Origin of the sequence: Nocardia sp. NPDC127526 (assembly GCF_042672265.1) — a bacterium.
Lineage (GTDB): Bacteria > Actinomycetota > Actinomycetes > Mycobacteriales > Mycobacteriaceae > Nocardia.
Genome location: NZ_JBHXVO010000019.1, coordinates 1 through 57,090, shown reverse-complemented (window position 1 = coordinate 57,090; position 57,090 = coordinate 1). Strand labels below are relative to the sequence as shown.

The window sequence follows — 57,090 nt, the reverse complement described above, 5'->3', positions numbered from 1 at the left end:
ACCATCCAACTCTTCGACGCGGGAGCGGGTGCGAAATCGACAACCGGGCAGCGCGACTTCTTTCGTCCCGAAAGTGGGATTTCAGTCGTCGGCGTGCGTGGCCAGGCGGGTGAGGGCGGCGCCGGAGAGGCGGTAACCGGTCCACTCGTCCTGCGCGACGGCGCCGAGGGCCTCGTAGAAGTCGATGGACGGCTTGTTCCAGTCCAGCACCGACCAGTCGACCCGGGCGTAGCCGTTCGCCACCGCCTCGCGCGCCAGCGCGGCCAGCAGATCGCGGCCCAGGTGCAGGCCGCGAGCCTCCGGCTTGACGAACAGATCCTCCAGGTAGATGCCGTGCGTCCCGGTCCAGGTGCTGTAGTTCAGGAACCAGATGGCGCAGCCGACCACGCCCGCGGCGCCCGGACCCTCGGCGACATGCGCGAACACCTTGGGGGAGGGCCCGAACAGCGACTCCTCGAGCTGGGCTTCGGTGAGCTTGCACTCGTCCGGCGCCTTCTCGTACTCGGCCAGGTCGTAGACGAGTTTCACCAGCTCCGGAATATCGGCGGGTGTGGCGCGGCGGATCATCGGGCAGCTCCCTCCATCGGGTCCAACTGTGGAACCAGGTTGTGCGCGAGCACGGTTCGAGCGCCGTGATCATGCCCCAGTACCGTAACCGCGGCCGTGGACATGAAGAATCGCCGCCCCTCGATCACGTCGAACTCCGCCCAGCGGGCGATCAGGGCGCGCGAGAAATGCCCGTGGCCGACCAGCACCACATCGCGGGTGGCCACTTCCAGCGTGGCGGTGGACAGGACGCGGTCGGCGCGGGCCCGCACCTGCCCGGCGGTCTCGCCTTCGGGCACCGTGCCGGTCCAGATGGTCCAGCCCGGCGCCATCTGCCGGATCTCGGTCGTGGTGAGGCCCTCGTACTCGCCGTAATCCCATTCGGCCAGATCGTCGTCGATCATCGGGGCCGGCAGTCCGGCCAGTTCGGCCGTCCGCAGGGCGCGCTGCCGGGGACTGCTCAGCACGAGCGGATTCCGCAGTCCCAGTCCGGCGAGCAGTTTCCCGGCCGCCACCGCCTGCGCCTCACCGGCCGCGGTCAGCGGCATATCCGTCCGCCCCGTATGCCGCCGCGTCGCCGACCACTCCGTCTCGCCGTGCCGCAGCAGAATCAGCCGGAACTCACCGTCGTCCATGCACTCGATCATGCCGGACCGCAGGGTCGACGCCGGACATTGAGTCCCCCGTCCTCCTGGGGACCAGCCCTGTCATCCCGGCGTGCTTTCGGCCGGGATCTCCGACGATGTGGTGGATTCCGGCCAAATACGCGCCGGAATGACGAGGGGGAACTTTCGACCGAGCGCCCTAGTTTGCGCCGAGGGCGTAAACCGTCGTGCCGCGGCGTTCCAGGACGGTGGGGCCGACGGTGGCCAGGGAGATGGGTTCGTCGTGGTAGTCGCTGCGCTGCACGGTGATTCGGGAGCGCTGGGCGCCGCTGGCGGGGTCCAGGGCGGCGAGGCCGCCGGGGACGGGGACCAGGACCTGGCCGGAGAGCAGGGCGGGGGTGCCGAGCACGTTCTGGACGCCCCAGAGCGGGTCGAAGGTGCTGGCATTGAGGGCGATCAGGGTGTCGCCGGTGAACAGGAAGTAGGCGGAGCTCAGGTGGGCGACGGCGGCGTCGCCCGCGAGCGGGGCCGAAAGCTGGTGGGTGGCAACCGGATTGCCGGAGATGTCATAGACCGCGATTTGCGGTGCGGTGGACGGGGTTCCGGGTAGGTAGAGCGCGATCCGGCTGTCGGACACCGCCAGTACGCGCGCACCTCCCACCGCGCCGCCGGGTTCGGTGAGCACGTGCGAGCTGTATTCCTCCGGGACGGTGCCGTCCTTGGGCGCCGGATTGAGCACGGTCAGCCGATCCGCGGTGTCCTTCGGGCAGCGCTCCAGCACCGCCAGCCGGCTCGGCGCCGAAGCGGCCGAGACCAGCGCACAGCCGGTGCGCGGCTGGGTGCGCGGATTCACCGGTGCGTCGACGTACCCGTATTCCAGCGTGCGCACCAGATCCGACCGCCACATCTCCAGCCGATCCGCGCCCAGCGCCAGCACATAGGTGCCGTCCGGAGTCAGCGTCACCGCATCGTCCATATAGCTGGACCGCGCCGTCAGCCGCGACCCGTTCTCCGCATTCAACAGCGTGGTCTGACTACACCCGCGATCATCCCGAAAAGTGGCGATCACCGTCCCGAACTGCACCTCCACCGCACACAACGGCAGATCCCGCTCGTACTTCCACACCTGCTCCCCGCTCACCGGATTCCGCCCGGTAACCGTCCCCCCCTCACCGGTGATGGCCACCCCGCCCACCGCCAGCGACCGCTCCGCCGCCGAATCCGCCGCCCGCCACAGCTCATCCATCCGCGCAGGCAACTGCGCCGAAGTAGGCGGCGGCGTCAACGTCTCCGTAGCGGTCACCGACTCGGTCCCCCGCGCAGCACTGTTCCACCACACCACAACCGCCGCGATCACCAGCAGAGCGGCAATCGCGACAGCGGTCAGAATATCGGCGCGTGTCCGCCGCTCCGGTGCGAGCACGTCAGCGAGAGTAGCCGATCCCCCACAAGCCCTGCTCGCCCCGCCGCCGCCCCCTGCCTTCGCACCCACCCGCTGCGGCTTGCCGTGCTGAGGATCGGGTAGCCACGCCGAGGCGGCGCCTGCGATGCCGGGGGCGCGGTCCCGCCACCCACCCCAGCCTTGCGCCACCGTGGTCGGCGACCCGCCGTATCCCTGCCCGAATCACCCTCGGCATCAGCCGATTCGGTGTCCCCGGTGTCGCGGTGGACCCGCTCACGGGCTCGTCGGCCGCCTCGGCGGTGTGGCGGGTCCGCTGCTGCACGGGCGAGGCCCCGACCCCGATGTTCCGGGTCCGAGGCGGTCGGCGGGAGCTATCGGTGCACGCGCCGTTACGCCGAGGCGGCCACGGTGGTGGGTTGTGACCTCGGCGCTTTCGTCGACCACGTCCGCCTTGCGCCGCCGGGGCACCCGCCGCCTCGCTGAGGCGGCGGGTGGGGTGTCGGCTGCGGTCGGGCCTCGCCGCTATGCCGAGGCTGCGACGGCGGTGTCGGTCGCGGCGGTGGCGTTCTCGCCGCTCACTTCGGCTTTCCGTCGTCGCGGCCGTCGCACGGCCACGGCCTCGCCCGAATCACCTTCGGCGGCGGCCGATTCGGTGGCCTCGGCCTTGGTGCTGCGCCGGACTCGCTTCTTCGGCGCTGCCGCGGCTTCCGCGGTGGCGGTGGTTTCGGAATCGCTTACGGCCGCGTCCGCGGGCTTGGTGGCGCGGCGAGTGCGCTTCTTGGGTGCTTCCTCGGCGGTCGTGGCCGAACCGTTCGCGGCTGCTTCGGCCTCGACCGCGGGCTTGGTGGCCCGGCGGGTGCGCTTGGGCGGTGCGACCGCATCGGAGACGGCCGCTGTTGCGGAGGCGGCTGAACCGCTTGCGGCATTGCCGGATTCGGTGACGGGTGCCTCCGAAACGCCCGATTCGGTTCCAGTGCCGGCGGAGCCGTCCACGGCGGGCTTGGCGGCCTTTCGGGTCCGTTTGCGCGGGGCGGCCTCGGCCGAGACCGCGGCACCCGTGGTCTCGGCGGAGCCGTTCGCGGCCTCAGCGGTCGGCTCGGCGACCTTTCGGGTCCGCTTGCGCGGCGTTGCCTCGGCCGAGTTCACCGCGTCCGCGGGGCTCGCGGCAGCGGCCGAATCGGTTGCGGCGTCGGCGGAGCCGTTCACTGCCTCGACGGTGGTTTTGGTGGTGGCACGCCGAGTCCGCTTGCGCGGTGCGGTCATTGCCGCCTCGCCCGTACCTTCGGAGGCGGCTGCCGGAGTGGCCCCCTCCGCGACCTCGGCCGAGCCTTCGGCGATGCCGTTCACTGCGGTGTCGGCGGTCTTGCTGGTGCGGCGAGTGCGCTTGCGCGGTGCGGCCTTCGGCTCCTCGGCCGAGTCCGCGGCGACGGCTGCCGCAGGGGTCGACGGGGCGACGGGCTCGGCCGGGGCGACGGCGGTTGCCACCACGGTGTCGTTGGAATCGCCGGTGGTGCCGATGCCGTTCACCGCTGCTGCGCCGTTCGACTCGGTCGTGCCGTTGGACTCGGCGGTGCCGTTCACCGTTGCGGCGGTGTCGGCCGAGCCCTTGCCGCGGCGGTTGCGGCGGCGGGAGCGGCGGTTGCGAGTGCTGGGCTCGTCCGAGTCGGAATCGGCCGGTGCGTCGGCGGTCGGATTGTCGGTCTCGGTGGTGAGCTGCGTGGTGGTGGCTTCGGGGTTGTCGGCATTGCCACCGCGACGGCGGCGGCGACGGCGGCGGCCCGGCTTGTCCGAGCCCTCGGCCGAATCGTCCTCGGTCACAGGCGAATCGGGGGTCGAGGCGGTGGTCTCGCCCTCGATGGGCTGGCCGGCGCGGGTGCGGCGGCGGTTGCGTTTGCGGGGGGAGCGGGATTCGCGGTCGACGACCACGGCGTCGTCGTCGCGTTGCGGCTTGGGTTTGCGGACCTGGCCGGTGGAGCCCTCCGGGATGCCGAGGTCGGCATACAGGTGGGGGGAGCGGGAGTAGGTTTCGACCGGTTCCGGGATGCCGAGGGCGAGGGCCTTGTCGATGGAGGCCCAGCGGTGCAGCTCGTCCCAGTCGACCAGGGTCACGGCGACGCCCGCGCGGCCCGCGCGGCCGGTGCGGCCGATGCGGTGGACGTAGGTCTTCTCGTCCTCGGGGCACTGGTAGTTGACCACGTGGGTGACGTCGTCGATATCGATGCCGCGCGCGGCGACATCGGTGGCGACCAGGACGTCGATCTTGCCTTCGCGGAACTTCTTGAGCGCCTTCTCCCGGGCAATCTGCCCGAGGTCGCCGTGCACGGCGCCGACGGAGAAGCCGCGCTCGGCCAGATCGTCGGCCACCTTCTGCGCGGTGCGCTTGGTGCGGGCGAAGATCATGGTCGCGCCGCGGGTCTCGGCCTGCAGGACGCGGGCGAGCAACTCGGTCTTGTCCAGCGCGTGCGCCCGGTAGACGAACTGCGCGATGCGGTCGTGCACCGCGGAGTCGTGCGGCTCCTCGGCACGAATATGGGTCGGCCGGTTCAGGAAGGTGCGGGCCAGGGTGATGATCGGACCCGGCATGGTGGCCGAGAACAGCATGGTCTGCCGCTGTTCGGGAACCATGGTGAGAATGCGCTCGATATCGGGCAGGAAGCCCAGATCGAGCATTTCGTCGGCCTCGTCGAGGACCAGCACCTGCACCTTGCCCAGGATCAGGTGACCCTGCTGGGCGAGGTCCAGTAGTCGTCCCGGGGTGCCCACCACGACGTCCACGCCCGCGCGCAGCGCCGCGATCTGCGACTCGTAGGGGCGGCCACCGTAAATGGAGGTGACGCGCAGCTTGGTCAGATGCTTGGAGGCGTTCTCCAGATCCTCGGTGACCTGGATGCACAGCTCCCGGGTCGGCACGATGATCAGCGCGCGCGGCGTGCCGTCCAATTCGATGGTGCCGGAGCCGGAGGTGGTGATGCGGTGCAGCAGCGGCACACCGAAACCGAAGGTTTTGCCCATGCCCGTGCGGGCCTGGCCGATCAGATCCTCGCCGGCCAGCGCCAGCGGCAGCGTGAGTTCCTGAATCGCGAAGGTGCGTTCGATCCCGATCTCGGCCAGCGAGCGCACGATCTCCTCGCGCACGCCCAATTCGGCGAAGGTGGGAGCGGTATGGGTTTCGTCGAGCTCGGCGGTCAGCAGCGTGTCGGCCAGACCGGGTTCCTGCTCTACGGTGATCTTGCTCAGGTTCTTGCCTTTCCTCGTTATCGCGTCTCGCGCGCACGAGGTGTGGGGCGGACCCGGGCGGTCCGCGACGACCACTGATCCGTTATCGCCGCTGCGGGATGCCTGTCCGGTTTCGGGAGCATCGACCTGACGCGGCGCACAATGTTCGGATCGGAGTGCGCGCACATTTTCCGTGGACTGCGGGCGCTCGAGCGCCGGTTCATCGTGTATCCGGCAAACGCGTTCGAGCGGCAATTTCCACTGCCCGGGGAGATTGTAGCGTCATACGCCCTTCGCCCTGTTTTCGCCACCGTTAATGGCGGGCGTTATTGCGCTGGTAGGCGCGGTGCCGGGCGGGCGCCGCAAGCCGGGCGCTCGGTTTAGCAGCGCCGTTAAGGACTGCGCCGCATCGCAATTGGGTCACACGCGCGGTATACGCGGCCGGCCGCCGAGTTGGATTGCTCACATACCTGTTACAACCTGTATCGGGATATGCGAAGTTGTGCGGGTGAGCTTGGCAGACACCGTGACCACCGCCGCGCGCAATGCGTGGGCCCTGACTTTCGGCGACGGCATCGAGGCCCCCGAACCCACCCCCTCGACCGTACTGTCGGAGGCGCCGCACCGCCTGCTGAGCCGCTACGACGGAGCCGCCGCCGACGCCGAGGCCGTGCTGCTGGTGCCACCGCTGGCCGCGCCCGCCTTCTGCTTCGACCTGCGCCCGGACCTGTCCCTGGCCCGCTTCCTGCTGGAGGTCGGCCGCGCGCCCTATCTGGTCGACTACGGCGACATCACCTTCGACGACCGCCGCATGGGCTTCGAGACCTGGATCGACGACATCCTGCCCGAGGCCATCCGCCAGGTGTCGGCCGATCGCGGCGGCCGTCCGGTGGATCTGGTGGGCTGGTCCATCGGCGGCGTGCTGGAACTGCTCACCGCCGCAGCCGATCCGACCCTGCCGATTCGATCCATTACCGCGGTCGGCGCACCGCTGAGCTACGACCACATGATCGGCGTCAGGGAACTGCGCCGGCTCACCCGCCTGGACGGCGGCCGCACCGCCACCGCCGCCATCCGCGCGGTGGGCGGGGTGTCCGCGCAGCTCACCCGTTTCGCCTACCGCGCCACCGCCTGGGATCGAGAGATCAAGCGCCCCTTCTTCATTGCGAGCAATCTCGCCGACACCGCGACGCTGGCGCGCATGGAGACCATTGACCGGTTCCAGAATTCGCTGCCCGGCTATCCGGGCCGCTTCTACAACCAGTTGTGGGGCCGCTTCATGCTCAACAACGACATCGGCAAGGGCGTCGTGCAGCTGGGTGAGCGCCGCATCGCCCTCGCCGATGTGAATGTCCCCGTGCTGCTGGTCGGCGGCCCCAACGACGTGATCACCGCGGCCGCGGCCGTGAAACACGGCCTGAAAACGCTGACCGGAGCCCCGGAGGTGCGGTACGAGACCGCACCCGGTTCTCACCTCGGCATTCTCACCGCCCGCGAAACCACGTGGACGTACCTGGACAAATTCCTGCGCGACCTCGCCTGATCACACGACATTCGGGAAGGGGCGCAGCTGTGCCCAGCGCTGTTGATTCAGGTGGCCGAGCGTGTACTTGGCGATGATCTCGTCGGTGATCCTGCGGGCGATGAGTTCGTAGACCGCCTCGGTGGGGTGCGCGAGATCGCTGGTGGTGACACAGCGGCGCAGCTTGGGCGGCAGCGTATCGGCCTGGTCGAGATAGCGGACCGGGCCGTGGTCCTGGGCCAGCGGCGTGAGGTTGAAGGTCTCCGGATTCTTGGAGACGAATTGCATCCAGTGGCACATGCGGACCAGCCCGACATTGGCCGCGTTCGCGCCCGGGGTCTTGCCCGAGGCCGGCCAATAGGTGGTCAGATACACCAGCAGATCGTTGAACCGCGACACCTTGCTGTTGAGATCGGCGACCACCGTCCAGTGGTCGTCCGCTATCTGGTCCTGGTAGCGCACCGAGACATCCGGGCTGGGCAGATCGACCAGCAGGAAATGCTCCTGGGCGCGCGTCGCCGGGAAGGCGTCGGCAATGCGGTTGATCTCGTCATTGATCTCTTCGGCGAGCGGTGGGATGCCCGTGCCCGTCTTGTCCTTTTTGGAGGCGGGCACCTTGTACGCGCCGCCGGCCACGGCGGCGCGCACGCTCATATTGATGCCGTCGGGCCGCTCGGCGGTGACGATGTCATTGAGTCCGATCCAGACGATGTGCAGCGTATTGCCGGTGAATGCGGCGCCCAATTTCTTGCGGGCCGAGATATAGGCGCTGACTTGGTCTTTCAGATAACCCAGCGCCCCGGCCTTGGGGCTCCAGTCCGAAGCGGCGATGGCACCGCCCTCGGCGAAATTGGCATAGCGCACCGGCCCGAGCCCGCCGGTGCCGGTGCCCAGGAGCAGGGAATCGTTGGTGAGTGAGCGGTGCGGTGCGGTGGCGTCGTCGGTTTCGGTCTTGGTGTGGCGAATGAGCGATTCGGCGCCCATCCATTCGACGAGGAAATCGGTCCAGTTCTTGCCATCGCTGTAGCGGCCGACCTCATTGGTGCGCATCTTGCGGGTGGCCCGGGCGAGCATGCCGGTGGGCGCTTCGCGCTTGATGCCGATATCGGAGAGGCTGTCGCCGAGGACGATGAGGTTCTGGATTGCGGTGGGCATGGGAATCTCCCGCGGGGTGAGTTTCGCACCGGTAGCCCCGCGTCGGCAGCGCCGACGATACTCTCAGCGCCCGGTTCGATCATGAATTATTCTGTGCCGCAACGAATTACGAACAAATAGAGGGTACGTCACCGATTGGTTCGCCGATGGGTGAATGCGGTTCACGGTTGCGGGCTAGGGTGGGGACCTATGGGAGCAAACTCGTCATTCGCGCTGGGCGCCGCGTCGGAGTCCGCCGACGGCCGGATCGCCGCCGACAATCCGGGGGTCACCGACCTGTTCGCCGTGCTCGCCTACGGTGAGATCTCGGCCTTCTACCGCCTCACCGAGGAGGCGAAGCTCTCGCCGACGCTGCGCGGCAAGGTCTCGGTCGCCAAGATGGCCGCCAATGAGATGGAGCATTTCCAGACCCTCGAGCAGGCGCTCGCCGGCCGCGGCATCGACGTCTTCGACGCCATGGCCCCGTTCGTGCGCGCCCTCGACGCCTATCACGCCTCCACCGACCCCTCCACCTGGCTGGAGTCGATGGTCAAGTTCTATGTCGGCGACGGCATCGCCGCCGACTTCTACACCGAGATCGCCGGCGCCCTGACTCCCGAGGTCGCCGCCGTGGTGCGCGATGTGCTGGCCGAGACCGACTACTCCGAGTTCGTGATCGAGGAGGTGCGCGGCGCCGTCGCCGCCAACCGCTCCGAGCGCGACCGGCTCACGCTGTGGGGCCGGCGGCTGCTGGGCGAGGCGATCACGCAGGCGCAGTACGTCATGGCGCAGCGCGATGAGCTGACCGAGCTGGTGCTGACCGCGACCGGCGACCTGAACGGCATCGCGACGCTGTTCGAGCACATGCAGGACAGCCACGCCGAGCGGATGCGGGTGCTGGGTCTGGGCTAGCTGTTCGCTGACAGCGCAGGCGTTGACCGCCGACGGGTTGCGCCGCTGCGCTAGCGTTGGCGGGGACAGCACAGGACTCTAGGTTCGGAGGTTGGCCGTGGAGGTCAAGATCGGTATTTCGGATAGCCCGCGTGAGCTGATCATCAACAGCTCGCAGACCCCTGACGAGGTCGAGGCGCTGGTTACCGGTGCGCTCACGGGCGAGGCCGGTGTCGTGGCGCTCACCGACGAGAAGGGCCGCAAGTACCTCATCCAGGCCAGCAAGGTCGCCTACGTGGAGATCGGCACTCCGTCCTCCGGCCGCGTTGGTTTCGCGGCTGTCTGAACGGGCCCGAACCCAAAAACAATTGCCCCGCCGAGTTACTCGGCGGGGCAATTTTGTTTGACTTTGTCGATCAATCGATGGGGTGCAGTGGGACGTGCTTCAGGCCGCCCCAGCACAATGCGACGGTGGTGTCGACCGCCTCTTCCTTGGGAATCGGCCGATCGGCTTCCAGCCAGTAGCGCGCGCTGAACTGGCTCGCGCCGACGAGTCCCACCGCGAGTACGCGGGCGCGGTAGGGATCCAAACCGGAATCGTGCGCGACGAGATCGAATACCGCGTCCACGCACGCCTCGGTGGCTTGTTCCACGCGCCGCTGCACCTGCGGCTCATTGGTGAGATCGGATTCGAATACCAGTCGGAATCCCTGGGTTTCGTGATCCACGAAGTCGAAATACGCCTGCACGGCGGCCTTCACGCGCTGCTTGTTGTCGGTGGTGGAGCGCAGCGCCTGCCGCACGCTCGACACCAGGGCGTCGACATAGTTCTGCAGCACGGCGAGGTACAGCTCGAGCTTGCTCGAGAAGTGCTGGTACAGCACGGGTTTGCTGACCCCGGCGCATTGCGAGATCTCGTCCATGCCGGCGGCGTGGTAGCCGCGTAGCACGAAGACTTCGCCGGCCGCCGCGAGTAGCTGAGCACGGCGCGCCTCGCGGGGCAGGCGGGTGCCGCGCTTGCTCGGCGCCATGGCCTCGGATGACGTGCGGTGCGCGCTCATCCGGTCCACGAGGTCTGTCATTGTCCGAATCTCCCAGTCGATTCCCGGCGGGAAGGATGTCACCGGGTATCCACCGAACGATACTCGTTCGGGGTGCCGATGCCGATCCAGGTTCCGAATTTTGGTGTGCTGGATGTTGCCGATCAGCACTGGATGTATCGATCGGCGCCGGATCGGAGATCGATCCGAACCGTGTGATCGCTTCGTCGATTATGCGAGCCGGATCACAGAAGTGGAACTCTAATCCCGATTTGTGAGATCTGTCGCTATCCATAGGGGTTATCTCCGAGCAATAGGGGGTGCGCCCTCCGCCGATACGGCTGCGACCCCGGCCCGATCCCGCTGCGACCCCGGCCCCCGAGTGCGCCCGTCCACTCTGTGAGAGTCTTGATTGGTGACCGACCATGGGGGCAGATCTTCCGGCGGGCGCGATTCACGCCGCCCCGTGGGCGCAGGCGCGCCGCGTGCCGCCGGTTCCAAGCGCCGCGGAAGACCCAGCGGGCCGATCTACGATCCGCTCGGTCTGTACACCGAGGACAACGGATCGCGGACCGGCCCCACCGGGCTCCCCGCCACCTCCGGCGACCGGCTGCCGCAGCCGTATCAGCCGCTCCGGGCGCGCTGGGACCCCACCGCTCCACCCGAGGACGCCCGGGTCCGGCAACGACCCGACCGGGAAACCAAGAAGCAGAGCGCGCTGGGACGGTTCGTCTCCACCTACGGCTGGCGGGCCTACGCGCTGCCGGTGCTGCTGGTGGTGACGGTGCTGGTGGCGGTGGACGCCCTGCGCGGCGGGGGACAGTCCGTGGCCGGAGTGCCCGGATTCGGGCATCTGAGCGACAGCGCGGGCACGACGGGCATCCTCGGCGGCCCGCCGAAGGGGGATGGCAAGTTCGCCGCGGATCTTCCGACCGGGACGGTGCCCGAGGGCGGGCCGTTCACGGAGGCGGGGACCGGCGCCTGGCACGTGCTGCCGGGCGGCACCGGACAGGTCGGCGCCGGCGCCGAGCACATCTTCACCTACACGGTCGAGATCGAGGACGGCGTCGATACTTCCGCCTACGGCGGTGACCCCTCGGTGGTCCGCATGGTCGACGCGACGCTCTCCAATCCCAAGAGTTGGACACAGGATTCGCGTTTCGCCTTCCGGCGCGTCGACGCCGGCGATCCGGATTTCCGTATCTCGCTGACTTCCCGGCAAACCACTCGCACGGTGTGCGGGTTCGAGATTCCCATCGACTCGTCGTGCTACAACGCCGATCTCGGCCGGGTGGTGCTCTCCGAGGCGCGGTGGGTGCGCGGCGCGCTGTCCTTCGAAGGGGATATCGGCTCCTACCGCCAGTATCAGATCAACCACGAGGTCGGGCACGCCATCGGCTACCACGAGCACCAGCCGTGCGAATCCGACGGCGGTCTGGCGCCGGTGATGATGCAGCAGACCTTCGGCACGAAGAACAGCGAGATCGCGGCGCTGGACCCGCACGGCGTGGTGCCGATGGATTCCCGCAAGTGCCGCTTCAACCCCTGGCCCTACCCGCGCGGCTAGCCCTGCCCGTATTCGGGCAGCGATGGACGCCTACGCTTGGGAAGAACGCTCCGGTCCGCGGTGTTGCACCTGTGGCCGCGAGTATTCGGCGAATTCGATTGAGGAGTCCGCAAGTCGTGACAGCAACGCATCAGTCCCTGCCGCCCCTGGTGGAGCCGGCCGCGGAGCTGACCCGGGACGAGGTCGCCCGCTACAGCCGCCACCTGATCATTCCTGATCTCGGGGTCGACGGGCAGAAACGCCTGAAGAATGCCCGAGTGCTGGTCATCGGCGCCGGCGGCCTCGGCTCCCCGGCGCTGCTCTATCTGGCCGCCGCCGGTGTCGGCACGCTCGGCATCGTCGAATTCGACGAGGTCGACGCCTCCAACCTGCAGCGCCAGATCATTCACGGCGAATCCGATATCGGCCGTTCCAAGGCCGATTCCGCACGCGATTCCATTCTGGAGATCAACTCCGGAATCACCGTGGAACTGCACAAGATTCGCCTCGAGCCCGACAATGCCATCGAACTGTTCTCCCGCTACGACCTGATTGTCGACGGCACCGACAATTTCGCCACCCGCTACCTGGTCAACGACGCGGCGGTGCTGGCCGGCAAGCCGTATGTCTGGGGCTCCATCTACCGTTTCGAGGGCCAGGTCTCGGTCTTCTGGGAGGACGCCCCCGACGGGCGCGGCATCAACTACCGCGACCTCTACCCCGAGGCCCCGCCGCCGGGCATGGTCCCCTCCTGCGCCGAGGGCGGCGTACTGGGCGTGCTGTGCGCCTCCATCGGCTCGATCATGGTCACCGAGGCCATCAAGCTCATCACCGGCATCGGCGACCCGCTGCTGGGCCGTCTGATGGTCTACGACGCACTCGATATGACCTACCGGACGATCAAGCTGCGCCGCGATCCGGAGCGTCAGCCCATCACCGAGCTCATCGACTACGACGCCTTCTGCGGCGTGGTCTCCGAGGAGGGCCAGGCGGCCGCGATCGGCTCCACGGTCACCGCGCGTGAGCTGAAGGAGATGCTCGACGCCGGCAAACCGGTCGCCATCATCGACGTCCGGGAACCGGTGGAATGGGACATCGTCCGCATCGACGGCGCGACGTTGATCCCCAAGGACCGCATTCTCACCGGTGAAGCCCTGGCCGAACTCCCGCAGAACACCCCGATCGTGCTGCACTGCAAGACCGGAATCCGTTCCGCGGAGGCCCTCGCCGCCCTGAAGAACGCGGGCTTCTCCGACGCCACTCATTTGCAGGGCGGCATCATCGCCTGGGCCAACCAGGTCGATCCCTCGCTGCCGGTCTACTGATTCTCCCGAACCCGCTGGGCCGCCGATGCATTCGTCGGCGCCCAGCGGGTACCTCGGCTACGAGGTAAGGAGGAATCAATGCCCCTCACGTTCCGCAAGAGCATCCCGATCTTCCCCGGCGTCCGGCTCAATATCGGCAAGGGCTCGTGGTCGATCACCTACGGCGGCAAGCACGGTCCGCGCCACACCCGCAGCAGCACCGGCCGCAATACGACCTCGATGGATCTGCCGGGCCCGTTCGGCTGGCGGCGCACCCGCACGAGGCGTCGTCGCTGACGCACGCGGCGCCGCCACGCCGATCGGCCCCCAATAACGGTGGGGCTGTCCGGCATTGGTTCCGGCTCCGAGGTTGGACCGCCGACCTGCCGGTTTCTCGGTGTGGCTTCTCATTCGAAAACGGGGACAGCGGTACCGTACGCGCGTGACCATGACTGCTGTGGAACCTCCCGAGCATGTGCGGGCGACCTTCGGGTTGCGCGAGGAAGCGCCGGTTCCGCTGGGGAACTGGGATGGCGGGTGGCGGTGCGGGGATGTGGTGCTGAGTCCCGTCACCGATCATGCGCGGGCCGCCTGGTCGGCCAAGGTGCGGGAGAACCTGCGGGTGGACGGATTGCGGCTGGCGCGGCCGGTGCGGGCCACCGATGGGCGGTACGTGGTGTCGGGGTGGCGGGCGGACACCTATCTGGAGGGGACGCCGGAGCCGCGGCACGACGAGGTGGTGTCGGTATCGCTGCGACTACATCAGGTGACGGCGCAGCTGGAGCGGCCGCGGTTCCTGTCGCAGCCGCCGATCGCGCCCTGGGTGGATGTGGATGTGTTCGCGGCCGCGGATCGGGCGGCCTGGGAGGCGGTGCCGCTGCGCAGCCTCAAGCTGGGGGGCATGTTGCCGGCGACCTCGCCGGACGGGGATCGCAGCCTGCACATGATCACGCAGCTGTCGACGCTGCGGAAGCCGGTGACCTCGCCGTCGCAACTGGTGCACGGCGATCTGTTCGGAACCGTGCTGTTCTCGGGGACTTTCGCGCCGGGGCTCACCGATATCACCCCGTATTGGCGGCCCGCGCCGTGGGCGGCGGCGGTCATCGTGGTGGACGCGCTGTCGTGGGGCGGCGCGGATGACGGCCTGCTGGAGCGCTGGGGCGATCTGCCCGAGTGGCCGCAGATGCTGGTGCGCGCGGTCATGTTCCGGCTCGCGGTGCACGCCCTGCATCCGAGATCGACGCCCGAGGCCTTCCCGGGTCTGGCCCGCACCGCCGATATGGTGCGCCTCATTCTCTAGCCGAAAACGACTGTCGCGCCGAGTGAACGAGTCCACTCGGCGCGACAGGCTTTCCCTTGCAGGGGGATCTAGACGTTGGCGTAGGCCAACGACGGCACGCGGCTCACCGCGAACGACGACCGCAGGTAGAACCACCAGGTCGCCACCGCCATAGCCAGGAAGATACCGGAGTAGGCGAAGAACGCCGGATCCATGCTCTTGAAGTTGATGTTGGACAAGCGAAGTGCCTGCTGCACCAGCCACCCGCCCGAGGCGCCGACCGCGCCGATGACGCCGATGGCCGCACCCGCCTGACGCTTGGCCGAGGCCAGCGCCTCGGTGATGTCCTCACCGTGCTCGGAGGCGTAGCGCCGGGCCTCGGCGGAGAAGATCATGGGGATCATCCGGTAGGTGGACCCGTTGCCGATGCCGGTGAGGACGAACAGCAGCAGGAACGCGGTCAGGTAGAGCGGGAAGCTCTTGGCCGCCAAGGCCGCGACGATCAGCAGCGTCGCCACCGACATGCCGCCGAACACATAGAGCGTGATCTTGGCACCGCCGACCTTGTCGGAGACCAGACCGCCGAACGGGCGGCTGAAGGATCCGACCAGCGCGCCGAGGAAGGCCAGATTGCCCAGCGTGCTCATCCACCCGATCTTCGCCATATCCGGGAAGTTGGCCTTGAGCAGTGTCGGGAAGGCGAAGGAGAAGCCGATGAAGGAGCCGAAGGTGCCGATGTAGAGCACCGACATCACCCAGGTGTGGCGGTTGGCCAGCGCCAGCCGGTAGGACTTGCCGTCGGCCTTGGCGCTGGAGAGCGAGTCCATGTAGCGCAGCGCGCCGAACATGGCGACCAGGATGAACGGAATCCACACCAGCACCGCGAGGGTGATGCCGAAGCGGTATCCGGCCGCGTCCTTGGCCAGGATGTGCGTGCCGAGGGTGATGATCAGCGGCACGAACAACTGGGTCTGCGCGACGCCCAGGTTGCCGCCCGCGGCGTTGATGCCAAGGGCCGCACCCTTTTTCCCTTCGGGGAAGAAGAAGTTGATGTTCGACATGGACGAGGAGAAGTTGCCGCCGCCGACGCCCGCGATCGCGGCCAGCAGCACGAAGACCCACATGGGCGTGCCGGGCTGGTTGACGAAGAACGCGATGCCCAGGGTGGGCACCAGCAGCATGGCCGCGCTGAACATGGTGAACGCGCGCCCGCCGAACTTGGGAATGGCGAAGGTGTAGGGGATGCGCAGGGCCGCGCCGACCAGCGTGGGGGTCGAGGTCAGCAGCAGGGCATTGCTGACCGCGGTCGGATTGCCCTTGCCGAGCCCCTCCAGGAACGGGAAGCCGGCCGCGCCCATGGCGGTCACGATGCTGCCCCAGATTACCCAGACGCTGAACCCGAGATTTTCTGCGAATACGGAGAAAATCAGGTTTTTGCGGGCGGTCTGTTTACCCCCGTTTTCCCAGAATTCATTGTTGTCCGGTTCCCAGTGATCGATCCACCGGCCGCGTTTCTGGTATTCGAATGCCTTCGTCGGCGCCTCAACCGTTGCCATGAGCAGCGTTCCTCTCGAGCGGTGCGACCGTCCTCATCGTGGCGTTCCGTACTCGCGGAAGGAGTTGCGGGACGGTGCCTGCGGTCGCGTACCACCGTACGAAGCGGTGATTACGCCGACATGGCATTGGGTGACGAGCGAGGTAATTCCGGCTCACGCGCCGAGACGCGCCGTGGTGACCTTTCGGTTACCCGGAAGATTTATCGTGTGTCCGGATATTCGGCGATCAGGGAGCCGAAGAAGCAACTGGCGGTGCGAGCCGCGCGTTCCGAATCACCCGCGATGACGGCTTGCACGAGTTCGATGTGCTCGGCGTGATAGGCCTCGCCGGCCTTCTCGGAGCGGGCCCGGATGCCGGCTTCGATGACGGGCAGCAGCGAATCGTAGAACTCGAGATATACCGCATTGTGGCTCGCGACCACGATGGCGCGGTGCAGTTGCACGTCGGCGGTGATGGCGGTCTCGAGGTCGTCGTCCCAGGCCCGCCTGCGGGCCTCGAGCAGTTGCTCCAGGTTGGCGATGTCGACGTCGTCGCGGCGTTGCGCGGCCAGCGCGGCGGCGGTGGTGTCGAGGGCCTGGCGCAATTCGAGCAGATCGCGCTGCTGGGCGTCGGCGAAGTACTCGGTGAGGGTGCCGCCGAGGGTGGAGGTCGAGATCACGTAGGTGCCCGAGCCCTGGCGGCGCTCCAGCATGCCCGCGTGCACGAGCGCCTGCACGGCCTCGCGCACGGTATTGCGACCGGTCCCGGTGAGCTCGGTGAGCTCGGGCTCGGTGGGGATTCGTGAGCCGACGGCCCAACGGCCGGAGCGTATTTCGGCACGAAGCTGCTCGGTCACCTGGGCGATGAGGCTCGTGCGCCGGACTGGTTGCACGCCTGACAGCGTACCGTGCCTCACATTCTTTGCATCACATCATCGGGTCATCCTATGATTTTTGAGTGACTGTGACGACGAATGACCAGCTGGCCCCCGACCGGGGCCTTTCTTCTGCCACCCGGCAGAAGTCCCTCGTCGACCTGCGGCGCGACCGGAAGCGATCCCTGCTCGAGGGCCGCCTGCTGGTGCTCGCCGCCATTGTCATGTCGGCCCTCACCCTGCGTGTCGCCGTCACCGCCTTCACCCCCTTGGCCGCCGAGATCGGCTCGGACATGGGGTACTCCATCGCGATCGTCGGCGTATTCGGCATGCTGCCCACCGCCATGTTCGCCATCGCGGGCCTGCTGACCCCGATCCTGGCGCGCGGTTTCGGCCTGGAGGCCACCGTGCTCATCGCCATGGTCATGACCGCCTTCGGCACCGCCGTGCGCGCCGTCGTCCCGAATACCTGGGAGCTGCTCGCCTTCTCGGCGCTGGCGCTGACCGGTATGGGCATCGGCAATGTGGTGATCCCGCCGCTGGTGAAGCGCTACTTCTCCGATCGGCTGGCCATCCTCAGCTCGGTCTACATCCTCATGGTGCAGCTGGGCACGGTCATTCCGGCCATGATCGCGGTGCCGGTCGCGGACGCGCACGGCTGGCGGTTCTCGCTCGGCATGTGGGCGGTGCTGGCCGCCGCGGCGGCGCTGCCGTGGCTGGGCGTGCTGCGCATCCGCCGCGATCACGCCCGGATGGACACCACCGACCTGCCGGCCGAGCCCGCCGAGGCCGCGGGCAAGGCGTATCGGTCGCCGCTGGCCTGGGGCATGGCCCTCATGTTCGGCATGACCTCGCTGATCACCTATTCGCTGTTCACCTGGATGCCGACGATCTTCTCCGACGCCGGGGCCAGCGCGTCCTTCGGCGGCAGCATGGTCGGCATCTTCGCGCTCATCGGCCTGGTGGCCGCGCTGTCGGCGCCGGTGGTGGTGAGCCGGATGCGCAATCCGTTCCCGGTCGTGATCGGTTGTGCGCTCTGCTATTTCGTCGGGTTCGCCGGGATTCTCATTGCTCCCATGAGCGCGCCGCTGGTCTGGGTGCTGCTGCTGGGTCTCGGCCCGTCGACCTTCCCAATGGCGCTGACGCTGATCAATATGCGCACCCGCACGGGCGCCGGTTCGGCCGCGCTGTCCGGTTTCACCCAGGGCGTCGGCTACACCGTGGCATGCATCGGCCCGCTGCTGTTCGGCGCGCTGCACACGATGACCGGAGGTTGGCTGGCCCCCTTCGGATTCCTCGTGATCGCGGTCTTCGTGATGCTCGCCGGCGCTTGGCTCGCGTGCAAGCCGCAGATGCTCGAGGACACTTGGTGACTCTGAAATCTCGCGCCCGTCGCGCTTCGCGCGACGGGCGCAGGGGGTTTTGAATCACTGTTGGAGTTGCCGAACGGTGAGGTATTCGCCATGCTGTGTGGCGAACGCCTCACCTCACGGCTGTTTCGATCGCGATTGGGCGTTCGGTGACCAACGGAAACCGTTGTGTCACATGGTTGAAACATACCGCCCATTCTCACGACGTTTCCCCGTGATTCGTGAGCAACCGTTGATTTGCCGGACATTTCGCGCAGCATTGCGGCAATACCGGTTTCCTACCTTGAGGTCATCCAGATTTCAGGAGGGCCGAGTTGAAGTTGCTGACGCGCAATCGCGACATCGAACACTGGGATGCCGAGGACACCGAGGCATGGGAAGCCGGTGGTAAGCACATTGCTCGCCGCAATCTGATCTGGTCGGTGTTCGCCGAGCACATCGGCTTCTCGGTGTGGTCCATCTGGTCGGTCATGGTGCTGTTCATGCCGGCCGACGTCTTCGGCATCGACACCGCGGGCAAGTTCTTCCTGGGCGCGGTGCCGACCCTGGTCGGCGGCTTCATGCGCATCCCGTACACCGTCGCGACCGCCAAATTCGGCGGCCGGAACTGGACCATCTTCAGCGCGCTGGCGCTGCTGGTCCCGACCCTGCTGACGCTGTACTTCATCAACCAGCCCGGCACCTCCTACACGACCTTCCTGATCGTGGCGGCCTTCGCGGGCCTGGGCGGCGGCAACTTCTCCTCGTCGATGTCCAATATCAATGTCTTCTACCCGCAGCGGCTCAAGGGCTGGGCGCTGGGCCTGAACGCGGGCGGCGGCAATATCGGCGTCCCGGTGATCCAGCTGATCGGCCTGGCGGTCATCGCCACCCTGGGCAACGCCTACGGCAATGCCTCGGTGGTGTGCGCGGTCTACCTGGTGCTCATCGCCGTGGCGGCGGTCGGCGCGGCGCTGTTCATGGACAATGTCCGCAATCAGAAGGCCGATCTGTCCTTCATGATCACGGCGCTGAGGGTCCCGCAGTCCTGGGCCATCGCCTTCCTCTACATCGGCACCTTCGGTTCCTTCATCGGCTACAGCTTCGCCTTCGGCCAGGTGCTGCAGCTCAACTTCAAGGCCGGTGGCGCGACGGCCGCCGAGGCCGCGCTGCATGCCGCGTCGATCGCCTTCGTCGGCCCGCTGCTGGGTTCGCTGGCTCGCCCGTACGGCGGCAAGTGGGCCGACCGCCTCGGCGGCAGCCGGGTCACCCTCTACATGTTCGGCGCGATGACCGCGGCCGCCGCGGTCGTGGCGACGGCCTCCACCCTCGGTGATGCCGCGGGCCGCCCCACCGGTGCGGTGCTGGGCCTGCTGATCTGCGGATTCATCGCCCTGTTCGTCATCTCCGGAATCGCCAACGGCGCGGTCACCAAGATCATCCCGTCGGTGTTCGAGGCGAAGTCCCGCAGCCTGCCCGGTGATGCGAAGACGCGCGCGGCCTGGGCGCAGAACACCTCCGGCGCGCTCATCGGCTTCGTCGGCGCCATCGGCGCGCTGGGCGGCGTCGGCATCAACCTGATGCTGCGCTCCTCCTACGCCGCCACCGCGTCCGCCACCACCGCCTTCTGGGTGTTCACCACCTTCTACGTGGTCTGCGCCGCCGTCTGCTTCACCGTCTTCCTGCGCCGCCCGAGCGCACCCGAGGTCACCGACTCCGACGTCGTCGTCGAGGCCGAAGCCCTGGTGCTGGAAGCCGAAGCCACCTCTGCCTCGTCCACGGCGCGAGCCTGACCCGCCATCCAGGAAAGGGACTGTCATGACCCACACCGAACGCAAGACCGCGGTTGTGATCGGCCACGGCATGGTCGGCCACCGCTTCGTCGAGGCGCTGCGCTCCCGCGACGAGGCCGGCGCCTGGCAGGTCATCGTGCTCAGCGAGGAGAAGCTGCCCGCCTACGACCGCGTGGGGCTGTCCTCCTACGTCGGCATCTGGGAGACCTCCGCGCTGGCGCTGCCCGGCAACGAGTACGAGGGCGACGAGCTGGTCGAGGTGCGGCTGGGCGTCAAGGCCGACGGCATCGACAAGGCCGCCCGCAAGGTCACCACCTCCACCGGTGACGTGATCGGTTACGACGCACTGGTTCTCGCGACCGGCTCCTACGCCTTCGTGCCGCCGGTGCCGGGCCACGACCTGGAGGGCAACTTCGTCTACCGCACCCTCGAGGATCTCGACGGCATCCGCGCCGCGGCCGAGGCCGCCGGTCCGGGCGCGGTCGGCGTCGTGGTCGGCGGCGGTCTGCTCGGCCTGGAGGCCGCCAATGCGCTGCGGCTGCTGGGCATGACCCCGCACGTGGTCGAATTCGCGCCGCGGCTGATGCCCGTGCAGGTGGACGAGGGCGGCGGCGCGATCCTGGAATCGCTGGTCACCCAGTTGGGCCTGCACGTGCACACCGGCGTCGGCACCTCCTCGATCGAGAGCGTCGAGGGCGCGAGCCCCGCGGAGCGGCTCAAGGTCACCCTGTCCGATGAGCGTGAATTGCGTGCCGCGCTGGTGGTTTTCGCCGCCGGCGTGCGTCCCCGGGACGAAATCGCCCGCAGCGCTGGGCTGGAGGTCGGTCCGCGCGGCGGCGTCATCACCGACCTGGGCCTGCAGACCTCGGACCCCAATATCTACGCCATCGGTGAGGTCGCCGCGGTCGAGGGCGTCTGCTACGGCCTGGTCGCCCCCGGCTACAGCACCGCCGAGGTCGTCGCCGACCGGCTGCTCGGCGGCGCGGGCGAATTCCCGGGCGCGGATCTGTCCACCAAGCTGAAGCTGCTGGGCGTGGACGTGGCCAGCTTCGGTGACGCGCACGGCGCCACCGAGGGCGCGCTCTCGGTCGTGCTGCACGACGCCGCCAAGGGCACCTACGCCAAACTCGTGGTGTCCGATGACGCGCAGACCCTGCTGGGCGGCATCCTGGTCGGCGACGCCACCCAGTACTCGGCGCTGCGCCCGCTGGTCGGCCGCCCGCTGCCGGCGGACCCGGCCGCGCTGATCTCCCCGGCCGGTGCGGAACTGGGCGCGGACGCGCTGCCCGACGACGCCCAGATCTGCTCTTGCAACAATGTTTCCAAGGGCTCCATCTGCGGCGCCATCGCCGAGGGCGCCTGCGACGTGCCCGCCATCAAGAGCTGCACCAATGCCGGAACCTCCTGCGGCGGTTGCGTTCCCATGCTCAAGAAGCTGCTGGAGCAGTCGGGCGTGGAGGTCTCCAAGTCGCTGTGCGAGCACTTCTCGCAGTCGCGCGCCGAGCTGTTCCACATCGTGCAGTCCACCGGCATCCGCAAGTTCTCGGAGCTGATCACCAAGTACGGCAAGGGATCCGGCTGCGATATCTGCAAGCCGACCGTGGCCTCCATCCTGGCGTCGACCTCCAGCGATCACATTCTGGACGGCGAGCAGGCCGCGCTGCAGGACACCAACGACCACTTCCTGGCGAACATGCAGAAGAACGGCACCTATTCGGTGGTGCCGCGCATGCCCGGCGGTGAGGTGACCGCCGAGCAGCTCATCACCATCGGCGAGGTGGCCAAGGAATTCGATCTCTATGTGAAGGTCACCGGCGGTCAGCGCATCGACCTGTTCGGCGCCCGCGTGGAGCAGCTGCCGCTGATCTGGAAGCGGCTGGTCGACGCCGGCATGGAATCCGGTCACGCCTACGGCAAGTCGCTGCGCACGGTGAAGTCCTGCGTCGGCTCCACCTGGTGCCGCTACGGCCAGCAGGATTCGGTGGGCATGGCGGTGCTGCTCGAAAAGCGTTACCGCGGTCTGCGTTCCCCGCACAAGCTGAAGCTGGCCGTCTCCGGTTGCGCGCGCGAGTGCGCGGAGGCGCGCGGTAAGGACGTCGGCGTCATCGCCACCGAGCACGGCTGGAATCTGTACGTGGGCGGCAATGGCGGTCTCACCCCCAAGCACGCGGTGCTGCTGGCCGGCGATCTCGACGACGAGACGCTGATCCGCTACATCGACCGGTACCTGATGTTCTACGTCCGCACCGCCGACCGGCTGCAGCGCACCGCGCCGTGGCAGGAGGCCCTGGAGGGCGGCATCGACTACCTGAAGCAGGTCATCTGCGAGGACAGCCTCGGCATTGCCGCGGACCTGGAAGCGGCCATGGATCGCCATGTCGCCGGGTACAAGGACGAGTGGGCGGCCGTGCTCGAGGACGAGGGCAAGCTGTCGCGCTTCGTGTCCTTCGTGAACGCGCCGGAGGAGTCCGATCCGACCATCGGATTCGACGAGAGCGGTGAGCGCAAGGTGCCCGTGCTGCTCGGCATCCCGGAGATCCCGGTCGGTGCGGCCACGGTGACCGCCGACACGACTTCCGCCACGCACGGGAAATGACTGCTTAACCGCTTGGAAACAGGACGCCGGTACCAATAGGTAAGGCGTTCGGAGGAGAGTTACCGATGACCGTGATCGACACACCCGGCACCGCGACCAGCATCAGCGGCTGGACCCAGGCCTGCCGGCTGGACTATCTGATTCCCGGCCGCGGCGTGGCGGTGCTGCTGAAGGGTGGCCGGCAGGCGGCCCTGTTCCTGCTCCCGGACGGCACCCTCTACGCCGTCGGCAATATCGATCCCTTCGGGCGGGCGGCGGTCATGTCGCGCGGCATCGTCGGCGACCGCGGCGGTGTGCCCGTGGTGGCGTCTCCGCTGCTCAAGCAGGCGTTCTCGCTCATCGACGGGCGTTGCCTCGACGATGAGACCCGGTCGCTGCCGGTGTACGCGGTGCGGGTGGCGGACGGTGTGGTCGCGGTGGCCAACGAGCCCGTGGTCTTCCCCGGCGGTTCGGCATGACCGAGGTCGACGCGGGTACCCCGCTTGCTGGTTTCACCGTCGGCATCACCGCCGCGCGCCGGGCCGATGAACTCGGCACGCTGCTGGCGCGCCGCGGCGCGAATATCGTGTCCGCCCCGGCCATCCGGATCATTCCGCTGGCCGACGACACCGAGCTCGAGCGCGTCACCCGCCAGCTGGTGGTGGATCCGCCGCAGCTCACCGTCGCCACCACCGGTATCGGCTTCCGCGGCTGGATGGAGGCCGCCGAGGGCTGGGGCCTGGCCGAGGATCTGCGCAATACCCTCGGCTCCACCCGGATGCTGGCCCGCGGCCCGAAGGCCAAGGGCGCCATCCGCGCCGCCGAACTGCGGGAAGAATGGTCTCCCGCTTCGGAATCCAGCGCCGAGGTGCTGGATCACCTGCTCGCCCAAGGGGTCGAGGGCGTCCGGATCGCGGTGCAGCTGCACGGCGCCACCACCGAATGGGAGCCGGTCCCCGACTTCTGCGAGGTGCTGCGCTGTGCCGGAGCCGATGTGGTGCCCGTTCCGGTGTACCGCTGGATCCCGCCGGAGGATCGCACGCCGATGGACCGCCTCATCGAGGCCATCGTCACCGCCGGAATCGACTGCGTCACTTTCACTTCCGCGCCCGCCGTGGCCTCGCTGCTGATGCGCGCCAAGGAAACCGGGCTGCTGGAGGCGGTGCTGCACGCCCTGCGCGGTCGCGTGCTCGCCGCCTGTGTCGGCCCGATCACCGCGGCCCCGCTGGAGGAGCTCGGCGTGGCCACCTCCATGCCCGGCCGCGCCCGCCTCGGCGCACTGGCCCGCCATGTGGCCGAGGAACTTCCGCGCCGCGCCAACCGGATTCAGGCCGCCGGACATGTACTCAGCGTCCGCGGCGCGTGTGTCGTGGTCGACGGCCAGGTGCGTCAGCTGGCGCCCGCGCCCATGGCCCTCATGCGCTCGCTGGCCCGTCAGCCCGGGCGCGTGGTGTCCCGTGAGGACCTCCTCGCGGCCCTCCCCGGCGGTGGCGACGACACCCATGCCGTCGAAACCGCCATCGCCCGCCTGCGCGCGGGCCTGGGCACGCCGAAAGCCATTCAGACCGTGGTCAAGCGCGGCTACCGCCTCGCCCTCGACCCGGCCGAATGCACCGACAACCCGCATCCGGAACCGGCGCCCGCCGCCACCCGGCAGTTCCCGTCCCGCTCCGCGGGTTTCGGTGCCCGCCAGGACATTCCGGCCCGCCCGTCGTCCGCATCCCGTCCGCCGGAACGCGGTCCGGTGAACGGCGCGGCCCGCCCGGCCTTCCCGCCGCGCAACCCCGCCGACCTGCCGGTCGTGAATGCTCCCGCCCGCCCGGTTTTCCCGGCGAGCGCGCAGCACTCCGCCGAGCTGCCTCCGGTCACGGGTTCCGGCTCCCCGGTCCGCGCGGTGCGCCCCGCTCCCGTCGCGGGGGCGTGGTGAGCGCCCCGGCCCTGGTCCTGGTCGCCCACGGCACCAGGAGCACCCGGGGCGTCCAGATGATCGCCTCCCTCGCGGAGGCGGTGGCCCGGGAACTCGGCGCCCCCGTGGCGGCCCGAGAGCTCGGCGCCCCCGAGACAGGTGCCGGTGCCGTTTTCGGGGCCGCATCGACACCGTTGCGTGAAACCCCGGCGGCGGACGCCCCCCGCGTCCGCACCGCCTTCGTCGACGTCCTCGGCCCGTCACCGTCCGAGGTGCTGAGCGACCTGGATCCCGTTCCCGCCGTGGTGGTCCCGGCCTTCCTGGCCTCCGGCTACCACGTCTACCAGGATGTGCCCCGAGAGGTGGCCGCGAGTGCCCACGCGGCGGTCGCGGTCACCCAGGCCATGGGCCCCGATCCCGCCCTGGCGGCGATCATGCGCATGCGCCTGCGCGCCGCGGGCTGGCGTCCCGGCGATGCGGTGGTCTTCGCCGCCGCCGGTTCCTCCGATCCCCGCGCCCGCCAGGACGTCCAGCGCGCCACCGGCATGCTGGCCGAGCAGATCGGCGCCCCGGTCCGCCTGGCCTACATCGCCACCGGCGAACCCCGCGTCCCGGAAGTCGTTGCCGCAGCCCGCAAGTCCGGCGCCCAACGCGTCTTCATAGCCTCGTACCTGCTGGCCCACGGCCTGTTCTACGAACGCCTGCACGAGGCCGGCGCCGACGGCGTAGCCGAACCCATCGGCGTCCACCCCGCCGTGGTCCGCCTCATCGCCGACCGCTACCGCACCGCGGCCCGCACCCTCACCACCGCCCGCGTCGCCTGACCCCACGGCTGGCCCACCCCCGAAATTCAATGGCGCGGTGGGCCGCCCGTTCGTCATGCTCGGGCAATGAGAACAGAGATTCGAGAACGATCGGCGGTGATCCGAAGCCGCCTGGACCGGCTGCGCAACCTAGACCCGCAACCCGGCGGATCACCCGACCCCGCCGAGCCCGACCGCCGCGCCGACCAGCACATCATGTCCGGCACCGACCCTTACATGTACCGCAACTGGCCGAGATGACGAAACTCGATGGTGCCCGCACGGACCTGGCTACCATGGCCGGGTGTCCGTGTGGCGTCCCAAGCCCCCGAATCTCCCCGAGGTCATGACCTGGGAGGAGCTCGAACAGCTACCCGACGAGATCGCAGGCGAGATCGAATTGTGGGAAGGCCGCGTGGTGTGGGCTCAGCGCGGTCCGGCTGAGCACCAGGACTATTCCGCACAACTCCGCAACGCGCTGCACCGCCGCGCTCGACAACTCATAGCCACACGTCCCGATCAGTGCTGGCAAGTCTCGACCGGAACCAACATCTTCTTCGGCCGAACAGGCAAGTCCGACTTCGTGACACCCGACTTCCTGATCTACCGCTGCCTCCCCGACCGTTATCAGGACATTCGCGGAGACGATGTACTGCTCGTGGGCGAGGTTCTGTCACCGATCAATTGCCACGGCGATCGCGAAGCGAAGATGGCCAAATACGCCGCTGGAGGCATCCAGTGGTACTGGGAAGTTGACCTGTCTCCCGAACCGAGTCGGGTCCACGGCATCGAGATGGTCCGCGCTTATGGTCTCGCTTCCGAACTGGACGGCCTTCCGGAAGGAGTTCACCCCCTCCATCCCGCCAACTACGTCCTCATCAACGAGTGGTCACCGAAGAACGCCCCCGGCATCCACATCGAACTTCCCTTCCTAATCGACATTTCCTGGCAAGAGCTCGAACTCTGAGTTCTCGAGTTCTGTGGGATCCCGGAGGAGAGTTGTGAACCCGCCAATGACCAGCATGTCTGCCAATGAGGCGCGTGCCAACTTGTACCGCCTTATCGAACAAGTCAACGACGATGCCCTCGGCATCCACATCACCAGTTGTAAAGGCAACGCCGTCCTGATCTCCGAAGATGAGTACAACTCGCTTCGTGAAACCCTGTACCTACTGCGTTCCCCCGCCAACGCCGTACGTCTCGCCCAGGGCATCGCCGAACTTGGATAAGAGTCTGCGTTGATGGCCACGGCCGGCCGGTCGATGCGGCCTCAACCTGCGATTTTGGCAAGGTTGGGGAAGTTGGAGAGTTCCCAGCCGCCGTCGATGACCATGTCTATGCCGGTGATGTAGGAGGCGTCGTCGGAGGCCAGGAACAGGCAGGGGGCGGCGATTTGTTCGGGGGTGGCGGCGGCCCCGAGTGGGATGCGGTCCAGGAACATTTGTTTGGCGGGTTCGTAGCCCATAATGGCCGCGACCAGTGGTGTGTCCACCAAGCCGGGGAGGACCGCGTTCACACGGATTCGGTGTTGGGCCAATTCGAGGGCGGCGTTCTTGGTGAACATGACTACGCCTGCTTTGCCGGTGGCATAGGGGCTGCCGCCGGGCATGGGGATGCGGCCGTCCAAGGATGAGATGTTGATGATGGAGCCGCCGCCGGAGTCTCGCATCAGGCGGGATTCGTGTTTGGTGCAGAGGAAGACGCTCTTCTGGACCAGGTCCACGGTGAAGTCCCAGTCCGCTTCGGCCAAGTCGGTGATGGCGCCTATGCGGGAGCCGCCCGCTACGTTGAAAGCAGCGTCAAGACGGCCGAAACGGGTTGCGGCGGTGTTGATTCCGGCTTCGACCTGGGCCTCTACAGTTACGTCGGTTATTACGGAGATGAAGGAGTCGCCCAGTTCGGCGGACTTTTTCTCGAGGCCGGGCTCGTCGATGTCGAGTCCGATTACATTGGCGCCCTCGGTGATCAGAGCGGTGGCGATGGCGGAGCCTATGCCGGAGGCGGCGCCGGTGACGACGGCTACCTTGCCGTCGAATCTGGCTGCGGTCATGGGGTTTTCCTTGATTCGGGGGCTAGCGGTGGCCGGCGCGGAGGAAGCGGCCGGTGCGTTGCTTGCCGAGGGTGGGTGATTTCTCGCCGCGGCCGAAGACGTGGTCGCCGTTCACGAGGACGGCGGTGACGGTGGCGTCATTGCGGTTGACCATGCGGGAGAGGTTGTCGTAGGCGGGGACCGGGTGCTCGGCGTAGGCGTCGAGAGTGTCGTCCAGGTGGGCCGGGTCGACTATCACGAGGTCGGCGCGGTCGCCTTCGCGGAGGTGGCCGGCGTCCAGGTCGTACCAGTCGGCCAGTTCGCCGGTGACGCGGTGGATGGCGTGTTCGACCGTCATGAAGGGGCGGCCGGACTGCTGGGCGCGGTGCACCCGCTTCAGCAGGCGCAGGCCGAAGTTGTAGAAGGCCATATTCCGCAGGTGTGCGCCCGCATCCGAGAAGCCCAGTTGCACACTGGGATCGGCGGCCAGCCGGTCGAGGACCTCGGGGCGGTGGTTGGAGATGGTGGTGCGCCAGCGGACTTTCGTACCGTGCTCGACCACCAGGTCGAGGAAGGCGTCCACCGGGTGCACGCCGCCGCGGTCCACGCCGACTTGGCCGAAGGTCTTGCCGATGACGGATTCGTCGGGGCATTCGGTGATCTCGGCGTCGAAGAAGTCGCGGTGCCAGACGCGCGGGCCCCACTTCTTGTCGTAGTCCTTGCGGAACCAGCGGCGGTAGTTCTCGTCGGAGAGCAGTTCGCGGCGCTCCTCGAGCTGATTGGACAGGTGCAGAGCGGCTGCGCCGGAACCGAATTCCTCGAACACGGGCAGATCGATGCCATCGGAGTAGACCTCGAACGGCACGGGCAGATGCTGCCAGCGGAAGTCGCCGCCCAGCCCGTTCAGGATCTTGGCGATGAGCGGGAAAATCTTGACGATCCCCGGAATCGCCTTGATATCGGCGGCCGAGAGCAGGCTCACCTTCAGATTCGGGCGGAAGATGCCGAGGCTGGAGGCGGCCATGGCGACCAGGCTCTGCGGCCGCGCCACATCGGGCCCGCCTTGCAGGGCGCGTTTGCGGTCGCGCAGGATGCGGTTGAGGCGGCGGCGTTCCCGGGTGGTGGCATAAGTCGAGGGCAGGGTGCGGGATCGGCACACCTCGCCGTCCAGCTTGTCGAAGAGCAGCTGCTGTGAGGACATGCCGATGAATCCGGCGTCGAGCGCCTCGGACAGCTTGTGCTCCATGGCCTTCAGCTCTGCCTCGGTGGGCTTCACGTCCGGCCGGGTGGCGCGTTCCAGGCCCAGCTGCGCGGCGCGGATATCCGAATGGCCGATGAACGCGGCGAGATTCGCGCCCAGCGGCAGAGCCTCCAGGGCGTTCACATAGCTGTGCGCGCTGTTCCAGGTCTTGAGCTCGTCGATCGCGCCCACCACATGCTTGCGCGGAATGGCCTCCACCCGGCCGAACAGATCCCCGGCATCGGACCCGTCCACGTGCACGGTGGACAACGAGCAGGAGCCGAGCAGAATCGTGGTCACGCCGTGCCGCAACGACTCCGACAGCGTCGGATCCAGCAGGACTTCCACGTCGTAATGAGTGTGGATGTCGATCATGCCGGGCATGACCCACTGCCCGGTGGCATCGATGACCCGGCCGCTGCCGGTCTCGTCGAGCGCTTCGGCGCTGACCGTCACAACCCGCCCGTCCCGAATGCCGAGATGTCGCATGGCCGACGGCGCACCGGTGCCGTCGAACCAGCGCCCGTTCTTGATAATGGTGTCGTACATGGCTTTCAATCCCCTATGGAGAGTTCGCGGCGCAGCACCTTGCCGGTCGCATTGCGCGGCAGGGCATCGGCGGTGATCAGCCAGCGGGCCGGCACCTTGAAATACGCGAGCCGCTGCGCCACGTGATCGCGCAATTCGTCCTCGGTGAGCGCTTCCGGATCGGCGACCACCACAATGGCCGCCACCTCCTGCCCGAGATCCTCGTGCGGCACTCCGATCACGGCCGATTCCAGAACGGCGGGATGCTCGTCGAGCGCGTTCTCGATCTCGGTCGGATAGACGTTCTCACCGCCGCGCAGAATGAGATCCGAACGGCGACCGGCCATGTAGAGCTTGCCTTCGGACACGTAGCCGAAATCGCCGGTGCGCAGCCAGCGATCCGGGTCGATGCTCGCGGCAGTGGCGGCCTCGTCGTTCCAATAGCCGAGCATGACGTACGGACTGCGAATGCAGATTTCACCCTCCGTGCCGTCGGGCACGACATTCCCCTCGGGATCACGGACCTCGACGGCGACGCCGATAATGGTGCGACCCACCGTTTCCGGATCGGCGGCCAATTCCATGGGGGTGGCGACCGTTGCCGCGGTCCCGCTCTCGGTGCAGCCGTAGCTGGTGGTCAGCGCCACCTGGGCGACCGGCAGCCGCTCCCGCAGCCGCTGCTGCAATGCGGGCGAGGACGGTGCGGCATTGAGCGAGAAGGCGGCCAGCGAGCTCAGGTCGTACTGCGTCAGATCGACCGCGAGCAGTCGGCTGGCCATGGTGGGCACGGCGGCCCAGTTGGTGATGCGCTCGGATTCGACCAGCCGCAGCACCTTGTCGGCCTCGAACGCGCCGGTCTGGAACACGACGGTGTCGCCGGTGACGAGCCGCGGCACCGCCAGATTGTGCAGGCTCGCGATATGGAACAGCGGCGAGGTGGTGAGATAGCGGCGGCCCGTGGGCGAGCCGTCCCACGGTAGGCCGCGGAAGCCCGCCGCCAGTGCGTCGGTGAAGCGGTGATAGTCGCTGACCGCCACCATGTTCCGATGCGAGTGCACCACGCCCTTGGGGCGGCCGGTGGTGCCGCTGGTGTAGAGGATGCACGCCGGATCATCCTCGGCCAGTGCGATTTCCGGGTACTCGCCCACGTATTCCTCAACCAGCGTGGGCAGGTCGCGTTCCATGGTGAGCACAGGGATCCGTGTCCCCGTCTGCGCGAGCAGTTCGGCCCGCTTGGCGTCGGCGATCACCACCACCGGCTGGGTGTGGTCGAGCCCGTACACGACCTCCTGCGGCGCCCACCACGCGTTGTAGCCCACCGGAATCGCGCCCAGCCGCTGCGCCGCCCAGAAGGTCAACACCCATTCGGGCGTATTGGCGGCCAGAATGCCGATCCGATCGCCCTTCCCGATCCCGTAGCGTTGCGCCAGCGCCGCCGCCAGCGCGCCCGCCGCCTCGTAGTGCTCGGCGAAGGTCATGCGCTTCTCGGCGGACACCAGATAGTCGCGGTCGCCGAGCTCGCGGGACGCCTCCAGCAGTTCCAGCAGCGATCGGCGCCGATTGCGGAAGACGGGAATCTTCGCGCCCAGCACCTCTTCCACCGTCATCTCGAACGGCCCGCCCGGACCGGTGAGCTTGCCGGCGATCTGCGCCGCGAGTGCCTGGAGGTCAACAGCTTTCGTCATGATCAGATCCTTGATGATTATTGGTGCTGCCGTACTGCTTTTTCACCGAAGACCGCCTTCAGATAGGCGTCGCAGCGTTCGGATCCGATCAAGCCCGGAGCCATATTGTTCATGGCGTAGGCGAAGGTGATCCGCCGGTCCAGGTCGTTGACGACCATGGATCCGCCGAGCCCGCCCCACCAGCACACCCGGCCATCGGGAACGTGCGGTGCGGTCTGCGGCTGGGGCAGCCCGTAGCCGAGCCCGAAGCGCAGCGGCAGGAAAATGGCCAGGTCCACGCCGTCGGACTGCTGCTCGAAGATCAGGTCGATGGTCTTATCCGATAAGAACTTCCGCCCACTGAGCTCGCCGCCATTGCTCACGATCGACTGGACGCGAGCAATGGAGCGAGCGTTCCCGTGGCCATTGATGCCACCCAGTTCGGCCTGCCGCCAGCCGGGCGTATTGCAGAACTCGAAATCCAGCAGCGGCTGGAACAGCGTCTTGTACAGGACGCTGTCCTTGGGAATCGCGGACTGATCGAATTGCGCGAACTCCGGCGGTACGAGGGTCGCGATTCTATCGAAATCGTCTGCGCCCGTTCCGATATGGAAGTCCGCTCCCAGCGGGCCGGACAGCTCTTCAATGAAGAACTCGCCCAGGGTGCGGCCGGTGATCCGGCGGACGATCTCGCCGACCAGATGCCCGTAGTTGAGCGCGTGGTAACCCGAGGCCGTGCCCGGCTCCCACCACGGCGGCTGCGCGGCCAGGCGCGCGGTGGACGCCGCCACATCGTAGATATCGGGTATCTCGATCGGCGCTTCCCAGCCCGACACCCCGGAGGTGTGCGAAAGAATATGCCGCACTTCGATATCGGCCTTGCCATTGGCGGCGAAGTCCGGCCAGTAGTGCACGACCTTCTCCCGCACGTCCAGCTCGCCGCGATCGACCAGCAGCAGCGCGCACAGTGCAGTCATGGTCTTTGTGATGGAGAAGGTATTGACCAGGGTGTCCGCGCCCCAGCGCCTGGTCCGCTCGGGATCGGCCCAGCCGCCCCACAGGTCCACCACCGGATCTCCGTCCACCGTCACGCACAGTGAGGCGCCCAGCTCGGCCCCGTTATCCACCTGTTCGGTGAAAGCCGCACGGACATCGGCGAATTCGTCGATACAGAAGCCTGCGACAGTACTGCTCATCTGTTCTGCCCTCAGTTTCGGACTTCGGATACCGCGCGCGCCGGCACCGGCAGCGCGTGGCCGTAGGTGGCGGCGCGCTTGGCGCCCCGGGCCATTTCGCGTTGCAGATCCCGCACGTAGGGCTCGAATTCGATCTGGATGGTGTGGCGCGGCGAGTCGTAGTAGCGGCCGGTGCGGGTCTGCTCGGCCTGCGCGACGGTCTCGAGCATCTCCGTCTGCGACGGCAGGCGGTAGTTGCCGGTCAGATATGCGGCCACCAGCTTGGACTGCTGCTCGGCGAAGTTCACCAGCGTCGGCAGCGGCTGTGCCAGGCCCAGGTAGAAGAGATTGTCGATGCCGGGCTTGACCATCTGCTTGAAGAGCGGCAATCGATTCCGCGCATCGGGCACCAGTTCCGAATCGGTGAAGAACGGGAAGCTGATGTGATAGCCGGTGGCGCACAGCACCACGTCGGCCTCTTCCACGCTGCCGTCGGCGAAGTGCACCTTGTCGCCATCGAGGCGCGTGATGGCGGGTTTGAAGGTGATGTCACCGCAGCCGGCCCGGTGCAGGAACTCCTCGCTGGCCGAGGGATGCGCCTCGAACGGCAGGTGATCGGGCTTGGGCAGCCCGTAGTCCTCCATATGACCGCGGTTCTTGACCACGAAGCGCTGCTTGAGTTTCAGCCCGAGCTTGGGCGGCATCCACGCCGGCATGGAGCGCTTGTCGCCGACCTGGCCGTTGACGTATTTCGGCAGCACCCACACGCCGCGGCGGGCGGACAGGTAGAACTTCGAGGCGATGAACCGCTGCGACAGTTCGGTCGCGATATCCAGGCCCGAATTGCCCATGCCCACCACGACGATTCGCTTGCCGCGCATATCGATCGGATCGAACGGGTCGTTGTAGGCGTGCGAATGCATGAGGACGCCGTCGAATTCGCCCGGGTAGTCGGGCATCCGGGGATCCCAGTGGTGGCCGTTGCAGACCAGCAGCACATCGTAGGTCTCGGTGCGGCCGGTGTCGGTGGTGATCACCCACAGGCCCTCGGCATCGCGCTTGGCCTCGATCACCTTGGTGTTGAAGATGATCCGGTCGCGAATGCCGAAATGATCGACATAGTCCTGAAAGTACTGGTGCAGCTGCGAGTGATGCGGAAAGTCCGGCCACTCGTCGGGAGCCGGGTAGTCCTCGAAAGCCAAACGGAACTTCGACGTGTCGATGTGCAGGCTCTGGTAGCAGGCCGACATCCCATTGGGGTTCTTGAAATACCAGTTGCCGCCCACCTCATCGGAAGCTTCGTAGCAATCGAAGGGAATGCCGTACTCGGCCAGCCGTTTCGCGACGGTGATGCCGGAGGGACCCGCGCCGATGACGCACACCCGGGGCAACTCACGTGTATCCAATTCACTCTCCCTGTTCGGCGCCGGGATTCGATCCCCGCCGGACGTGACCTGGCACACACGCTAACACTCACTAGACACTGTGTCTAGTGAATGAACGTACGTCTATTATCGACCTCATGCAGACCGAACAGGCCCCCGACGCCGGCCGGCGCACCTCCCTGCGCGACGAGCAGAAGCGACTCACCCGCAGCCGCCTCATCGAGGCCGCCAAACAGCTGTTCACCACCCAGGGCTACGCCCCCGTCCGCGTCGACGACATCGCCGCCGCCGTCGGTTGCAGCCGCGCCACCTTCTATCTGCATTTCACGGGCAAGCCGGATGTGCTGCGCGCCATCGCTGAACAGGGCACCCTGCCCAGCGTCCAGCACTTCTACGAGGACCTGGACCACGTGCTCGACACCGGATCACGCGAGGAATTCGCGGCCTGGATGCGCCGCGCCATCGAATGGTTCCAGGAGTACAAGGACCTGCTCCCGGCCTGGGACGAGGCCACCGCCCTCGAACCCGAATTCCGCGAGGTAGCGCGCGAGGGCATCATGTCCCTCCCGAATGTGATGACCTCGTACCTGTCCCGCTGGCCCGCCGACCGCCAGGAAGAGGCCCGGCTCCGCATAGAGCTACTGGTAGCTCAACTCGAACGCTTCTTCACCCGCTGGGCCATGCAGGGCACCATCGACGTCTCCGCCGAAGAGGCCGCCACCGTCCTCACCGACATCTGGTTCCCCGCCCTGCAAACCCCCGGAGCCTGACACCCGGCGGATCGACGCCCCTCAGCCGAGGGGCGTCGTCCGAGCCGGCTCCAGCTCCCAGAATGCCCGAAGCGCAACAATTTTCCCCTCGCCGTTCACGCGATAGGTGGCAACCAGATCCACCTCGACGGCCACCTCACCCCGGGCACTGCGAATCGTCCCCGTGAACGCTGCCTCGTCCCCGCAGGCGAAGGAATCCGTCCACCGAAAGTCGATCTCACTGGGGGCAATAGCCTTGTCCCAGAACGCCGCAATGGCATCCCGCCCGAAATGCCCTTGACCGGCCGGGTCATACGGCGACACCCCGATCGGATCCTCCACCCGGGCATTGTCAGCGAACAGCCCCAGCCACTCGTCCTTCCGCTTCTCCCGCACCGCGGCCTGAGACGCGAGCCCGGCGACGCGGGCAGGATGAGCAGCCGAAGTCATGTCGCCATCCTGGCCCGCACCCTGCCGCACACCCGTCCGGGTTCCGGCCACCGGGCGGCGGATTCGAGTCATCGGCACCCGCTCTTGCGGTATGGTTTCGGGCCACCCCCGACGGTGGTTTCTGCGTAGGACAATGGGCGATATGGGTGCCATTTCTCGCGAGGCTCTCCACGATGCCCTGAAGGACGCTTGGTCCGCTGATACCAGCGCCTCTTCGGATTGGACAGAGCAGAACAGGGCGAAAGGCCAATGCGCCGTGACGGCGTGTGTGGTGCAGGACTACCTTGGCGGCGAAATCCTCAACACGGTCGCGACTCTGCCCGGCGGTAAAACGGTCTCCCACTACTTCAATCTCATCGATGGCAAGAACGTCGATCTGACCGACGAGCAGTTTCCCTCGGGGACCACCTTCACCGAACCAAAGCCCAAGCATGGCAAGTACGCGTCAACCCGCGACTACTGCTTGTCGAACGACCACACGAATCAGCGATACGAGGTACTCCGTGTCCGGGTCGCGGAACGCATGCGATAACGGAGGCAGCTTCATCGGTCCGTCCATCGCTCGAAGAATTCCTGTACCTCCGCCACGGATACGTGATGCCGCAGGTCGTCGGCGATCCCGTTCAGGGCGGTCTGCAGCCTGGTCGAAGCGACCTTGCTGATCTCGTCGAAGTTCTCGTTGAGCAACTCGCAGCCTTCCCCGAAGGCCCCTGCTCGAACATGGTTCTGGGCCAGGCGGATCTGCCAGGCCGTCCGTTCGCGTGGGTACATCGCCGTGCCGTCGATCGCGGCGACGAGGTAGGTCGCCGCCACTCGGTGATCGCCGAGCCGCATGAACGAGAGTCCTGTAAATCCGCTGAGCTGAGCTTCGGCCAGGTGATCGAGATACGTCGGATCGTGGCCTCGCGTGGATTCGTAGGCTCTGTGCGCTCGGTTGACTGCGGCTATCATTGCCTGCCGATCATTCAATACGCTGTGGGCTTCGGCCTCGCGGATGGCAGCCAGGGCGCGCAGCTTCGGACCGCCCTCGCGCCGTGCCGCCAGTTGCGCGGCTTCGGCCAACCGGACACCCTCCTGCGGCCGCGTGCCTTCTCGGTACGACAGCAAGCAGGCATTGATCCATGCGTGCGCAGCGGCAATACCATCGCCCGTCGTGGTCGCAGCCTGAGCCGCGTCGGCGTAATAGCGCTTCGCTTCAGCCCAGTGGCCAGCGTCGTAATGAACCCACCCCGCAACCGTCATCATCTCTGCGCCCGCGCTGGTCAGAGCCTTGCCGATGCTCTCGGTGTAACTGCCTGCGTCGAGAAGCTGCTCGACATACCGCACTTCGTTGGTCGCGATATCGCACAGCCGGTCACCGCCGGCCATCAGTTGGAGTCCGTGGATCTCGTTGATGCTGCGTACGATTCGCTCGATGTCGGTCGAGCCGACTTTGGATCCCGCCGATACCGGTTCACGAACCGCCGGGCTATTGCCGCCGGTCGCCGCGAATCCAAGTCCGGCAATTCCCGCCCTGAACAGCTGACGCCGCTGCACGTCCGCCTCCTCGCCTGCGTCCATCACCAGTATGGCTAGCGGGACCTGTAGGGCTTTCGCTATGCGCCTCAGAACTCGGACATCGTGAACGCCCGGACCGTCGTGCTCGAGTTGCGATACCGCGGGTTGTGTCAAGCGAACAATCGCGCCCAACTCTGCCTGCGTCAGGCCCAGGGACTTGCGGACCCGCCGAATGGTTTCACCGGTCGTCATAGCCACGCAGGACACCTCCGCTGCAAGGTATGGCAATGGATCTCAGTTGTGGACGGAATGTTGCCTGACAACGGGTTTCATGCTCGTACGCACCATATATGGAATTCCGTATAGCGGCGGCGGATCTGAGTATGTGCGGACGCGACGGATGGTATTCCGGCCGTACGGTACCTCCCATCGTTCGCACTACCCGAAAGGTGAGGTAGCCACCGATGGCGCTGACGGAGCAAGAGGCCAAGGTGTTGGGCACGCTGACCGGTCTCGACGCAACACACTCGGCCACAGTGTCGGAGTTGAGCCGACGTACCGGGCTAGGCGAGGGAGCCATCCGTCGGGCGCTGATGCGGCTGACGCGCGCTGGGCTCGCTACGAGTTCGCGTCAAGCGCCGACAAGGTGGCAATCCACTGACCGAGGGCGTAAAGCGATCATGCGGCCGCCGTACAGCGGGTTCGAAGTTGGTCGGTCATGACGAGCAAAGTGATCGGGTTCTTGGTAATCGAGCTGTCCGGGCCGGGACGTGAACAACACGAGGCCGAAATGCACCGTGAGGCAACGCGGTTGAATCGCTCTCTGACCATGATCGCGTACGCCGAGAAAATGAGTGACGCCGCGTTCGTACGGCTGCTCAACCTGGTCGACCGCGAGATGGCCGACCTCGTACTCGTGCCCAGCAGACCGCATCTCGGCTCTCTTGACCTGACTCCACTGGTCGAGAGAGCCGATGTGTACTGCCTCGATGACTCCGCGCAACACGCCGTCCACGCCCAGGATGTCGCAACGCCGACATAGGTCGTATCTCGTGACAGTGTTCACCCAGTATTCGTCTTCTGGAAAGCTCGTCCCGGTTACCCGATCAGGTAGGTGCGTTCGCGCACCACAACCATACGAACCGTGGAGTTCATCGGAGTTCACGATGACCGAATCGCCTGTGGGGCATGCTCAGCACGTTCGCGGGGAGATGCCGCTCGATCAGAAACTGGCCTTGGATGCGGCCGCTGCTCGTCTCGAGAAGGAATTCGCCGATCTGGTTGATCGGGCCACGATCGAGCGGCTGGTGACGTCGGCTTATGACCACTTCTCCAAGGGTGCCAAGGTGGAGACCTTCTTGCCGTTGCTGGCGGAGCGGTCGGCTCGGGATCACCTGAAGGAGATGGCCGAGGCCCGCGGTTAGCGCAGTACCGGGAACGGTGAGGTGGTGCTGCGGCCGGTGGCTGCCTCCAGGAGGGGGAGGGGATCGGGGACCGCCAGGACGATTTCGCAGGCTCGGGCTACGGCGGCGGGGGGAGCCGGGTCGCCGCCTACCGCGGCGATGAGGTCCAGGAGGTGGACGGTGGCTTCGACTACCGCTACCTCGAGGACGGCGCTGATGGTTACCGGGCCGATGACGTAATCGATGGTGCCGTCGGCGATGTCGATGTATTCGAAGCCGTCGGCGAGCATGGCGCGCATATTGTCGAGGAGGTCGGCGGGGGTGTGGGCGGCGGCTTCCGCGCGGGCGCGTTCGGCTACCGTGGGGGCGAGGGTTTCGGCGGGGCCGCCGGGGATGTTGAGGGCGCGCAGGACATCCGCGCCGGTGGTGGCTACCGGGGGTTTGTCGCTGCGGGTGGCCAGGAGTTTGCGGAAGGCGGTGCGGTCGGCGGCCATGTGGGCGTAGAGGTCGGTGACGGTCCAGTCGCCCAGGCGGGTCGGGGCGGACCATTGTTCCTTGGCGAGGTGCTCCCCGCGCTCGACCCAGGACTCGAACAACTCGCGAAGCAGTGTGCGGTCGGCCATGTTTCGAGGCTACCGCCGCGAACGGGACTACCGGGGCGGGACCACCGGGGCGTCCCAGGCGCGGGCGAAGCGGCGCTTGTCGGCGGCGTTGGTTTCCTTGCTGCGGTAGACGACGTAGGGGCGGACGAAATAGCCGATGGGGGCGCTGAACATGTGGACCAGGCGGGTGTAGGGCCACACGCCGATCAAGGCCAGCACGATGAGGCCGTGGGCCTGGAAGGTCCAGGGGGTGCCGACCATGAGTTCGGGCTCGGGGTGGAGAGTGAAAAGGCTGCGGAACCACGGGGATACGGTTTCGCGGTAGTTGTAGGTGCCCCACAACAGGTTGCTGCCGACGGTGTTGAGCAGGCCGGTGATCAGCGCACCGGCCAGCAGCGCGTACATGAACTTGTCGTTGGCGGTGGTGGCCTTGCGGACGGCGGGCACCGTGACGCGGCGATACAGCAGGATGGCGATGCCGAGGATGACCGCGACGCCCGCGACCGTTCCGGCCGAGACCGAGAGCAGGTGGTACGCGTGCTCGGAGATGCCGATCGCCGCGGTCCACGAGGCCGGGATGAGCACGCCGAGGACGTGCCCGCCGATGACGCCGAGCATGCCGAAGTGGAACAGCGGGCTGCCCAGGCGCAGCAGCCGGGATTCGTAGACCTGCGAGGATCGGGTGGTCCAGCCGAACTGGTCATTGCGGTAGCGCCACAGGTGGCCGAGCACGAACGAGGTGAAGGCCACGTAGGGCAGCGTCATCCAGAGGGTGGTGGTCATCTGCGGCCTTCCGATGCGGCGAAGGTCAGGGGGTCCATGGCGAAGGGCTCCAGGCCGACCTCTTCCTCGGGCGGACCCTGGGCGGCGAGTTCGGCAATGCGGCGGCGGTCGGCGGTGGTGACCGGCGGGAGCGTGGAAGTGATGGCGGCGAGCACACCGGAATAGGGGGAACCGCTGTCGGACAACGAGAGTCGCAGCAGTTCCAGCACCGGCACATGCTCGCCGAGCAGCCGTTCCCCGCCGATGGGATCGACGGTGGCGGCGAATTCCAGCAGCACCGCGAGGTGATCGGGCAGTTCGCTGTCGTCGAGCTCGACGCCGGCGTGCCGGTAGGCGTGCTTGAAACGCAGCAGCGCCATACCGCGTTTGCGGGTGTCGCCGTAGGCGTAGAAGGTCAGGTGCAGGCTGGCCCGGCGGCGCATGTCGAAGGTTTCGACGTACTGCTGGGCGAGCGCGATGGGGCCGGTGGCGCGCAGGTGGGCGAGGCAGCCCTCGAGGTGGCCGCGCACCGGTTCGGGCAGTTCGGCGACCGCGCTGCTCAGTTCATCGAGCATGGCCAGGGTCTGCTCGCCCGGATAGTCGAGCAGCAGGGCGGAGATCCGCCACACCAGCCGCCGGTCGCGGTCGTCCAGCGCGACAACGGGTTCGGGCCGCCGCCGCAGTTTCAGCAGGCTCATCGCGTCGCTCCGGTGGGCTCGGGCGCGATATCGGCGGCCGCGCCATCAACGGATCCGTTGTGCCCGTTGGTCCCGTTGCCATGATGGCCATTGGCGCCATTGCCATTGGCCGTTCCGCCGCCCGAGCCATTGCCATTGGCAGGCAGCAATCCCTTGGTGCTCTTGCCGTCCCAGTTCAGCAGGTTGACTCGATTCGACTTCTCCTCCGGCGCAGCGCCATTGGTATCGGTCAAATGGAACTTGTCCGCCATGTAGTCGAAGGCCGTCATGCCCGGTCCGCCGTCGGTGTCCAGACTGCATCCGGTGGCCAGCGAATCCAGTTCGTGCGCCCGCGAAGTCGCCCCGGACGGAATCACGTACCGATGCTCGTACTTGGCGATGGCCAGCAGCCGGTACATGGCCTCGATCTCTTCCGGCTCCAGCCGCACCGACTCCGGAATCGACATATCCGGTTCCTGCCCGAGGTTGATCGACCGCATGAACGACCGCATGCCCGCCAGCCGCTGCAACGACGCCCGCACCGGCCCGAGCTCACCCGCGGTGAACAGTTCGGCCAGGTACTCCAAGGGAATTCGCAGCGCGTCGATGGCCCCGAACAGGTTGTTCACGTTCTCGCCGTCGTGCCCGGTCTCGGTGAGCACATCCACCACCGGCGACAGCGGCGGCACGTACCAGACCATCGGCATGGTCCGGTATTCCGGATGCAGCGGCAACGCGATCTGATAGTCCACGATGAGCTTGTAGACCGGCGAATCCTGTGCCGCCTGAATCCATTCCGGCGAGATACCGGCCCGCTCGGCCTCAGCGATCACGCGCGGGTCGTGCGGATTGAGGAACACCCCGAGCTGCGCGGGATACAGATCCTTGTCATCCTCGACCGACGCCGCCTCCAGCACTGCGTCCGCGTCGTAGAGCATGACGCCGATATAGCGCAGCCGCCCGACGCAGGTCTCCGAGCACACCGTCGGAATGCCGACCTCCACGCGCGGGTAGCAGAAGGTGCATTTCTCCGCCTTGCCCGTCTTGTGGTTGAAGTAGATCTTCTTGTACGGGCAACCGGTCACGCACTGCCGCCAGCCGCGGCACTTGTCCTGGTCGACGAGCACGATGCCGTCCTCGGACCGCTTGTAGATCGCCCCGGACGGGCACGACGCCGCGCACGACGGGTTGAGGCAGTGCTCGCAGATGCGCGGCAGGTAGAACATGAAGGTCTCCTCGAATTCGAGTTTGACCTTGTCCGACAGCTTGGCCAGCAGCGGATCCTTGCCGACCTGTTCCGGCCCGGAACCCAGCGAGTCGTCCCAGTTGGCGCCCCAGGTGACCTTGGTGTCCTCGCCGGTGATGAGCGACTTGGGCTTGGCCACCGGCGTGGTGTCCATCTGCGGGGCCGACAGCAGATTGTCGTAGTCGTAGCTCCACGGGTCGTAGTAGTCCGACACCGTGGGCAGATCCGGGTTGGCGAAGATATTGAGCAGCCGCTTCATGCGCGACCCGGACTTGAGGGTGAGCCGACCCTTCTTGTCGAGGGTCCAGCCGCCCTTCCACTTCTCCTGGTCCTCATAGCGGCGCGGATAGCCCTGTCCCGGACGGGTTTCCACATTGTTGAACCAGACGTACTCGGTGCCGGCGCGATTGGTCCACGCCTGCTTGCAGGTGACGCTGCAGGTGTGGCAGCCGATGCACTTGTCGAGGTTCATGACCATAGCCAGTTGCGCCATGACTCTCATGTCAGTACTCCACTTCCTGCGAGCGCTTGCGAATGGTGGTGACTTCGTCGCGCTGATTTCCGGTGGGCCCGTGGTAGTTCAGGGCGAAGGCTTGCTGGGCGTAGCCGCCGATGAGGTGCGAGGGCTTGATCATGATGCGGGTCAGCGCATTGTGGATGCCGCCGCGTTTGCCCTTGCCCGCCTTGGTATCCGCCGCGCCCCCGGTGCTGTGCGCCGAAGTGCCTTCGATACGTGGCACGTTCACGGCGCGGTCCTGCGCGTGGTACATGAACACGGTGCCCTCGGGCATGCGGTGCGACACGATGGCCCGCGCAACGACGATGCCGTTGCGGTTGATGGCCTCGATCCAATCGTTGTCGGCCACACCGATCTTGGCGGCGTCCACCTCCGACATCCAGATGGCTTGCCCGCCGCGCGAGAGCGTGAGCATGTGCAGGTTGTCCTGGTAGGCGGAGTGGATGGACCACTTGGAGTGCGGCGTCAGATAGCGCACCGTCACCCCGTTCTCGTTCACCGACCCGATGCCGGGCTCACTGAACAAGGCGGTCATATCCAGCGGCGGCCGGTAGATCGGCAGCTGCTCACCGAGTTCGATCATCCAGTCGTGATCGAGGTAGAAGTGCTGCCGCCCGGTGAGCGTGTGCCAGGGCTTGAGCCGCTCGGTATTGATGGTGAACGGCGAATACCGTCGCCCGCCGGTCTCACTGCCCGACCATTCCGGCGAGGTGATGACCGGCACCGGCCGGGCCTGGGTGTCGGCGAAGGTGATTCGCTTGCCCTCGTGCTCGGCGGCCAGATCCGCGAGCTGGGTGCCCGTGCGCTGCTCGAGCGCGTGGAAACCCTCCACCGCGAGCCGCCCGTTGGTGGTGCCGGACAGCGCCAGAATGGCCTCCGCCGCGTGGACATCCTTGGCCAGCGACGGACGACCTTGTGCGACACCGGAAACCACGGTGCCGTTCATGCCCTTCAGGTATTCGACCTCGGCGTCGGGCAGCGTGGTGATGCCCTTGGTGGTGACGCCGAGGGTGTCCACGAGCGGTCCGAGCGCCGCCATCTTCTCGCCGACGCTCGGGTAGTCCCGCTCGACCATAACGAGTTTCGGCATGGTCTTACCCGGAATGGGCTCGCATTCGCCCTTCTTCCAGTCCAGCACCCGCCCGCCCGCCTGGGCGAGCGCATCGGCCGTATCGTGCTGCAACGGCACCGCGACAATGTCCTTGCGCTTGCCCAGATGCTTCTCGGCCATCCAGGAGAAGCCGCGCGCGATGCGGTGGAAGGCCTCGAAGTCGGTGCGCGCCTCCCACGGCGGGGAGATGGCCGGGGTGAAGGCGTGCACGAACGGGTGCATATCGGTGGAGGACAGATCGTGCTTCTCGTACCAGGTGGCGGCGGGCAGCACGATGTCGGAGAACAGCGTGGTGCTGGTCATCCGGAAGTCCAGGGACAGCAGCAGATCCAGCTTGCCGGTGGCGGCCTGGTCGCGCCATTCCAGTTCCTGCGGCCGCACGCCGGTGGCCTCGGCGGTCTGCAGGTTGGAGTCCGCGCCCAGCAGGTGCTTGTGGAAGTACTCGTTGCCCTTGCCGGAGGAGCCGAGCAGATTGGCCCGCCACACGGTGAGGACTCGCGGGAAGTTCTCCGGCGCGTCCGGGTCCTCGCAGGCGAAGCGCAGGTCACCGGATTTGAGCCCGTCCACGACATAGTCGGCCGCGGACCTGCCCGCCCGCTCGGCCTCGTCGGCCAGGTCCAGGGGATTGCGGTTGAGCGTCGGGTAGGACGGCATCCACCCCAGCCGCGAGGCCAGCGCGATATTGTCCGCGGCGGTCCGGCCCGCGAAGGTGCCCTCGCCGAGCGGGGAGGAGAACGCCTCGGAGGTGAACGGGTCGTAGCGCCACTGGTCGTTGGTGAGGTACCAGAACACGGTGCCCTGCATCTGCCGTGGCGGTCGTTGCCAGTCCAGGCCGAAAGCCAGTGTGGCCCAGCCGGTTACCGGCCGGCACTTCTCCTGCCCGACGTAATGCGCCCAGCCGCCGCCGTTCACGCCCTGGCAGCCGGTGAGCAGCGTGAGGGTGAAGAACGACCGGTAGATCTGATCGGAGTGGAACCAGTGGTTGGTGCCCGCGCCCATGAGAATCATGGACCGGCCCTTGGAATGCTCGGCATTGGCGGCGAATTCGCGGGCGATGCGCTCGGCCTGCTTGGCCGGCACGCCCGTGATGGTCTCCTGCCAAGCGGGCGTGTACGGCTCGCTCGCATCGTCGTACCCGGTGGGCCAGCTGCCCGGCAGCCCGGGCCGCGCCACACCGTATTGCGCGAGCAGCAGATCGAACACCGTGGTCACCCGCTTGCCCGCGACCACCGTGGTCGGCACGCCGCGGGTCAGTACATCGGCGCTGTCGCCGTCGAAACGGGGAAGCTGCACGGCCGCAGCGTCATCGGTGCGGCCGTGCAGGGTCAGCAGGGGGTCGACGCCCCCGAGGTCCAGATTCCACCGGCCCTTGCCGGCTTCGGTGAAGCGGTGTCCCAGTGCGCCATTGGGCACATTGGGGGCGCCGAACCTGTCGAGCAGCACGGTCTGGAATTCGACGCCCTCGCCGGTGTGGCCGAGATCGGCCGCGGTGAGGAACTTGCCGGGCACGCAGACGCCGTACTTCTCCTCGAGGGTGATGAGGTACGGCAGATCGGTGTACTTCTTGATGTAGTCGTCGAAGTACTCGGTGCTGCGGTCGACGAAGAACTCCTTGAGCACCACGTGGCCCATGGCCATGGCGAGCGCGGCATCGGTGCCGGGTCGCGCGGGCACCCATTCGTCGGCGAACTTGGTGTTGTCGGCGTAGTCGGGGGAGACCACCACGACCTTCTGGCCGCGGTAGCGGGCCTCGGTCATGTAGTGCGCGTCCGGGGTCCGGGTGACCGGGACATTGGAGCCCCACATGATGAGGTATCCGGCGTCGAACCAGTCGGCGGATTCCGGCACGTCGGTCTGGTCGCCGAAGACCTGCGGGGAGGCCACCGGCAGGTCGGCGTACCAGTCGTAGAACGACAGCATGGAGCCGCCGATGAGCGAGATGAACCGCGCGCCGACGGCATGGCTGACCATCGACATGGCCGGAATGGGGGAGAACCCGGCCACGCGGTCGGGTCCGTACTTCTTGATGGTGTAGACGTGGGCGGCGGCCGCGATCTCGGCGGCCTCCCACCATTCGGCGCGCACGAATCCGCCCTTGCCGCGCGCGGACTTGTAGGCCTTTGCCTTGTCCGCGTCCTCGACAATGGATTCCCACGCCAGCACCGGATCCTTGAGCCGCGTCTTGGCCTCGCGGTACAGCTCCAGCAGCGCGCCGCGCACATACGGATAGCGGATCCGCGCGGGCGAATAGGTGTACCAGGAGAACGAGGCGCCGCGTGGGCACCCGCGCGGTTCGTACTCGGGCTTGTCCGCGCCCACCGACGGATAGTCGGTCTGCTGCGATTCCCAGGTGATCACACCGTCGGAGACGTAGATCTTCCACGAGCACGAGCCGGTGCAGTTGACCCCGTGCGTGGACCGCACCACCTTGTCGTGCGCCCAGCGGTCGCGATAGAACTCGTCCGCGCCGCGCCCGCCCACCTTGTGCAGGGTGCGCAGATCAGCCGACACCTCACCGCGGTGGAAATATTTGCCCAGTCGGAGCAGTGCCTCTGCGGACGAAGACCCGGTCTGCGAGTTAGCCATGACGCCCCAATCGAGTGCGGAAAATGGGCTGCTTCGTCGACTGTAAGGACGTCGTTGCGGGCGTCAAAACGATTCTCTCACAGTGCGCTTGCCCCGGCTGTGAGTTGTGAGATCGCCGCAACCTGCCGGTCACTGCGGGATTGCGGCACCGTGCCCGATCTTGCGGGCCGACCTGCGATTACGTGTCCTGAACGCGTGAAACGGGCCTTTCGGAAGAGGTTTCGGCGGGGTTCCGGTGAAGCTTTGGAAACGGCTGGTTCTCCCGCGCTTTACATTTGTTAACACGTTTCGGGCGGTTGCCTGTACGCGCTTATCCGCCATCCCGGCAAACCTGTGACGCACGCCCCAAACACCTTCTTACCGCACTTCGACGGCATTAGCTGTCCGATCGCGGACCTATATCCCGCATCCTGTCGCTCGCCCCGAATAGGGTGCCGGCATGCAGCGATTCGAGGGCAGAATCCAGACGGCCAACGGCGGCGGCGCGTATATCCCCATTCCGCCCGATGTGGTGGCGGCCCTCGGCGGGGGCGGCCGCATTCCCGTGCGCGCCACCTTCGACGGCATCGCCTACGCCGGCTCCATCGTCACTATGGGCAACGGCCCGTGCCTCGGGTTGTTGAAGGCCATCCGCACCGAACTCGGCAAGGAGCCCGGCGACGCGGTCACCGTCACCGTCGAACGCGACACCGCCGAGCGCACCGTGGACGTCCCGGAGGATGTCGCGACCGCGCTCGCCGCGGCGGGCCTGCGCCCGGCCTTCGACGAACTGAGCTACTCGCGCCGCCGCGAACAGATCAATGGCATCGCCGAGGCCAAGCGCCCCGAAACCCGGGCCCGCCGCATCGCCAGACTTCTCGAGATACTCGCCGGCTGACCGTGTCCCACCGATCCGCGGCCGCTGTCCGGGTTCGCCGGTATCGCCGCCCTCGGGGTGCTCACCGCGGTGCGCGTCAATCGGGCGACGCGCGCCGCGCGGCCGGAGCGGTCCTACTCCGCGACCAGCTCCGCCTCCGAATCCAATGCTCGCTGAGCCTCTTCCGGGACGCCGACGGCTCCGGGTGAATAGGTGACGGAGCGCAGCGGTCCGGTGTAGCGGAAGACGCCTCGGCGCTCGCGCAGGTCCCAGGAGACCGGACCGCGGGCGTCGAGGCCGACCGAGATGCCGGTCCAGGGGGCCATGCCCACGAGCTGGACCTGGTCGAGGAGGTTGGCGGCGGGGACGCCGTCGACGCCGAGGGTGAAGTCCCAGCGCAGCTTCGGGCGGACGGTCGCGGAGAGGGTGAGGTGACGGGTGCCGGGCGGGATCAGCCCGGCGTCGACGGTGGTGTAGCGGCCATAGGCGTTGTAGCCGAAGAAGAGATGGTCGTTCTCGATATAGAGCAGGTAGCCGGCGAGGGTGTCGCCGTGGGCGACCAGGACGCCTTCATCGCCGCGGCGGTACGCGTCGAGTTCCACGGCAATGGTGAAGTCGCGGTAGGCGATCAGGCGCTGGGAGCGGTAGCGCTCCAGTACTGGCGTACCGGGCAGAATGCGGACGCGCTCGGTGAGGCGGGCTTCCTCGGGGCGACGCCGGGCCAGGTCCTGGCGGGTGATGAGCGGGAAAACCGTATTGCGCCAGGCGGCTTCGTCCCAGGCGGCGGCCAGCTCTGCGACCTTGCCGGGGAATCGCCCGGACAGATCGTGCAGTTCGGTCGGGTCGGTGCGGACATCGAAGAGCTGCCAGCGCGGATCGTCGATATCGCGGCCGGGCTCGTGCAGGGCCAGGAGTTTCCAGCCGTCGCGATAGAAGCCGCGATGGCCGGTCATCTCCGAATACTGCTCGGTGTGGCGGGATACGGCCGCTGGATCGCGGAGCACCTCCACCGCGGAGACGCCGTCGAACTCCTTGGCGGGCAAGCCGTTGCGGATGCTCGGCCGCTGCACTCCGGCGAGCTCGAGCAGGGTGGGCGCGAGATCGGTGACGTAGGTGTACTCCTGGCGGATGCCGGTGTCGGAGCCGGTGCGCGGCAGGCCCTTCGGCCAGGACAGGATGAAGGGCACGCGGACGCCGCCCGCGAAGGTCTGGCCCTTGTAGAAGCGAAAGGGCGTATTCGAGGCCTGGCCCCAGCCGCGGGGATAGTGGACGCCGAGCTTCGCGGTGCCGATGAGCTCGTCGTCGTGCGGGACGTCGCGCTCCCAGTCGGGCTCGTCGACCTGGGCGAATTGCGCGAAGTAGGTGCGGGTGCCCTCCGGCCCGCCCTCGGCGGTGCCGCCGTTGTCGGAGGTGAAGACAATGATGGTGTTGTCGAGTTCGCCGAACTGCTCGAGCGTGTCGACAATGCGGCCCAGGCTCTGATCGATGCTGTCGACCATGCCCGCGTACACCTCCATATAGTGTTCGAAGCGGGACTTCTGCTCGGGGGTGAGCGAATCCCATTCCTGGGCTTCATAACCCGGCTCGGTATTGCGCGGCTTCTGCTCGGTGCCCGCGGGGAAGAGCCCCTGCGCGAGCTGCGAGGCGAATCGGCTCTGCCGCAGGCGATCCCAGCCCTCCCTGTACTTGCCTCGATACTTGTCCCGATCCTCGGGCTTGGCCTGCAACGGCCCGTGCATGGCGGTGTGGGCGAAGTATAGGAAGAACGGCTTCGACGCGTCGTGGGCGCGCAGATCCTTGATGTAGCCGATGGCGCGGTCGGTGTAATCGTCGGTGAGGTAGTAACCCTCCGGATACTCGTCGATATTCACCGGCGAATTGTCGGAAACCAGCTGATTCGGATGGTAGAAGGAGTTCAGCCCCTCCAAAGACCCGTAGTAGCGGTCGAATCCGCGCCGGGTGGGCCAGGAATCGCGATCGGCCGCCGGGTGCAGCGTGGCATCGCGCACCAGATGCCATTTGCCGACGGCGTAGGTCGCATACCCGTTGGCGCGCAGTATCTCCGGCAGCGTCAGCACATCGTCCGCCAGCTCCAGCCGCAGCCCCGGATAGCCCGGATCCGCATTGGCGACGAATCCGAAACCCGCACGGTGCGAATTGATCCCGGTCAGCAACGCCGCCCGCGACGGCGAGCACAGCGGGGTGGTGTGGAAGTTGGTGAGCCGAATCCCGTTCGCGGCCAGCCGGTCCAGGACCGGGGTCTCGATCTCCGAGCCGAACGGCCCGATATCACTGAATCCCATGTCGTCGACGAGCACCACGATGATGTTGGGCGCGCCGTCCGGGGCCGTCGGCGGGTACACCCAGTCCGGCGTCGAATCCGCGGTGGTGCGTCCGATGGCGCCGGAGAAGTTCTCGTATCCACGAGCATGAGGAGGAACAGGCATCGTCCCAGCAAAGAGCCGAAAACGCCTGTCGGCGAGATTTTCACGCACGCTGCGGGAAATAGGTGTCATCGGCGGCGACCCTGATTACCGTCCCCGCCCATGCACAATCTGGATCGTCGTCGTTTTCTCCGCAGCTCCGGCCTGGCCGCTCTCGCCATCTTCGGCGGTGGGGCGCTGGCCGCCTGCACCTCGGCGGTGAACCAGCAAAACGGCGGCGGGGACGAGAACGCGCAGCCGGTGCGCGGGGGCACCCTGAAATACGGCGTGCTGGTGGATCTGGTCCCGGCCAATATCCTCACCAATACCGGGACCACGCCGTATGTGGTCGGACTCGTCTTCGAAACCCTGGTCCGCTATCCGCACGACAAGCTGGAACCGCAACCGCTGCTGGCGAAGAAGTGGACGCTGGCGCCCGACGGGCAGTCGATCACCCTGGAATTGCGCGATGACGTGAAATTCCACAGCGGACGCGCGTTCACGTCGAAGGACGTCGAGTTCTCGCTGCGGACCTACGCCGATCCCAAGTGGTCGGCGCAGCTCAAGAGCACGGCGGCCGCCATCACCGGATTCGACACCACCGATCCGCACAAGATCACGCTGACCTTCGCCCATCCGCTGGGCAATATCTTCGACCTGCTGGATACCGCGCCCATTCTGGACAGCGAATCCATCGAGCAGCTGGGCAGCGGCGAGAAGATCATCGGCACCGGGCCGTTCCGGTTCGTGCAGCGGGTCCCCAACTCGCAGTTGGTGTTCGAGAGGAATCCGGCGTACTGGGTGCCCGAACGCCCGTATCTGGATCGCGTGGAATTCACCATCATCCCGGACAACAATGCGCAGCTGAACGCCCTGAAGTCCGGTCAGATCCACTTCGCGGCGGACGGCATCACCTATCGCGATATCGAGAACCTCGCCAAGAACGACGCCTACTGCGCCATTACCTTCGAGGGCTCCGAGCTGCAGGTGTACGTCGGTGCGAACGTGCAGAATCCAGCCCTGTCGGATGTGCGGCTGCGGCAGGCCATCGCCTACGCCATCGACCGCGAGCGCATCATCAACGAGGTCTTCCGCGGTTCCGGATATCCGGCGAATCTGCCGTGGCCCAAGACATCTCCCGCCTTCGACGAAACCCGCAACACCCGCTACGCCCGCGATACCGCCAAGGCGAACCAGGTGCTCGCCCAGGTGCCGAAGCCGCCGAAACTGCCGCTGGCCTTCAGCTCCAATGTCGCCACCCATGAGGCGTCGGCACAGATCGTGCAGGCCAATCTCGCCGAGATCGGCATCGAGGTGGAATTGGTGCCGACCGAGAGCGCGACCTTCGTCAAACAGCTGATCGGGGCGCAGTTCCCGGGCCTGTGGATCACCGACCACTCGTGGGCGCAGTTCGTGCCGTCCACGCTCACCGTCAGCGCCTACCCCTTCAACGCGCGCAAGAACGCGTCCAAATACGAGTCGCCCGCCTATGTCGCGGCCGCCGACGCCGCCTGGAAGCTGCCGCAGGGCACCGGGCCGGATGCGGTCCGGGCCTATCAGGCGGTCAGTGATCAGCTGCTCGACGGCCTGTTCCTCATCGAGATCGGGGTCCGCTTCCCGCAGGGCGCGGCCACCCGCAAGCTGCACGATCTCGGCTGGACCAAGCGCCGCGAGATCCAGCTCACCGAGGCGTTCCTGGCATGACCGCGTATCTGCTGCGCCGCGTGCCGTCCGCGCTGGCGGTGCTGTTCGCGGCCTCGATACTGATCTTCCTGCTGCTGCGGCTGGTGCCGGGCGATCCGGCGACCACGCTGGCCGGACCGGACGCCACCCCGGAGACGATTGCCGCCATCCGCCATCAGCTGGGTCTCGACGCGTCGATTCCGGCGCAGTATCTGACCTGGCTGCAGGGTGTGCTCACCGGTGATCTCGGCCGCTCCTATGTGATCGGCGGGCAGATCGCCGATCTCATCGGGCGCGGGCTCACCAATACCCTGGTGCTCACCGCGTCGGCGCTGCTGCTGGCCGTGGCGGTGAGCCTGCTGGTGAGCGTCGCCTCCGTGCTGTGGGACAAGCGCTGGCTGAACGCGATTGTCGCCGCCGCGAATACAGTGGCCGTCTCGCTGCCGGTATTCGTGACCGGCGTGCTGCTGGTGCTGGTGTTCGCCGTCGCGATTCCGATCCTGCCCGCGGGCGGCGTCCCGCCGGACGGGTTCATCGCGCATCCGGATATCGCGGTGCAGTATCTGCTGCTGCCCTCCATCTGCCTGGCGCTGCCGGTGACGGCGGCGCTCACCCGGTTCCTCACCGAATCGCTGCGGACCGAATTGCGCAAGCCCTATGTGCTGACCGCGCGGGCGCTGGGTATCTCGCATCGGGAGATCGTCACCCGCGGCGCGCTGCGCAATGCGCTGCCCACCATGCTGACCGTGGTCGGCATCCAGACCGGGCAATTGCTGGGCGGGGCGGTGCTGGTGGAGGCCGCCTTCGCGTGGCCCGGCATCGGGCAGCTGATCGAGCAGGGCATCAATCGGCGCGACTATCCGGTGGTGCAGGCGCTGCTGCTGTTCTCGGTGGCGGTGTTCGTGGCCATCCAGCTGACCACCGATATCGTGCACGCCTACCTCGATCCGCGGATCCGGATCGGAGGACGATCGTGAGCGTTTCAGTGTTGCGCAGGGGGCAGGGACTGGCCGGGATCGTGCTGGTCGGCGTGATCGCCGCGGCGGGGCTCGCCGCCGGGCTGCTCGCGAAATATGATCCGCTGGTTCAGCTTCCGAACGCCAACCTGCTCGAGCCCAGCGCCGAGCACTGGCTCGGCACCGACAATGTCAACCGGGATCTGTTCTCGCGGGTGTTCAATGGGATTCGCGTCAATCTGGTCATCGCCTTCATCGCGGTGCCCATCGGCGCGCTGCTCGGCTCGCTGGCCGGGCTGCTGGCCAGCGTGCACGCGGTCGCGGATGTGATCGCACAGCGCATCTTCGACCTGATTCTCGCCTTCCCGGCGCTGATCTTCGCCATCGCGCTGGCCGCCATCACGGGGCCGGGCGCGCACGCGGTGATCATCGTGATCATCGCGGCCGAGATCCCCATCTTCGGCAGGCAGATTCGCACCGCGGTGCTGGCAGTGCGCGAGCAGCCGTTCGTGGAGGCGTCCGAGGTGATCGGCGCGGGCACCTGGTGGACGCTGCGAAAGCATGTGCTGCCCAATGTGATCGAACCGCTGTCGGTGCAGCTGGCGCTGTCCATGTCCATTGCCGTGTTCGTGGAGGCCGCCATGAGCTTCATCGGCATCGGGGTGCGGCCGCCGGACCCCTCGCTCGGCTCGATCATCGCCGAGTCCATCGCCAATCTGGACGCCAATCCGGCGTTCGCGGTGGGACCGTTGCTGGTCGTCTCCGGGCTGACGCTCGGATTCCTGTTGATCGCCCAGGCACTGGGCCGCGCCCGGAGGATCGGATGAGCGCCGATGACACCGCACCCCTGCTCGACATCCGGGACCTGGTGGTGACATTCGGCGACCGGACGGTCGTCGACGGCGTGAGCGTGCGGGTGCGGGCCGGGGAGACCGTCGCGCTGGTCGGGGAATCGGGATCCGGCAAGTCGCTCACGGCGCGGGCGGTGCTCGGACTGCTCCCCGACGGGGCCGTGGCCGCGGGATCCATCCGGCTCGGCGGCACCGAGATCGTGGGCGCGCCGGACGCGCAGTTGCGCCCGCTGCGCGGCGCCCGCGCCGCCATGGTGTTCCAGGAGCCGCAGACCGCGCTGAATCCGGTGCAGAGGATCGGGACGCAGCTCGTCGCGGCCCTGCGGGCGCACGGCGCGATCGACAAGGCGCGGGCCCGCGCACGGGCCATCGAGTTGCTTGCGATGGTGGATATTCCGGAGCCGGAACAACGCATCGATTGGTATCCGCATCAACTCTCCGGCGGGCAGAAACAACGCGTCGTGATCGCGCTGGCACTGTCGGGTGAACCGGATCTGCTGATCGCCGACGAGCCCACCACCGCACTCGATGTCACCGTGCAGGCCGAGATTCTCGAGTTGCTGCGAGATCTGCAGCGAAACAAGGGAACGGCCATTCTCTTTATTACCCACAACCTGGGCGTGGTGGCGGCCATCGCCGACCGGGTGGTGGTGATGCGTTCCGGGCGGGTGGTGGAAACCCAGCCGGTACACGATCTTTTTGTGAAACCCCGGGATTCTTATACTCGGACATTGCTCGATGCCGTTCCGGCGCTGCCGGATTCGGGGGATGGCGTCGAGCTGGTCGCCGCCGAGCCGGAGCCGGTTGCTGAACCGGTGCTGCGGATTACGGATCTGACCGTTGTATATCGGCGGCACCGCAAGAAATTCCGGGCCCTGCACGAGGTGTCGCTGACTGTCGGCCCGCGCGAGGTGATCGGTCTCGTCGGCGAATCCGGCTCGGGGAAGAGCACTCTCGGCCGTACGGCGCTGGGGCTGGTGCCGGCCACGGCCGGGGAGGTGGAGCTGCAGGGAATCTCGTTGCGCGGGCTCGGGCGGCGCGAGCTGCGCGGACTGCGCAAGCACGTGGCGCTGGTCCATCAGGACGTGACCGCCTCGCTGGATCCCCGCCGGACGCTGGCGGAGTCCATCGGCGAGCCCCTGCTCGTGCACCGGGCGGCCTCCGGTGCGCTGCTCCGCGCCAAGGTCGGTGACCTGCTCGAATCCGTCCGATTGCCGCGCGAGTACGCCGACCGGCGGCCGGGCGAGCTGTCCGGCGGGCAGCGGCAGCGGGTCGCGCTGGCCCGGGCGCTGGCCCTGGCGCCGCGGCTGCTGGTGGCCGATGAGCCCACCAGCGCGCTCGATGTGTCGGTGCAGGCGCAGGTGCTCGAGCTGTTCGCCGACCTGCGCGAGGAGTACGGCTTCGCCTGCCTGTTCATCAGTCACGATCTCGCCGTGGTGAACCGGGTCGCCGATCGCGTGGTGGTGCTGCGGCAGGGTCGCATGGTCGAGACCGGTCCCGCGAGTGCGGTTTTCCGCCGCCCGCGCGCGGAGTACACCCGCCGATTGCTGGCTGCCGTACCGGCGCCGACGCCCGCCGTGCGACCGCTCGCGCTGGGTGCGTGAGAGATCCGGAACAGCGCCGATGCCAGCGGAAAGGAAGCGATAGCCCCGGAAAAACTCGGCCTGCATACTACTTGGTCTTATGGGACGATTTCTCCCGCAGATACCGATAGGAGCATTCGGTGATACAGATAGGGACAGTCGTCGGCACCGAATCTCCCTGTCCGTTGTGGGAGTATCCACACCGAGTGTGAATGCGGCGGGGTCTCCAGGGGAGTTTCGAGACCCGTCGCCGGACATCTGAAGAAGGAGGACGGCGGTGGTCGCACATGCTGCGTACGGGCGGGATTCTCGGGGGTTGGAAGCGCCCACATTCGGTAATCTGCTCCGCCGCCTGCGTGACGACCGCGGGGTATCGCGGGAACGACTGGCCTTCAATGCCGGCGTAAGCGCAAGCTACATCACGCATTTGGAGAAAGGCGACCGCGGCAACCCGACCCGTGAAGTGGTGGAGGCGCTTACCAGATATCTCGATCGCCTCGATCCGCTCACCGGAGCCGATCGCCGGCAGCTGGGTGATCTGGCCGGACTCGGCCTCGACGAGTTGCCCACCGTCGACCAATTGCGCGCCGCCATCACCCCCGATATGGCGCAGGCGCTCACCCTGCACCGGCCGAATCTGGCCGCCTATGTCGACGTCCGAGCGAATGTCCTGGCCTGCAACGACAGCTGGGAGGACGCCTTCCCAGGCGCGGCCGCCGACGGCAATCTGCTGCGCTGGTTCTTCAGCAGCGAAACCGCCAAGCGCGTCATGGTGAATTGGGAATCCGATGTGCGGCAGGTGGTTCGCTGGATGCGCGGTCTCATGGGCCGCTCCGGCAATACCGCCGTATTCACCGACCTGATTCACGAACTCGGCCAATTCCCGAGTTTCCGCCAGGCCTGGGCCGAGGGCGGCGTCGAGTTCGCCCCGCACGTGTGGACGCTGCACCTGCGCAATCCGGTGACCGGATTGCGGCGCAAGATCTACGCCCAGGCCGGCCGGCTGGACGGAATCGACTATCCCGGGCAGCTGCTCGCGGTCCTGGGGCTGCCCGCCTGACGGCTCAGTCCGGTGGCGCGAGCCTGCCCTCCGCGTCGGCGGTATCCAGGTCGTCGGCGGCGTTCAGGTCGTCGGCGGCATTGAGCAGGGCCGCCGCCAGACGGCGCGCCTCGGCGCCGGTGAGCTCGGTCATCTCGTCGTCCCACACCGTCAGGCCCACCACCACGCGGCGCCCGGCGCGGGTGTCACCGGCGCACAGCTGCACCCGGACCTCGGCGCCGGAACGCAGTGGTCCCAGCACCGGCACCGTCCGCACCGGGCCGCAGTGCCATTGGTCGGACTCCGGATCCATTGCCTCGTCGTGCCATTCGCACCAGGGCGGGCACGGCGGTAGCATCCCGGCCGGCACTCGTGCCTCCCACAGATCCCCGACCGCGATGAGCGCGTCGGCGAGCCGCCGGGCCTGCGCCACGGTCAGCTCGGCATGCGCGCGGCTCGGCGCGACCAGATCGATCCAGCTGTGCCGCCGGCCGTCACAGTCGTGCGCATTGAGCTGCACGAAGAGCACGGGCAGTCCGAACCGCGCGGGCGCGCCCACCAGCACGGGTAATTCGTGGCCGCAATGCCGGCCGCCGTCGCCGGGCTCGAAGGGGTCCGGGTCGTCGTGCTCGACGCACCATGCGGGACATGGCAGGACCGTTCTCATATCGACCAATCTCTGACGCAATGCATCCGCGAGGGCTGGGCCCCCTTCGCGCAGCCCTCGCGGACGAGCCCCCGGCCGAATACGGGCGGGGCGACTGATGGGCGGTGATGGAGCAATCAGACCATTCGGTGTTCGAGGGGGTAAAGACGCCGGACGCACGCCGTGCAGAGGGACCTCTGGCCAGTGGGTGGACCGGGGAATCAGCGGGATCCACGCTGCCGCTTGGCTTTCCGTGGTGTCCGAGATCACACTCGGCCGCGCCGGGGATCGCCCGCGGCGGGTATTCTGCAGGCCGTGAACGCCGGCCACTCTGTCTCGGGGGGAGTCGGGGCCGACCGGCTGCTGGCCCCCAATCTCGCCGATTTCGTCCGCACCCACCGCACCCGCGCGCGGCCGGAGCATCCCCGTGGCCTCAGCCGCCCGGCCCTGGCCGGCATCAGTGACGTGAGCGCCAGCTATATCGCGCAGATCGAGCAGCGGGAGAAGACCGCGCCCAGTCCGGAAGTGGTGGACGCCATTGCCCGCGCGCTGGCGTTGACGCCGGCCGAGCGGCAGCACATGCACAATCTGTCCGCCCCGAAGACGCCCGGCCCGCGCACCCACGCGCCGCTGCCGGTGGCCGGCATGCGCGAGCTGATCACCGCCGATCTGCGCGCCGCCGCCGCGGATCTGAGCCCGCACCTGTCCGGCTACGTCGACGAGCGCTGGAATGTGCTGTGGGCCAACCAGGTCTACGACCGCGCCTATCCGCGACTGCTCGAGGTCGTGAACATCCTGGTGTGGTTCTTCCTCGTCCCCGAATCGCGCCGGGTGATGTTGGAGTGGGAGGACGAGGCCCGGCTCACGGTGAACTGGTTCCGCTGGCACATGGGCAGATATCAGAATCCGCAGTGGGCCCTGGATCTGCTCGACCGGCTCAGTTCCTGCGAGGCGTTCCGCACCATGTATCTGGCCGAGCGCGTCGATTTCGAGCGGCACCAGCCGTTGATGCACCTGCGCGATCCCGATACCCGCGAGCCCTACAGCGTGCGGGTGCGGATCACCGATGTCCCGGGCGTGGACGCGCCGTTCCAGTGGTTCATCGGAATCCGGCAGCCGTTCAACGGGCCGCCGGGGTTGCTTGCCGACTGAGGAATCCGCCGATCGCCGCATTGACCAGGTCCGGAGCCGTCCAGTTCGCGGCGTGCCCGGCGCCCGGAATCGTCACCACCGGATCGGCGCCCGGCAGTCCCGCCGCCAGTGCGGCGGATTTCCCGGCCGTGCTCGCCGCATCGGTCTCACCGCGCAGCACCAGTGCGGGGCAGGTGATCTCGGGCAGCCGATCCAGGATGGACTCCCGCGTCGTGAGGCAGTCGGCGGCCGCCGTGATGGCGGAGCGGTCACTGGCGGCCCATTTCGCCCGCCATGGCGCTTGATCGGCCGCGGTGCCGCCGATCAGGCCCGGCGCCAGATTGTCCGCCAGCGCCGTGATCGGCACCTCCGGATTGGTCCAGGCGTCGAACAACCGGCGGTACTCGGCCTGCTGCTCCGCGGACGAGGCGCTGGCTTCGGTATCCAGGAGGAGCAGTGCGCCGACCCGTTCCGGGGCCAGCAGGGCCGCGCGCAGGACCGCGTATCCGCCCTGCGACATCCCGCCCAGGATCGCCCGGTCCACGCCGGCGGCATCCATGACCGCCAGCAGGTCGCGGGCGGAGTCCCAATAGGTGAACGAGCCGCCCGGATCGGTGACGGTAGTGCCGCCGTGCCCGCGGGCATCCCAGCACAGCACCCGGAAACCCTTGGCCTCCAAGTACTCCGCCTGCGGTGCGAACATCGACAGATCCATGAAGAATCCATGGCTCAACACCACTGCGGGCCGCGTCCGATCACCGGAATCGGTGTAGAACACGCGGGCCCCATCGGTACTGACGTACGGCATGGCCCGTAGCGTAGCCGCGCGTTCGGCCGGCTGTCGCGGCCCGGAAGGCACTCTGTGCAGAGGTCGTCCCGGGCCGGATCAGAAGTACCAGGGGTAGGGCTTCCAGTCCGGGTCGCGTTTTTGCAGGAAGGCGTCGCGGCCTTCGACGGCTTCGTCGGTCATGTAGGCCAGC

General features: G+C 67.3%; 48 protein-coding genes and 3 pseudogenes. 27 read left to right on the top strand and 24 right to left on the bottom strand.

The annotated features are described in order from the left end of the window. Positions 1–81: 81 nt before the first annotated feature. From ACFVIV_RS26220 to ACFVIV_RS26205, 4 genes and pseudogenes are all read right to left on the bottom strand, one after another. On the bottom strand, positions 82–567 hold the full coding sequence (locus tag ACFVIV_RS26220) for a GNAT family N-acetyltransferase (protein ID WP_379200660.1): 486 nt from the start codon (positions 565–567) through the stop codon (positions 82–84). After that, positions 564–1,181: an acid phosphatase gene (locus tag ACFVIV_RS26215; protein WP_379200658.1), complete on the bottom strand. Its 618-nt coding sequence runs from the start codon at positions 1,179–1,181 to the stop codon at positions 564–566. Before ACFVIV_RS26215 ends, ACFVIV_RS26220 begins: the two co-directional genes overlap by 4 nt. 169 nt (positions 1,182–1,350) lie before the next feature. Then, positions 1,351–2,574, bottom strand: a complete 1,224-nt coding sequence (locus ACFVIV_RS26210) for a PQQ-binding-like beta-propeller repeat protein (RefSeq protein WP_379200656.1) — start codon at positions 2,572–2,574, stop codon at positions 1,351–1,353. Between the two features lie 1,686 nt (positions 2,575–4,260). Beyond that, positions 4,261–5,811 (bottom strand): annotated as a pseudogene (locus ACFVIV_RS26205) (DEAD/DEAH box helicase); the annotation flags it as partial. 466 nt (positions 5,812–6,277) lie between these two features. Between ACFVIV_RS26205 and ACFVIV_RS26200 the strand changes: the two are divergent. Further along, positions 6,278–7,312 (top strand): alpha/beta hydrolase, encoded by a 1,035-nt coding sequence (locus tag ACFVIV_RS26200; protein WP_379200654.1) that lies wholly within the window; start codon positions 6,278–6,280, stop codon positions 7,310–7,312. On the opposite strand, the gene ACFVIV_RS26195 is transcribed toward ACFVIV_RS26200, so the two are convergent. Next, a complete protein-coding gene (locus ACFVIV_RS26195; protein WP_379200652.1) occupies positions 7,313–8,446 on the bottom strand; it encodes an SGNH/GDSL hydrolase family protein in 1,134 nt (377 codons plus the stop codon). Between the two features lie 189 nt (positions 8,447–8,635). Here ACFVIV_RS26195 and ACFVIV_RS26190 point away from each other — a divergent pair, with 189 nt between their 5' ends. Beyond that, complete coding sequence (locus tag ACFVIV_RS26190) at positions 8,636–9,337, top strand: ferritin-like fold-containing protein (protein WP_379200650.1); 702 nt, start codon at positions 8,636–8,638, stop codon at positions 9,335–9,337. 97 nt (positions 9,338–9,434) lie between these two features. Beyond that, entirely contained in the window at positions 9,435–9,662 is a 228-nt protein-coding gene (locus ACFVIV_RS26185) for a DUF3107 domain-containing protein (protein ID WP_379200648.1), read from the top strand. Positions 9,663–9,732: 70 nt separating this feature from the next. Here ACFVIV_RS26185 and ACFVIV_RS26180 read toward each other — a convergent pair whose 3' ends face one another. Continuing rightward, positions 9,733–10,398, bottom strand: coding sequence for a TetR/AcrR family transcriptional regulator (locus ACFVIV_RS26180; protein ID WP_379200646.1), 666 nt, complete (start codon positions 10,396–10,398; stop codon positions 9,733–9,735). Positions 10,399–10,768: 370 nt separating this feature from the next. On the opposite strand from ACFVIV_RS26180, the gene ACFVIV_RS26175 reads away from it, so the two are divergent. The 4 genes from ACFVIV_RS26175 (at position 10,769) to ACFVIV_RS26160 (ending at position 14,506) form a co-directional block, all read left to right on the top strand. Beyond that, positions 10,769–11,923 (top strand): DUF3152 domain-containing protein, encoded by a 1,155-nt coding sequence (locus tag ACFVIV_RS26175; RefSeq protein ID WP_379200644.1) that lies wholly within the window; start codon positions 10,769–10,771, stop codon positions 11,921–11,923. A gap of 116 nt (positions 11,924–12,039) precedes the next feature. After that, positions 12,040–13,227 (top strand): adenylyltransferase/sulfurtransferase MoeZ, encoded by a 1,188-nt coding sequence (gene moeZ, locus ACFVIV_RS26170; protein ID WP_379200643.1) that lies wholly within the window; start codon positions 12,040–12,042, stop codon positions 13,225–13,227. Positions 13,228–13,305: 78 nt separating this feature from the next. Continuing rightward, positions 13,306–13,503, top strand: coding sequence for a DUF4236 domain-containing protein (locus ACFVIV_RS26165; protein WP_379200641.1), 198 nt, complete (start codon positions 13,306–13,308; stop codon positions 13,501–13,503). 151 nt (positions 13,504–13,654) lie between these two features. Beyond that, on the top strand, positions 13,655–14,506 hold the full coding sequence (locus tag ACFVIV_RS26160; protein ID WP_379200794.1) for a TIGR02569 family protein: 852 nt from the start codon (positions 13,655–13,657) through the stop codon (positions 14,504–14,506). Positions 14,507–14,574: 68 nt separating this feature from the next. Here ACFVIV_RS26160 and ACFVIV_RS26155 read toward each other — a convergent pair whose 3' ends face one another. Both ACFVIV_RS26155 and ACFVIV_RS26150 read right to left on the bottom strand, forming a co-directional pair. Further along, the gene (locus tag ACFVIV_RS26155) at positions 14,575–16,041 is read right to left on the bottom strand and encodes an MFS transporter (protein ID WP_379200639.1); all 1,467 of its coding nucleotides are present in this window, start codon (positions 16,039–16,041) and stop codon (positions 14,575–14,577) included. Positions 16,042–16,241: 200 nt separating this feature from the next. Further along, the gene (locus ACFVIV_RS26150; RefSeq protein WP_379200637.1) at positions 16,242–16,913 is read right to left on the bottom strand and encodes a FadR/GntR family transcriptional regulator; all 672 of its coding nucleotides are present in this window, start codon (positions 16,911–16,913) and stop codon (positions 16,242–16,244) included. Positions 16,914–17,119: 206 nt separating this feature from the next. On the opposite strand from ACFVIV_RS26150, the gene ACFVIV_RS26145 reads away from it, so the two are divergent. The 9 genes and pseudogenes from ACFVIV_RS26145 to ACFVIV_RS26105 all read left to right on the top strand — a co-directional run bounded on the left by ACFVIV_RS26145 (position 17,120) and on the right by ACFVIV_RS26105 (position 26,550). Then, positions 17,120–18,268: an MFS transporter gene (locus ACFVIV_RS26145; protein WP_379200793.1), complete on the top strand. Its 1,149-nt coding sequence runs from the start codon at positions 17,120–17,122 to the stop codon at positions 18,266–18,268. A gap of 311 nt (positions 18,269–18,579) precedes the next feature. Further along, positions 18,580–20,037, top strand: a complete 1,458-nt coding sequence (locus tag ACFVIV_RS26140; protein ID WP_379200635.1) for a nitrate/nitrite transporter — start codon at positions 18,580–18,582, stop codon at positions 20,035–20,037. Between the two features lie 25 nt (positions 20,038–20,062). Beyond that, complete coding sequence (gene nirB / locus ACFVIV_RS26135; protein ID WP_379200633.1) at positions 20,063–22,633, top strand: nitrite reductase large subunit NirB; 2,571 nt, start codon at positions 20,063–20,065, stop codon at positions 22,631–22,633. 65 nt (positions 22,634–22,698) lie between these two features. Beyond that, on the top strand, positions 22,699–23,091 hold the full coding sequence (gene nirD / locus ACFVIV_RS26130; RefSeq protein ID WP_379200631.1) for a nitrite reductase small subunit NirD: 393 nt from the start codon (positions 22,699–22,701) through the stop codon (positions 23,089–23,091). Then, a pseudogene (locus tag ACFVIV_RS26125) lies at positions 23,088–24,233 on the top strand (uroporphyrinogen-III synthase); the annotation flags it as partial. The gene nirD and the pseudogene ACFVIV_RS26125, both read left to right, overlap by 4 nt. 302 nt (positions 24,234–24,535) lie before the next feature. Beyond that, positions 24,536–25,342: a sirohydrochlorin chelatase gene (locus ACFVIV_RS26120; protein ID WP_379200630.1), complete on the top strand. Its 807-nt coding sequence runs from the start codon at positions 24,536–24,538 to the stop codon at positions 25,340–25,342. A gap of 96 nt (positions 25,343–25,438) precedes the next feature. Then, positions 25,439–25,582, top strand: coding sequence for a hypothetical protein (locus tag ACFVIV_RS26115; RefSeq protein ID WP_379200629.1), 144 nt, complete (start codon positions 25,439–25,441; stop codon positions 25,580–25,582). A 43-nt stretch (positions 25,583–25,625) separates the two neighbouring features. Beyond that, positions 25,626–26,288, top strand: coding sequence for a Uma2 family endonuclease (locus ACFVIV_RS26110; RefSeq protein WP_379200628.1), 663 nt, complete (start codon positions 25,626–25,628; stop codon positions 26,286–26,288). A 34-nt stretch (positions 26,289–26,322) separates the two neighbouring features. Continuing rightward, a complete protein-coding gene (locus ACFVIV_RS26105; protein WP_379200627.1) occupies positions 26,323–26,550 on the top strand; it encodes a type II toxin-antitoxin system Phd/YefM family antitoxin in 228 nt (75 codons plus the stop codon). Positions 26,551–26,591: 41 nt separating this feature from the next. Here the strand turns inward: ACFVIV_RS26105 and ACFVIV_RS26100 are convergent, their stop codons facing one another. From ACFVIV_RS26100 to ACFVIV_RS26080, 5 genes are read right to left on the bottom strand one after another with little or no spacing between them, the layout of a single operon-like run. Then, entirely contained in the window at positions 26,592–27,371 is a 780-nt protein-coding gene (locus ACFVIV_RS26100) for an SDR family NAD(P)-dependent oxidoreductase (RefSeq protein ID WP_379200626.1), read from the bottom strand. 22 nt (positions 27,372–27,393) lie between these two features. Further along, on the bottom strand, positions 27,394–29,139 hold the full coding sequence (locus tag ACFVIV_RS26095) for an amidohydrolase family protein (protein ID WP_379200624.1): 1,746 nt from the start codon (positions 29,137–29,139) through the stop codon (positions 27,394–27,396). Positions 29,140–29,144: 5 nt separating this feature from the next. After that, positions 29,145–30,803, bottom strand: coding sequence for a class I adenylate-forming enzyme family protein (locus tag ACFVIV_RS26090; protein ID WP_379200622.1), 1,659 nt, complete (start codon positions 30,801–30,803; stop codon positions 29,145–29,147). A gap of 17 nt (positions 30,804–30,820) precedes the next feature. Further along, positions 30,821–31,978 (bottom strand): serine hydrolase domain-containing protein, encoded by a 1,158-nt coding sequence (locus tag ACFVIV_RS26085; protein ID WP_379200620.1) that lies wholly within the window; start codon positions 31,976–31,978, stop codon positions 30,821–30,823. An 11-nt stretch (positions 31,979–31,989) separates the two neighbouring features. Next, on the bottom strand, positions 31,990–33,363 hold the full coding sequence (locus ACFVIV_RS26080) for a flavin-containing monooxygenase (RefSeq protein ID WP_379200618.1): 1,374 nt from the start codon (positions 33,361–33,363) through the stop codon (positions 31,990–31,992). Positions 33,364–33,479: 116 nt separating this feature from the next. Here ACFVIV_RS26080 and ACFVIV_RS26075 point away from each other — a divergent pair, with 116 nt between their 5' ends. Next, entirely contained in the window at positions 33,480–34,112 is a 633-nt protein-coding gene (locus tag ACFVIV_RS26075; protein ID WP_379200617.1) for a TetR/AcrR family transcriptional regulator, read from the top strand. A 21-nt stretch (positions 34,113–34,133) separates the two neighbouring features. Here the strand turns inward: ACFVIV_RS26075 and ACFVIV_RS26070 are convergent, their stop codons facing one another. Continuing rightward, positions 34,134–34,541: a nuclear transport factor 2 family protein gene (locus ACFVIV_RS26070; protein WP_379200615.1), complete on the bottom strand. Its 408-nt coding sequence runs from the start codon at positions 34,539–34,541 to the stop codon at positions 34,134–34,136. A gap of 142 nt (positions 34,542–34,683) precedes the next feature. Here ACFVIV_RS26070 and ACFVIV_RS26065 point away from each other — a divergent pair, with 142 nt between their 5' ends. Beyond that, positions 34,684–35,073 (top strand): hypothetical protein, encoded by a 390-nt coding sequence (locus tag ACFVIV_RS26065; RefSeq protein WP_379200614.1) that lies wholly within the window; start codon positions 34,684–34,686, stop codon positions 35,071–35,073. An 11-nt stretch (positions 35,074–35,084) separates the two neighbouring features. Here the strand turns inward: ACFVIV_RS26065 and ACFVIV_RS26060 are convergent, their stop codons facing one another. After that, on the bottom strand, positions 35,085–36,290 hold the full coding sequence (locus ACFVIV_RS26060) for a helix-turn-helix domain-containing protein (RefSeq protein WP_379200791.1): 1,206 nt from the start codon (positions 36,288–36,290) through the stop codon (positions 35,085–35,087). A 466-nt stretch (positions 36,291–36,756) separates the two neighbouring features. Between ACFVIV_RS26060 and ACFVIV_RS26055 the strand changes: the two genes are divergently transcribed. After that, positions 36,757–37,080 (top strand): hypothetical protein, encoded by a 324-nt coding sequence (locus ACFVIV_RS26055; protein ID WP_379200612.1) that lies wholly within the window; start codon positions 36,757–36,759, stop codon positions 37,078–37,080. A 124-nt stretch (positions 37,081–37,204) separates the two neighbouring features. Then, positions 37,205–37,462, top strand: coding sequence for a three-helix bundle dimerization domain-containing protein (locus ACFVIV_RS26050; protein ID WP_379200610.1), 258 nt, complete (start codon positions 37,205–37,207; stop codon positions 37,460–37,462). On the opposite strand, the gene ACFVIV_RS26045 is transcribed toward ACFVIV_RS26050, so the two are convergent. The 5 genes from ACFVIV_RS26045 to ACFVIV_RS26025 are packed head-to-tail and all read right to left on the bottom strand — an operon-like array spanning position 37,459 to position 44,942. Continuing rightward, complete coding sequence (locus ACFVIV_RS26045) at positions 37,459–38,064, bottom strand: maleylpyruvate isomerase N-terminal domain-containing protein (RefSeq protein ID WP_379200608.1); 606 nt, start codon at positions 38,062–38,064, stop codon at positions 37,459–37,461. The genes ACFVIV_RS26050 and ACFVIV_RS26045 overlap by 4 nt on opposite strands. Positions 38,065–38,091: 27 nt before the next feature. Beyond that, entirely contained in the window at positions 38,092–38,826 is a 735-nt protein-coding gene (gene narI / locus ACFVIV_RS26040) for a respiratory nitrate reductase subunit gamma (RefSeq protein ID WP_379200606.1), read from the bottom strand. Continuing rightward, positions 38,823–39,503, bottom strand: coding sequence for a nitrate reductase molybdenum cofactor assembly chaperone (gene narJ / locus ACFVIV_RS26035; protein WP_379200604.1), 681 nt, complete (start codon positions 39,501–39,503; stop codon positions 38,823–38,825). The genes narI and narJ overlap by 4 nt, the downstream gene beginning before the upstream one ends. Next, positions 39,500–41,221 (bottom strand): nitrate reductase subunit beta, encoded by a 1,722-nt coding sequence (gene narH, locus ACFVIV_RS26030; protein WP_379200602.1) that lies wholly within the window; start codon positions 41,219–41,221, stop codon positions 39,500–39,502. Before narH ends, narJ begins: the two co-directional genes overlap by 4 nt. A 10-nt stretch (positions 41,222–41,231) precedes the next feature. Next, positions 41,232–44,942: a nitrate reductase subunit alpha gene (locus ACFVIV_RS26025; protein ID WP_379200600.1), complete on the bottom strand. Its 3,711-nt coding sequence runs from the start codon at positions 44,940–44,942 to the stop codon at positions 41,232–41,234. 439 nt (positions 44,943–45,381) lie between these two features. Here ACFVIV_RS26025 and ACFVIV_RS26020 point away from each other — a divergent pair, with 439 nt between their 5' ends. Next, a complete protein-coding gene (locus ACFVIV_RS26020) occupies positions 45,382–45,819 on the top strand; it encodes a YdeI/OmpD-associated family protein (RefSeq protein WP_379200598.1) in 438 nt (145 codons plus the stop codon). 113 nt (positions 45,820–45,932) lie between these two features. Here the strand turns inward: ACFVIV_RS26020 and ACFVIV_RS26015 are convergent, their stop codons facing one another. After that, on the bottom strand, positions 45,933–48,245 hold the full coding sequence (locus ACFVIV_RS26015; RefSeq protein WP_379200596.1) for an arylsulfatase: 2,313 nt from the start codon (positions 48,243–48,245) through the stop codon (positions 45,933–45,935). 99 nt (positions 48,246–48,344) lie between these two features. Here ACFVIV_RS26015 and ACFVIV_RS26010 point away from each other — a divergent pair, with 99 nt between their 5' ends. The 5 genes from ACFVIV_RS26010 (at position 48,345) to ACFVIV_RS25990 (ending at position 54,354) form a co-directional block, all read left to right on the top strand. Then, on the top strand, positions 48,345–49,925 hold the full coding sequence (locus tag ACFVIV_RS26010) for an ABC transporter substrate-binding protein (protein ID WP_379200594.1): 1,581 nt from the start codon (positions 48,345–48,347) through the stop codon (positions 49,923–49,925). After that, positions 49,922–50,881, top strand: coding sequence for an ABC transporter permease (locus tag ACFVIV_RS26005; protein ID WP_379200592.1), 960 nt, complete (start codon positions 49,922–49,924; stop codon positions 50,879–50,881). The genes ACFVIV_RS26010 and ACFVIV_RS26005 overlap by 4 nt, the downstream gene beginning before the upstream one ends. After that, the gene (locus ACFVIV_RS26000) at positions 50,875–51,687 is read left to right on the top strand and encodes an ABC transporter permease (protein ID WP_379200789.1); all 813 of its coding nucleotides are present in this window, start codon (positions 50,875–50,877) and stop codon (positions 51,685–51,687) included. The genes ACFVIV_RS26005 and ACFVIV_RS26000 overlap by 7 nt, the downstream gene beginning before the upstream one ends. Continuing rightward, entirely contained in the window at positions 51,684–53,315 is a 1,632-nt protein-coding gene (locus ACFVIV_RS25995; RefSeq protein ID WP_379200590.1) for a dipeptide ABC transporter ATP-binding protein, read from the top strand. Before ACFVIV_RS26000 ends, ACFVIV_RS25995 begins: the two co-directional genes overlap by 4 nt. 256 nt (positions 53,316–53,571) lie before the next feature. After that, positions 53,572–54,354: a helix-turn-helix domain-containing protein gene (locus ACFVIV_RS25990; RefSeq protein ID WP_379200589.1), complete on the top strand. Its 783-nt coding sequence runs from the start codon at positions 53,572–53,574 to the stop codon at positions 54,352–54,354. Between the two features lie 4 nt (positions 54,355–54,358). Here the strand turns inward: ACFVIV_RS25990 and ACFVIV_RS25985 are convergent, their stop codons facing one another. Continuing rightward, positions 54,359–55,000, bottom strand: coding sequence for a DUF6907 domain-containing protein (locus tag ACFVIV_RS25985; RefSeq protein WP_379200587.1), 642 nt, complete (start codon positions 54,998–55,000; stop codon positions 54,359–54,361). A 294-nt stretch (positions 55,001–55,294) separates the two neighbouring features. Between ACFVIV_RS25985 and ACFVIV_RS25980 the strand changes: the two genes are divergently transcribed. After that, on the top strand, positions 55,295–56,131 hold the full coding sequence (locus ACFVIV_RS25980) for a helix-turn-helix domain-containing protein (protein WP_379200585.1): 837 nt from the start codon (positions 55,295–55,297) through the stop codon (positions 56,129–56,131). Here ACFVIV_RS25980 and ACFVIV_RS25975 read toward each other — a convergent pair. Further along, entirely contained in the window at positions 56,100–56,918 is an 819-nt protein-coding gene (locus ACFVIV_RS25975) for an alpha/beta fold hydrolase (protein WP_379200583.1), read from the bottom strand. The two genes, ACFVIV_RS25980 and ACFVIV_RS25975, sit on opposite strands and share 32 nt — an antisense overlap. 78 nt (positions 56,919–56,996) lie before the next feature. Next, positions 56,997–57,090, bottom strand: a pseudogene (locus ACFVIV_RS25970) (1,4-dihydroxy-2-naphthoyl-CoA synthase); the annotation flags it as partial.

Excerpts from the sequence above, each read along its gene's own strand:
- ACFVIV_RS26220 (WP_379200660.1), bottom strand. The coding sequence starts at position 567 with ATGATCCGCCGCGCCACACCCGCCGATATTCCGGAGCTGGTGAAACTC.
- ACFVIV_RS26215 (WP_379200658.1), bottom strand. The coding sequence starts at position 1,181 with ATGGACGACGGTGAGTTCCGGCTGATTCTGCTGCGGCACGGCGAGACG.
- ACFVIV_RS26195 (WP_379200652.1), bottom strand. The coding sequence starts at position 8,446 with ATGCCCACCGCAATCCAGAACCTCATCGTCCTCGGCGACAGCCTCTCC.
- ACFVIV_RS26190 (WP_379200650.1), top strand. The coding sequence starts at position 8,636 with ATGGGAGCAAACTCGTCATTCGCGCTGGGCGCCGCGTCGGAGTCCGCC.
- ACFVIV_RS26180 (WP_379200646.1), bottom strand. The coding sequence starts at position 10,398 with ATGACAGACCTCGTGGACCGGATGAGCGCGCACCGCACGTCATCCGAG.
- ACFVIV_RS26165 (WP_379200641.1), top strand. The coding sequence starts at position 13,306 with ATGCCCCTCACGTTCCGCAAGAGCATCCCGATCTTCCCCGGCGTCCGG.
- ACFVIV_RS26160 (WP_379200794.1), top strand. The coding sequence starts at position 13,655 with ATGACTGCTGTGGAACCTCCCGAGCATGTGCGGGCGACCTTCGGGTTG.
- ACFVIV_RS26155 (WP_379200639.1), bottom strand. The coding sequence starts at position 16,041 with ATGGCAACGGTTGAGGCGCCGACGAAGGCATTCGAATACCAGAAACGC.
- ACFVIV_RS26145 (WP_379200793.1), top strand. The coding sequence starts at position 17,120 with ATGTCGGCCCTCACCCTGCGTGTCGCCGTCACCGCCTTCACCCCCTTG.
- nirB (WP_379200633.1), top strand. The coding sequence starts at position 20,063 with ATGACCCACACCGAACGCAAGACCGCGGTTGTGATCGGCCACGGCATG.
- nirD (WP_379200631.1), top strand. The coding sequence starts at position 22,699 with ATGACCGTGATCGACACACCCGGCACCGCGACCAGCATCAGCGGCTGG.
- ACFVIV_RS26100 (WP_379200626.1), bottom strand. The coding sequence starts at position 27,371 with ATGACCGCAGCCAGATTCGACGGCAAGGTAGCCGTCGTCACCGGCGCC.
- ACFVIV_RS26095 (WP_379200624.1), bottom strand. The coding sequence starts at position 29,139 with ATGTACGACACCATTATCAAGAACGGGCGCTGGTTCGACGGCACCGGT.
- ACFVIV_RS26090 (WP_379200622.1), bottom strand. The coding sequence starts at position 30,803 with ATGACGAAAGCTGTTGACCTCCAGGCACTCGCGGCGCAGATCGCCGGC.
- ACFVIV_RS26085 (WP_379200620.1), bottom strand. The coding sequence starts at position 31,978 with ATGAGCAGTACTGTCGCAGGCTTCTGTATCGACGAATTCGCCGATGTC.
- ACFVIV_RS26075 (WP_379200617.1), top strand. The coding sequence starts at position 33,480 with ATGCAGACCGAACAGGCCCCCGACGCCGGCCGGCGCACCTCCCTGCGC.
- ACFVIV_RS26070 (WP_379200615.1), bottom strand. The coding sequence starts at position 34,541 with ATGACTTCGGCTGCTCATCCTGCCCGCGTCGCCGGGCTCGCGTCTCAG.
- ACFVIV_RS26065 (WP_379200614.1), top strand. The coding sequence starts at position 34,684 with ATGGGTGCCATTTCTCGCGAGGCTCTCCACGATGCCCTGAAGGACGCT.
- ACFVIV_RS26060 (WP_379200791.1), bottom strand. The coding sequence starts at position 36,290 with ATGACGACCGGTGAAACCATTCGGCGGGTCCGCAAGTCCCTGGGCCTG.
- ACFVIV_RS26055 (WP_379200612.1), top strand. The coding sequence starts at position 36,757 with ATGACGAGCAAAGTGATCGGGTTCTTGGTAATCGAGCTGTCCGGGCCG.
- ACFVIV_RS26050 (WP_379200610.1), top strand. The coding sequence starts at position 37,205 with ATGACCGAATCGCCTGTGGGGCATGCTCAGCACGTTCGCGGGGAGATG.
- ACFVIV_RS26045 (WP_379200608.1), bottom strand. The coding sequence starts at position 38,064 with ATGGCCGACCGCACACTGCTTCGCGAGTTGTTCGAGTCCTGGGTCGAG.
- narI (WP_379200606.1), bottom strand. The coding sequence starts at position 38,826 with ATGACCACCACCCTCTGGATGACGCTGCCCTACGTGGCCTTCACCTCG.
- narJ (WP_379200604.1), bottom strand. The coding sequence starts at position 39,503 with ATGAGCCTGCTGAAACTGCGGCGGCGGCCCGAACCCGTTGTCGCGCTG.
- narH (WP_379200602.1), bottom strand. The coding sequence starts at position 41,221 with ATGGCGCAACTGGCTATGGTCATGAACCTCGACAAGTGCATCGGCTGC.
- ACFVIV_RS26025 (WP_379200600.1), bottom strand. The coding sequence starts at position 44,942 with ATGGCTAACTCGCAGACCGGGTCTTCGTCCGCAGAGGCACTGCTCCGA.
- ACFVIV_RS26020 (WP_379200598.1), top strand. The coding sequence starts at position 45,382 with ATGCAGCGATTCGAGGGCAGAATCCAGACGGCCAACGGCGGCGGCGCG.
- ACFVIV_RS26015 (WP_379200596.1), bottom strand. The coding sequence starts at position 48,245 with ATGCCTGTTCCTCCTCATGCTCGTGGATACGAGAACTTCTCCGGCGCC.
- ACFVIV_RS26010 (WP_379200594.1), top strand. The coding sequence starts at position 48,345 with ATGCACAATCTGGATCGTCGTCGTTTTCTCCGCAGCTCCGGCCTGGCC.
- ACFVIV_RS26005 (WP_379200592.1), top strand. The coding sequence starts at position 49,922 with ATGACCGCGTATCTGCTGCGCCGCGTGCCGTCCGCGCTGGCGGTGCTG.
- ACFVIV_RS25995 (WP_379200590.1), top strand. The coding sequence starts at position 51,684 with ATGAGCGCCGATGACACCGCACCCCTGCTCGACATCCGGGACCTGGTG.
- ACFVIV_RS25985 (WP_379200587.1), bottom strand. The coding sequence starts at position 55,000 with ATGAGAACGGTCCTGCCATGTCCCGCATGGTGCGTCGAGCACGACGAC.
- ACFVIV_RS25975 (WP_379200583.1), bottom strand. The coding sequence starts at position 56,918 with ATGCCGTACGTCAGTACCGATGGGGCCCGCGTGTTCTACACCGATTCC.